At 40.8% G+C, this 57,671-nt stretch carries 45 protein-coding genes (2 of these 45 cut by a window edge); 11 read left to right on the top strand and 34 right to left on the bottom strand.

Annotation, left to right across the window (positions count from 1 at the left end):
- Positions 1-2,173, bottom strand: partial view of a SusC/RagA family TonB-linked outer membrane protein gene (locus M2419_RS16605; RefSeq protein ID WP_259255406.1) — the 5' portion only. 905 nt of this gene lie to the left of the window's left edge; 2,173 of the gene's 3,078 nt are visible here — the first part of the coding sequence; it begins with the start codon at positions 2,171-2,173; the stop codon falls past the left edge of the window.
- Positions 2,174-2,624: 451 nt separating this feature from the next.
- Between M2419_RS16605 and M2419_RS16600 the strand changes: the two genes are divergently transcribed.
- A complete protein-coding gene (locus M2419_RS16600; protein ID WP_153848040.1) occupies positions 2,625-3,173 on the top strand; it encodes an outer membrane beta-barrel protein in 549 nt (182 codons plus the stop codon).
- A gap of 74 nt (positions 3,174-3,247) precedes the next feature.
- Here M2419_RS16600 and lepB read toward each other — a convergent pair whose 3' ends face one another.
- The 6 genes from lepB to M2419_RS16570 form a co-directional block, all read right to left on the bottom strand.
- Positions 3,248-4,825 (bottom strand): signal peptidase I, encoded by a 1,578-nt coding sequence (lepB, locus tag M2419_RS16595; RefSeq protein WP_153848039.1) that lies wholly within the window; start codon positions 4,823-4,825, stop codon positions 3,248-3,250.
- Between the two features lie 9 nt (positions 4,826-4,834).
- A complete protein-coding gene (locus M2419_RS16590) occupies positions 4,835-5,566 on the bottom strand; it encodes a hypothetical protein (protein WP_153848038.1) in 732 nt (243 codons plus the stop codon).
- Between the two features lie 329 nt (positions 5,567-5,895).
- A complete protein-coding gene (locus M2419_RS16585) occupies positions 5,896-6,369 on the bottom strand; it encodes a hypothetical protein (RefSeq protein ID WP_153848037.1) in 474 nt (157 codons plus the stop codon).
- 113 nt (positions 6,370-6,482) lie between these two features.
- Positions 6,483-7,544 carry a hypothetical protein gene (locus M2419_RS16580; RefSeq protein ID WP_153848036.1) on the bottom strand — a complete coding sequence of 354 codons (1,062 nt, stop codon included), beginning with the start codon at positions 7,542-7,544 and terminating at the stop codon, positions 6,483-6,485.
- Between the two features lie 97 nt (positions 7,545-7,641).
- On the bottom strand, positions 7,642-9,429 hold the full coding sequence (locus tag M2419_RS16575; RefSeq protein WP_159730381.1) for an HSP90 family protein: 1,788 nt from the start codon (positions 9,427-9,429) through the stop codon (positions 7,642-7,644).
- A gap of 7 nt (positions 9,430-9,436) precedes the next feature.
- On the bottom strand, positions 9,437-11,914 hold the full coding sequence (locus M2419_RS16570) for a tetratricopeptide repeat protein (protein ID WP_153848034.1): 2,478 nt from the start codon (positions 11,912-11,914) through the stop codon (positions 9,437-9,439).
- 228 nt (positions 11,915-12,142) lie between these two features.
- Here M2419_RS16570 and M2419_RS16565 point away from each other — a divergent pair, with 228 nt between their 5' ends.
- The 3 genes from M2419_RS16565 (at position 12,143) to M2419_RS16555 (ending at position 15,963) form a co-directional block, all read left to right on the top strand.
- Positions 12,143-14,311 (top strand): TonB-dependent receptor, encoded by a 2,169-nt coding sequence (locus tag M2419_RS16565; protein ID WP_153848033.1) that lies wholly within the window; start codon positions 12,143-12,145, stop codon positions 14,309-14,311.
- A gap of 111 nt (positions 14,312-14,422) precedes the next feature.
- Complete coding sequence (locus M2419_RS16560; protein ID WP_153848032.1) at positions 14,423-14,899, top strand: DUF4625 domain-containing protein; 477 nt, start codon at positions 14,423-14,425, stop codon at positions 14,897-14,899.
- A gap of 44 nt (positions 14,900-14,943) precedes the next feature.
- The gene (locus M2419_RS16555; protein ID WP_259255405.1) at positions 14,944-15,963 is read left to right on the top strand and encodes a DUF4625 domain-containing protein; all 1,020 of its coding nucleotides are present in this window, start codon (positions 14,944-14,946) and stop codon (positions 15,961-15,963) included.
- Between the two features lie 104 nt (positions 15,964-16,067).
- Here M2419_RS16555 and M2419_RS16550 read toward each other — a convergent pair whose 3' ends face one another.
- The 4 genes from M2419_RS16550 to M2419_RS16535 all read right to left on the bottom strand — a co-directional run bounded on the left by M2419_RS16550 (position 16,068) and on the right by M2419_RS16535 (position 21,751).
- Entirely contained in the window at positions 16,068-16,517 is a 450-nt protein-coding gene (locus tag M2419_RS16550) for a PepSY-like domain-containing protein (protein WP_153848030.1), read from the bottom strand.
- An 82-nt stretch (positions 16,518-16,599) separates the two neighbouring features.
- Positions 16,600-17,883, bottom strand: a complete 1,284-nt coding sequence (locus tag M2419_RS16545; protein ID WP_153848029.1) for a cell wall metabolism sensor histidine kinase WalK — start codon at positions 17,881-17,883, stop codon at positions 16,600-16,602.
- Positions 17,880-18,557 (bottom strand): response regulator transcription factor, encoded by a 678-nt coding sequence (locus M2419_RS16540; RefSeq protein ID WP_153848028.1) that lies wholly within the window; start codon positions 18,555-18,557, stop codon positions 17,880-17,882. Before M2419_RS16540 ends, M2419_RS16545 begins: the two co-directional genes overlap by 4 nt.
- Positions 18,558-18,694: 137 nt before the next feature.
- Complete coding sequence (locus M2419_RS16535) at positions 18,695-21,751, bottom strand: beta-L-arabinofuranosidase domain-containing protein (protein WP_259255404.1); 3,057 nt, start codon at positions 21,749-21,751, stop codon at positions 18,695-18,697.
- Positions 21,752-22,185: 434 nt separating this feature from the next.
- Here M2419_RS16535 and M2419_RS16530 point away from each other — a divergent pair, with 434 nt between their 5' ends.
- Positions 22,186-23,082, top strand: coding sequence for an AraC family transcriptional regulator (locus M2419_RS16530; protein ID WP_153848026.1), 897 nt, complete (start codon positions 22,186-22,188; stop codon positions 23,080-23,082).
- Positions 23,083-23,208: 126 nt separating this feature from the next.
- Positions 23,209-24,558, top strand: coding sequence for an amidohydrolase (locus M2419_RS16525; RefSeq protein WP_153848025.1), 1,350 nt, complete (start codon positions 23,209-23,211; stop codon positions 24,556-24,558).
- Between the two features lie 92 nt (positions 24,559-24,650).
- Here the strand turns inward: M2419_RS16525 and M2419_RS16520 are convergent, their stop codons facing one another.
- Positions 24,651-25,685, bottom strand: a complete 1,035-nt coding sequence (locus tag M2419_RS16520) for an acyltransferase (protein WP_153848024.1) — start codon at positions 25,683-25,685, stop codon at positions 24,651-24,653.
- Positions 25,686-25,900: 215 nt separating this feature from the next.
- Between M2419_RS16520 and M2419_RS16515 the strand changes: the two genes are divergently transcribed.
- The 3 genes from M2419_RS16515 to M2419_RS16505 are packed head-to-tail and all read left to right on the top strand — an operon-like array spanning position 25,901 to position 28,645.
- Positions 25,901-26,425, top strand: coding sequence for a peptidoglycan-binding protein LysM (locus M2419_RS16515; RefSeq protein WP_153848023.1), 525 nt, complete (start codon positions 25,901-25,903; stop codon positions 26,423-26,425).
- 20 nt (positions 26,426-26,445) lie between these two features.
- Entirely contained in the window at positions 26,446-27,249 is an 804-nt protein-coding gene (locus tag M2419_RS16510; protein ID WP_153848022.1) for a hypothetical protein, read from the top strand.
- On the top strand, positions 27,224-28,645 hold the full coding sequence (locus M2419_RS16505; protein WP_153848021.1) for a hypothetical protein: 1,422 nt from the start codon (positions 27,224-27,226) through the stop codon (positions 28,643-28,645). Before M2419_RS16510 ends, M2419_RS16505 begins: the two co-directional genes overlap by 26 nt.
- Here M2419_RS16505 and M2419_RS16500 read toward each other — a convergent pair.
- Complete coding sequence (locus tag M2419_RS16500) at positions 28,642-31,476, bottom strand: collagen binding domain-containing protein (RefSeq protein ID WP_259255403.1); 2,835 nt, start codon at positions 31,474-31,476, stop codon at positions 28,642-28,644. The two genes, M2419_RS16505 and M2419_RS16500, sit on opposite strands and share 4 nt — an antisense overlap.
- An 85-nt stretch (positions 31,477-31,561) precedes the next feature.
- Positions 31,562-32,173 carry a response regulator transcription factor gene (locus M2419_RS16495; RefSeq protein WP_075990687.1) on the bottom strand — a complete coding sequence of 204 codons (612 nt, stop codon included), beginning with the start codon at positions 32,171-32,173 and terminating at the stop codon, positions 31,562-31,564.
- A 371-nt stretch (positions 32,174-32,544) separates the two neighbouring features.
- Between M2419_RS16495 and M2419_RS16490 the strand changes: the two genes are divergently transcribed.
- Complete coding sequence (locus M2419_RS16490) at positions 32,545-34,479, top strand: tetratricopeptide repeat-containing sensor histidine kinase (RefSeq protein ID WP_259255402.1); 1,935 nt, start codon at positions 32,545-32,547, stop codon at positions 34,477-34,479.
- Between the two features lie 34 nt (positions 34,480-34,513).
- Here the strand turns inward: M2419_RS16490 and rfbA are convergent, their stop codons facing one another.
- The 5 genes from rfbA to M2419_RS16465 form a co-directional block, all read right to left on the bottom strand.
- Positions 34,514-35,380, bottom strand: a complete 867-nt coding sequence (gene rfbA / locus M2419_RS16485; protein WP_153848318.1) for a glucose-1-phosphate thymidylyltransferase RfbA — start codon at positions 35,378-35,380, stop codon at positions 34,514-34,516.
- A 64-nt stretch (positions 35,381-35,444) separates the two neighbouring features.
- Entirely contained in the window at positions 35,445-36,299 is an 855-nt protein-coding gene (gene rfbD, locus M2419_RS16480; protein WP_153848317.1) for a dTDP-4-dehydrorhamnose reductase, read from the bottom strand.
- Between the two features lie 6 nt (positions 36,300-36,305).
- The gene (rfbC, locus tag M2419_RS16475) at positions 36,306-36,860 is read right to left on the bottom strand and encodes a dTDP-4-dehydrorhamnose 3,5-epimerase (protein WP_153848316.1); all 555 of its coding nucleotides are present in this window, start codon (positions 36,858-36,860) and stop codon (positions 36,306-36,308) included.
- A 2-nt stretch (positions 36,861-36,862) separates the two neighbouring features.
- Positions 36,863-37,918, bottom strand: a complete 1,056-nt coding sequence (gene rfbB / locus M2419_RS16470; RefSeq protein WP_153848315.1) for a dTDP-glucose 4,6-dehydratase — start codon at positions 37,916-37,918, stop codon at positions 36,863-36,865.
- Between the two features lie 200 nt (positions 37,919-38,118).
- On the bottom strand, positions 38,119-40,119 hold the full coding sequence (locus tag M2419_RS16465) for a nucleoside-diphosphate sugar epimerase/dehydratase (RefSeq protein WP_259255401.1): 2,001 nt from the start codon (positions 40,117-40,119) through the stop codon (positions 38,119-38,121).
- A 478-nt stretch (positions 40,120-40,597) separates the two neighbouring features.
- Here M2419_RS16465 and M2419_RS16460 point away from each other — a divergent pair, with 478 nt between their 5' ends.
- Positions 40,598-41,392, top strand: coding sequence for a tyrosine-protein phosphatase (locus M2419_RS16460; protein ID WP_153848314.1), 795 nt, complete (start codon positions 40,598-40,600; stop codon positions 41,390-41,392).
- A 31-nt stretch (positions 41,393-41,423) separates the two neighbouring features.
- Here M2419_RS16460 and M2419_RS16455 read toward each other — a convergent pair whose 3' ends face one another.
- From M2419_RS16455 to M2419_RS16380, 15 genes are all read right to left on the bottom strand, one after another.
- Positions 41,424-42,368: a UDP-glucuronic acid decarboxylase family protein gene (locus M2419_RS16455; RefSeq protein WP_153848313.1), complete on the bottom strand. Its 945-nt coding sequence runs from the start codon at positions 42,366-42,368 to the stop codon at positions 41,424-41,426.
- 25 nt (positions 42,369-42,393) lie between these two features.
- Entirely contained in the window at positions 42,394-43,524 is a 1,131-nt protein-coding gene (locus tag M2419_RS16450) for a hybrid sensor histidine kinase/response regulator (protein WP_259255400.1), read from the bottom strand.
- Between the two features lie 120 nt (positions 43,525-43,644).
- The gene (locus M2419_RS16445; protein ID WP_259255399.1) at positions 43,645-44,703 is read right to left on the bottom strand and encodes an endonuclease/exonuclease/phosphatase family protein; all 1,059 of its coding nucleotides are present in this window, start codon (positions 44,701-44,703) and stop codon (positions 43,645-43,647) included.
- 11 nt (positions 44,704-44,714) lie between these two features.
- Positions 44,715-46,532 (bottom strand): PAS domain-containing sensor histidine kinase, encoded by a 1,818-nt coding sequence (locus tag M2419_RS16440; protein ID WP_259255398.1) that lies wholly within the window; start codon positions 46,530-46,532, stop codon positions 44,715-44,717.
- A 13-nt stretch (positions 46,533-46,545) separates the two neighbouring features.
- Positions 46,546-47,613, bottom strand: a complete 1,068-nt coding sequence (locus M2419_RS16435; protein WP_259255397.1) for a glycosyltransferase family 2 protein — start codon at positions 47,611-47,613, stop codon at positions 46,546-46,548.
- 155 nt (positions 47,614-47,768) lie between these two features.
- Positions 47,769-48,620, bottom strand: a complete 852-nt coding sequence (locus tag M2419_RS16430; RefSeq protein WP_259255396.1) for a glycosyltransferase family A protein — start codon at positions 48,618-48,620, stop codon at positions 47,769-47,771.
- A gap of 26 nt (positions 48,621-48,646) precedes the next feature.
- Positions 48,647-49,777 carry a hypothetical protein gene (locus tag M2419_RS16425; RefSeq protein ID WP_259255395.1) on the bottom strand — a complete coding sequence of 377 codons (1,131 nt, stop codon included), beginning with the start codon at positions 49,775-49,777 and terminating at the stop codon, positions 48,647-48,649.
- Between the two features lie 129 nt (positions 49,778-49,906).
- A complete protein-coding gene (locus tag M2419_RS16420; RefSeq protein ID WP_259255394.1) occupies positions 49,907-51,355 on the bottom strand; it encodes a lipopolysaccharide biosynthesis protein in 1,449 nt (482 codons plus the stop codon).
- The gene (locus M2419_RS16415) at positions 51,348-52,289 is read right to left on the bottom strand and encodes a glycosyltransferase (RefSeq protein ID WP_153848305.1); all 942 of its coding nucleotides are present in this window, start codon (positions 52,287-52,289) and stop codon (positions 51,348-51,350) included. Before M2419_RS16415 ends, M2419_RS16420 begins: the two co-directional genes overlap by 8 nt.
- Positions 52,286-52,891: an acyltransferase gene (locus tag M2419_RS27400; RefSeq protein ID WP_310442058.1), complete on the bottom strand. Its 606-nt coding sequence runs from the start codon at positions 52,889-52,891 to the stop codon at positions 52,286-52,288. The genes M2419_RS16415 and M2419_RS27400 overlap by 4 nt, the downstream gene beginning before the upstream one ends.
- Positions 52,872-53,939 carry a glycosyltransferase family 1 protein gene (locus tag M2419_RS16400; RefSeq protein ID WP_227550345.1) on the bottom strand — a complete coding sequence of 356 codons (1,068 nt, stop codon included), beginning with the start codon at positions 53,937-53,939 and terminating at the stop codon, positions 52,872-52,874. Before M2419_RS16400 ends, M2419_RS27400 begins: the two co-directional genes overlap by 20 nt.
- 34 nt (positions 53,940-53,973) lie before the next feature.
- Positions 53,974-55,155 carry a glycosyltransferase family 2 protein gene (locus M2419_RS16395; protein WP_153848303.1) on the bottom strand — a complete coding sequence of 394 codons (1,182 nt, stop codon included), beginning with the start codon at positions 55,153-55,155 and terminating at the stop codon, positions 53,974-53,976.
- Positions 55,155-56,069, bottom strand: coding sequence for a glycosyltransferase family 2 protein (locus tag M2419_RS16390; RefSeq protein WP_075990668.1), 915 nt, complete (start codon positions 56,067-56,069; stop codon positions 55,155-55,157). Before M2419_RS16390 ends, M2419_RS16395 begins: the two co-directional genes overlap by 1 nt.
- Entirely contained in the window at positions 56,050-57,495 is a 1,446-nt protein-coding gene (locus M2419_RS16385) for an O-antigen ligase (protein WP_075990667.1), read from the bottom strand. The genes M2419_RS16390 and M2419_RS16385 overlap by 20 nt, the downstream gene beginning before the upstream one ends.
- A gap of 6 nt (positions 57,496-57,501) precedes the next feature.
- A protein-coding gene (locus tag M2419_RS16380; RefSeq protein ID WP_153848302.1) for a hypothetical protein crosses the window boundary here: on the bottom strand, positions 57,502-57,671 show its 3' portion. Its footprint extends 1,987 nt past the window's final position; 170 of the gene's 2,157 nt are visible here — the last part of the coding sequence; its start codon lies off the right edge, out of view; the stop codon is at positions 57,502-57,504.

Below are 57,671 nucleotides of genomic sequence, written 5' to 3'. Positions count from 1 at the left end.
TTGAAAAATCCAATCCTGCATTGAGTGAGGTGGTTTGCTCCCATTTGAGATTTTCATTTCCCATTCGGGAACCGATCACTACTGTATTGACCTCAGCCGGTGTACCGTTGGCGTCGACTGTCTGGTATTTATTGACCGTCAGTTGCGATAAAGCGGCATAAGGATCGACAGTTCCATTATCTGGATTACGAAGATCCCTGTTACCGTTGATACCATATGAAAGTCGAAGTTTACCGAAATTTAGCCAGGAAAGGTTTTTCATAAACGATTCTTCGGAGAAGGTCCATGCTCCAGCTACTGCCGGAAAAGTCGCTCTCTTACTATTGACTCCGAACACAGAGTAACCGTCCCTACGCACCGATAGGGTCAAATTATAGCGATCCATAAGACTATAATTAACCCGTGCCATCAGGGCGTCACCGGTATATACTTTATCCTCGCTATTGACAGTAGGCAGATTACCACTGGCTAGATTATGATAGCCAAGATAGTCCCCGGGAACAAAACCTTGATTGGCCGCCTGCGTCCACCAAGTTTGATATTTTTCAGAATTTGCCAAAAGGGTTACATCCACACTGTGGATTTCAGCAAATTTCCGGTTCCATTTCAGGAGATTATCGATCTGCCAATTATAACGCGTTTCCTGATCACGACTTGCCGATCCACCAGTAATAGTCACATTGGGATTTGCAGAAGAGTTATGGTTGAAGGTACGATACATATCAATACCGGGACTAAAGTTGAACTGATAAGTAATACCAAAAGGCAAGTTAACTTTTGCAAAGAGACTTGCAAAAAGGGTATTCTGCTTGTTCATCCGGTCATTGTAGGTCATATTTAGAAAAGGATTACGGGCATTCAATCCGCTATCATCTGTCGGAATCCTTCTTAATGTACCATCTGGATTGTATTTATCACCATAGGGCGATAGATTTGTCAACTGTGCCCAGTCGGCCTCAATTGCTCCCTCGTCGCGATCAGCATATTGCACATTGGCCCCCATACGCAGAAAGTTCGTCACCTTACCTTCGAGATTCAATCGCGCCCGAAATGTACTGAATTCACCACCCTCGATCAGATTTTGATTTTTGTTATACCCAACCGACATGTAGTAATTGACATCTTCCTTTCTTCCGCTCATACTCACCGTATGATCCTGACGAATTCCTGTTCTAAAGATCTCATCATACCAATCTATGGTCTTACCCGCCATATAGTTGGCTTTTTCATTCGCCACTAGACCAAGCCTATCTAACCAAATATCTACTGGATCCAAATCTTTATTGCCCCCTGAAAGCCATTGATCAAATGTCACGTCGGAAGGGAGGTTACGCGGATCGTCATAGAAATAGGATGGCCTTGTACCACCAGCGCGCCCCACATCTGCTCGCCATTTCAGAAAACCAGGGCCATCGTAAACACGTTGATTACGCGCTAGGGTAGCTAATCCCCAGTTGGTATTCGCCGTCAACACGGGTTTATCGCTTGTTCCTTTTTTGGTGGTAATGGCAACTACCCCTGTAGCAGCTTTAGCACCATAAACAGCCAATGAGCTCGCATCCTTCAGGACATCTATGGTCTGTATGTCATTGGGGTTAATATCAGAAAGCTGCCCATTGTAGATAATCCCATCCAATACGATCAATGGTGAAGTCGAGGCACTGAGCGTGGTTTTACCACGCACCAATAGATCTCCGCCTCCTTTCGCAGAAGTATTTTGTGATACGCTAAGACCTGCGATATTCCCTTTTAGCAGATCCGCAACACTCTGCGGGTTCTCGTTTTCAAGCTGTTCAGCTTTTACACTTGCAATGGAGCCCGTGACATCCTTTCGGGAAGCGGTTCCATAACCGATGACAACAACTTCGGTCAATTCGGTATTGCCCGAGTCCATGGTTATATTCAACGTTGTCTGTCCATCGACGTCCTGCTCCTTATTCAGAAAGCCCACACTTGACAATACTATCGTAGACTTAGGAAAGACAGCAATAGAAAACCTCCCCTGGTCATCCGTTGTCGTTCCCCCAGAACGATTTTTCAGTTTGATAGATACTTGTGGAATTGGCTTCCCTTGGCTATCCACTACAGTACCGCTGACTGTCCGATTTTGTGCATTTGCCATATAGGTACATGCAAGTACACTTGTAATCAGGAGCGTTAATTGTTTGGCCATAATTTATGGAAATTTAGCGTTCAAATAATTGTTAATTGGGTTATTTATGGAAGCTAAATTAATTCGATCAAATCAAAAAAACAACTAAAATAAAGTGTAAAGTATTGCAAATTAGATAGTTATAAAAAATAATAATACACTTAAATCCCAAGTAATTACATCCTTAACTGATTGATCTACACAGGTTATATCGAAAGGAAATAGCGATTATTAATACGGTATATCAACAAGCAATATTTTTTGATTTTTCTTGTCCACCATTTGGTCTTATTATTTTTAGCGCTCGCGAGAAAAACATAAGCCACAAAAGGCGTTGTTATGATTTACGCAAATTGCATCACTCAATCAAAATGCAGCCGTTCAGGTTTGTTGTATTAAAAAATAAAAAGAATCCCCCTTATTAGTCATTTAACTATTGAAATACTATATTCGCCATAAAAATAATTAACCAATGAAAAGAATATTTTTTATAATGCTTACCCTGTTGGGTCTGCAAACTGTATCGGCCCAAGAAACACCAACAGCGATCTCTAAAGGAAAATGGATGGTCGAAACGAATCTCTCGCCACTTACCGGCCTCTCTACTTCCGGCTTTAGCTTTTATTCCAACAATGGCGCCCGGCTCTGGTCTGTAGGCGGTGAAGCAGGTTATTTTTTCCAAGATAAACTAGCTGTCAAAGCAGGATTAGGTTTCACTGGTCAAAGGTATGCATTCGATTTTGATGGCCAAAAAATCGAATTGAATTCTACACATTCGTTTATTTATAAAGCGGGATTAAAATACTATATTATCAATCAATTGCCCGTGCAGATAGATCTAGGTGGTATTAATAGTGGTGGCGAGAATGCTTTCATTTTTGGAGGTCAACTTGGTTATGCCCTATTTGTAAAAGAAAACATTGCTATAGAGCCGGCAGTACGTTATGATCATGGCCTAAACGACAATGCCGATGGCATCAATGCTTTCAGCGCAAGAATAGGTTTTTCACTGCATTTCTAGAACAATTAAAACAATAAAAAAGGGGAAATGATTCTAATCATTTCCCCTTTTTTATTGTTTTAATCCATTCTTTTTTAATGGATACCTTTAAAAATTCTATTCCACCGTACTTTGGAAAGCCCATTGCCATTTGCGTTCCAGCTCATCCAGGTAAATAATGCTTTTCCGACAATATGATCCTCAGGAACAAACCCCCAATCCCTCGCATCGAGCGAGTTGTGCCTATTATCTCCCATCATCCAATAATAATCCATTTTAAAGGTGTAGGAATCTGTTCGATTTCCATTGATATAAAGCCCATCCGTTTTCTTTTCCAACAGGTTATTTTCATACACCCTTATGGCTCGCTCATAGAGTGGTAAGGTCTGTGCATTCAGTGGAATAGTCATGCCCTTTCGAGGAATAACAAAGGGGCCGAAATTATCATAATTCCATTTGTATTGTGGGTCGTTCGGAAAGGTATTTGCTTGAGCCACTCCCGGTTTTTCCAAGTTCATTTGCATGGATTTGACATTGGACCAAGATTTTACCATGGCTGCCTGGTCTTTTGTTAGAAAGATTAGGTAAACTCCAGGCTGAATTAAAGAGACTTCTATTTCCATATCTTTCAGGCGCTGTTCGTTCAGACCTGTGTCATCTGTGATCACCGTATAATCCATCTGACTTTCCGGGGCTACAAAACCTGGTTGGTCGTTCACAAACAATACTCCTTCTGTCATGCTAATTTTATCCCCGGGCATTCCCACACAGCGTTTAATTAAATGTTCGCGTTTATCGACTGGGCGGGTCTGAATTGTAAATTGTTGATGTACTGCTTCACGCCCCATGCTACGCACCAAGTCATAATAGGGCAAGTCTTGATTTTCGACAGCAACGGTATCACCGGCAGGTGCATTAAAAACGATCACATCATTCCGTTTTATTTCTTGAAATCCGGGCAATCGTTTGTAAGGAATTTTAATGAGTTCGGAGAATGCTTTTCCTCCTACTAATGGCATCGTATGATGTGCAAAAGGAAACGCTATAGGTGTATTTGGAATACGGGGGCCGTAATTTAGTTTACTGACAAAAAGATAATCTCCTATGAGGAGAGACTGTTGCATAGACCCCGAAGGAATCATAAATGCCTCCAATAAAAAACCACGAATCAAGGTTGCAGCGACAGTCGCAAAAACAATCGCATCCGCCCATTCTCGTACCATCGATTTTTTATAGGGATATTTTTTCTTATAGTCTATATACGATTGATGCGCAATTTCCAGTTCAGATTCCTTTGTCGCCACGCGACCTTCGGCATGCGCTGCTTTCAGATTTTTGGCATATAGCCCATTCAGAAATTGCACGTTTTTATCTCTGCCCCAAAGTGGCAGTACGATAAACGGAAGCAGCGCCGCGGCGCAGTTTTCCCAAAATCTTCTTTTTCCAAAACAATGAATAAAATCAAGGTAGAGATTATAAAAGACAAAAACATTGACGATCGGAACAAGCAAAAGGATAAGCTGCCAGGTCTTCTTGCCGAGTATACGCGATTGTATCCACTGACTATAGACGGGAACAATTCCCTCCCAGCCTTTGCGCCCTGCCTTTTCAAATAGCAACCAAAAGCCGTAGGCTGCGACTATAGTCAATACAATAAAGATGATAAGTATCATAAATTCGTTTTAATAAATAAAGAATCGCTCTGTTGATTCCGGAGAGCTCTTCGATTTTTGTAATTCGTTATATCGCATGATGTATTTAATAAAAAGATCATAATCATACTTTTTTTCATTTTCAAACTCAGCAAACAACTCCGGTTCGTCATTGATCAATTTACCAAAAGTAATGGGTCTTTTCTTTTTCACATCACTAAACCACCCATTATGGTTGCTATTGATTTCAATGACCTCGCCAGTTGATTTTTTCAATGCATAAGCATGTTTATATTTATTGACCATGATATTTCCCATCGTACCTGCACCACCACCAATAGCTATGCCGGCCCCACCACTGACCTTCGTTTCCGAAACATAATATGCAATAATTTCTCCATCAGCCAGTACTTCTGCGAAAGTGGGATTTTGATTGAGCCCCTTCTGAATTCGATACATCTTTGGAGATGTTCCAGGCACCACTTCTAGTCCATCTTCTACATAAGAGGGCGCATAAACTTTCTTTTTGGATTGCCAATATACACGATAGATATCGCCCGGCTCAAACGTTAACTTTTCTTTTTGCTGATTCTCAAATTTGAGTTTTTGATCTTTTACAGAGGAGATTTTCCCATAAAGGGTATCTGCATTCATAAGCACTAAGTAGTCTAAATTTTTGGCGACTTCCTGTGCGTGAGCTGTGATCGAGATGCCTACACAGGAAGACAAAATCACGGCAGTTAAAATTGATATGGCTTTCATTGGACTCTGTATTTGTCAATAGCTTATGCACCTATTAACCTATTTTGATTGTATTAATGATATACTTGGCACTCTCCGTCCAAGCTTCATGTAAAACTACATAAAAATATGAAATTCAAGTTCGGCCTTCGGAGTTTTAACGTTTGTTAGCATTTTGTTTTGCTAGGCGCATTCCTACAATATTGCGCAAAGATTTTAGGATCCCTAAAAACGATCTCTAACAATACAAGTCAATACAGCCGTATTTCTTAAGCAACAGCTGTACTGCAAAAAACAAAGCCACATCATTTCTTGGTGATGTGGCTTACCCAATTGCTCATGCAATAAGGTTAACTTTTATATTTACTTTCAAATGCTGTAGATGCTTGATTGACACCATTGCTCATATTTTCAAATGCTTTATTGATATTTTCAAGCAATTCAGACTCTTTAGCAGCATCAGGTGTCTTATTTTTTCGGAGTTCAATCAATTTCGGATAATCCTCTGTAACGATTTTTTTATACCCATTTAAGCCATCAAGAACTGCTTTTTGGAATATCGCATCGCCTTTAAAATCTCCCAGATCTTCGACTTTCTTGATATCATCATTCAAAGATTTTTCCCAATCTGCGCGGACCTGTTCGGCTTTCGTATAATCGGAGCCATTCATGGCGGCATTCATGTCTGTCACATGTTTTTCACTACTATTTATAACGGTAATAATTGAATTGTTGTATGCTGCAGGATCTTTTTCTCCCGAACCACAACTTGACAGGCTCAGAACCGCTGCGGTCATCATGCCCGTAATAAATTGTTTAATCATATTGATCTATTTTGTTGATGTATTTCAGTATTTAATGCTCATTTACACAAAGATAGCCTTCAAAACAACTGAATTTCATCACGGAAATCAGGGATTTCTGCAGCCATTCCAAGCTAAAGGGACATTAACTGATTGCGAAAGTTGTGATTGCCATTACGTTGGTCAAAGCGGTCTGCGAGTTGATCCGCCAGTTTTCCATAATGATTGGCCAATTCGCTTGCGGTGTAGGTATTTTTCCCTTGAAAAAAATTATGCTGATTGCCGAGCTCAAGCATAAAAGATTCATCAGGGCCAAAATTCCTCATGGCTTCACAGATATAGCAGGCCAACTGAAACATGGATCGATTGTCGGGACCATCAGCCCAAGGCAAAAATCGTTCGATCCATTCCTTCGCTTTACCAATATTGGTATAGGAAAAATAGGTTGCTAGTTTAATTGCCGAAATCAAAATTGCGGAGTCCTTTTCTTTCTTAAACACCTCCTTTTCTGCCAGCAGCGCCATTTTATCGGCCTGTTCAGTATCACCTTGCTTAAGACCTTCATAAGCCAGGTTCACTGCCGTACGCAAAGGCACATGCGAACAGGTAAACTGGCCTTCAATTAAAGGTAAGGCTTTATCGACTGCTGGGCTATAGCCATCCTGTATGAGTGTTGCTGATACTTCTGCATCCATTTCACAGGCTTCACAATCGCTCATGTCATCTCTTTGCATAGCATTTACGTTTTTCAATGCGCGCTCGATAGCGACAATATCTTTTTGCGCCAGCGCATCACTCAGCTCCTCATTGTATATGGCACGCTTACCATAACCGTTGCGGATCAATCGTTGTTCAAAGTCGCGCAAAGCCGCTTCAATCTGCTCACGGCTGACAGCAGGATTATCGTATAATTCGGACATCATCCATTTGTATTGCCACAAGAAGTCTTCTTCATTAAAGAGTTCAGGATTTTCATCGTAAGCCTGTAATATCCACGCAAACGCAGGTAATGACTCGGCTGAAAAAGCAAGGTCTATCTCTTCGCTGATTAAATCTAAGCGAAGGTCATATCCCCATTCAATATCTTGATTTTCATCTGCAATCCGAATAGCCTGTGTCAACAGGTTAACCTTTTCCAAGGTATTGTCTACTCGTGCAACCTGATTGCGAAGTTTCTGAATTTTAAGTGTGTACATCTAATTACTCCCTCTTTTTTTTGAGTATATTTACTTTTTAATATATTTTCTATGCAATAAAAGGAAATCCTTACGCGGAGAAGTATACTCAACCGCTTTAAAGATTCACAAAATTATCCAACCCCATGACGATGAGGCTTTTCAAGGCCTCGTTCATGACCTTCATTTCCCGCTCCTGGACAGGGTACTTGCCCAAAATTAGCGCCTGCACGTAAAGCACTTCCATAACTGAACGAAGCATGTAGACATCTTTTATATCCATTAGCGTTTTGATCAACGCATTGTCAGCATTTAAACATAACGTATTCTGGATCTTATTCGGCCTCGATGTCTTGAGTACTTGCGCAAAAGGATTTGCATTTTCCTTTAATTGGCTAATCGTATTTTCTACATTATTTTGCTCCATTTTTGTAAAAATAGCCGGCGTATCAATCGGTTTAAACCGTCTAATTTCAAGGACGCAGCTATAATCGTCTAAAATGCGCTGCACTTCTTTCTGAAAAGAAACATAGTGATTGTGCTCATCTTCATGAATCGGCTGAAACGTTTCCAGGAGCTGATTGGGCGACATCTCTGTTATCTTATAATCGCTATATTTTTGTTTGATCCTGCGGAGCAACTCGGTATCAAATGTGTAGGACGCATTCACAAGAATCATCCCCTGTGTATCGGCCATACGGTCAATCTGTTTGAAATCTTCAAAATCAGCACAGTAATAGAGCTGTTGCTGATGATCAATGATATTTTGAAAGCTTCGTTGTCCGCGATTGGTTTCAAACGGAATATCTGCCAAAAATATCGCTAGAAAGTCCGGATCTTCAAGCGCAAAAGCTTTCAAGTGGAGATAGTGAGTTTGGATAATGCGAATATATATATCGAAATCGATCTTCTTCACCTGTTGCAGGTACGTTTTCAGCACAGCAGCTATTTCTTTTCGCGCCTGCCGTAGTAGATCATTTTTCATCAAAGACTCCCGTGAGGCGGTGGCACTAAGTTCCTCTGTGTTGACAAGCATCCGGACAAAAAAAGCCCAATTTGGCAAAATAGACTGATCTTCTTCAGCGAGAAACATGCGCTTCAAGTAGATACGGTGACGCTGCTTACTGCTAAACTGCGTACGGAAAGGTAAAATATACAACACCCCTTTTGCCTTTCCCGCCGTCGTTTCAAATGGAATTGCATCTAAAAAGTTGACATGAAAGAGTTCTTTTCCAACAGCCAGCAATTCTGCTTTCGAAACTGATGAAGCAAGCCATTGGGGTTCTTCTTTATGAATAATCTTTTCGGTAGCTCCAACTACAATCGAAATGTTTTCTCGCAGCGCATCTCCATAAAACTTGATTTTTTTCTCAAGATAATCCGCTTCAAAGATATAGTTGAATTGTTTTTTAGGGCTTAGGATAACACGTGTTCCGACAGGAATATCTTCAGTAAGCCGCTCGATTTTATAGTCCCCTTCAGCTCTCGCGGTCCAACGTAGAGGCAGTTGTTCAAGGGCCGATTTTGTTTCCACAATTATCTCATCGCTGACCACAAAACAAGAAAGTAGTCCAATACCAAACTTACCAATGAAATCCTGAGCATCCTTAATGTCTTTACTCTTTGAACTCTCACCTATAACCGACAAAAATTGATGAATATCGGTCTCCTTAAGGCCTATCCCATTATCGCTGAACAGAAACTTCGGTTGTTCAATGCTTGGCAGCTCAATCGTTATTTTACCCTGATGCTGTTCATCCAAGTGTTTCAATGCTGTAATTGCATCCACGCCGTTTTGAAGCAATTCCCGAATAAATGTATTGGGATCGCTATACAGGTGCTCGGAGAGCAGTGCGATCATTCCTTTCAGATTGACCTGAAAGGAATAGGATTTTTCTTCTTGCATGTTTTTCTTACTTTCTCGTTTTCTTTGTCAATCGAATAGCTTCTTCATGTCCATTGTCTGCCGCCCTTTCAAACCACTCCAGGGCAAGATCTTCATTTTCTTCTACCCCATCACCCATAAGATAACAGTTGGCCAGTTTATATTGTGCTTCAGCATGATCGGCTTCAGCGGCCTTCATAAGCCATTCTACACCGTCGCGAAGATCCATCGGTATGCCATCTCCTTCCAGCAGCTGAACCGCAACAAAGTAACAGGCATACACATTACCTTGCTGTGCTACTTCCATAAAATACCCATAGGCAGCTGCTTTATCGATCTCGGTACCTACTCCAAAATAATAGCAACGGGCTAATCGGTAGCTCGCCTCCTGATTTCGTCGCTCTGCAGCTTGTTTATAATATCCAAAAGCTTTCGCTGGCTGTGCTTCCACGCCGATACCAAACTCATAACACATGCCAATTCCCTCCGTCAGATAGCCAAGTTTTTCGGCACGCGTGTAGTAATCAAAGCCTTTGTCGTATTCTTCCAGCTGATCATAGTCGAAGAAAAAGTAGTCGCCAAGCAGCAAGAGCGCCTCAGCTACATTTTTTTGCGCGGCCTCTTCCAAAAGCTGAAGACCATGAGCTGCATCCTTTTGCACCAATCCGGTCAAATAGTATCGTCCCAATACATAAGTTGCATAAGGGAACCCCAGATCAGCAGCCTTCTTAATATTTTCCTGTGCTTTAAATGTATCTTGGTTCAATCCATAACCATATTCATAACAGAGACCCAGATCAGTCAAAGCCTGTACGTGATTTCGTTCAGCAGCCTGTTGGTATAAAGCAATCATCCGGTCCAGATTTATCTCCGTACCTATGCCCCCCCGATAGCAGCGCGCCAGTTCATATATACTATTTAACTCCTGCATATCGGCTCCAATTTCAAACGCCGTAAAAGCTGCTTTCGGTTGGGGAGCTCCGGACTGGTGATAATCATTTTCCAAATAAATACCTTTTAAATAATACGCATATGGATAACCAAGCTCTGCCGCACGCGAGAAATAATCAAAGGCCAATTTATAATCCGGTTCGGACTTTAATTCAGCAGCTAAACCCATTTCCGTTAGCGCAGTGGCGTTATTATATCCTGCCGCTTCTTCAAAATAAGGCAATGCAGCGGCCAAATCTGGTTCCTCTCCATGGATACCATATTTTAGGTACCTACCAACCTGATATAAAGCTTGAGGCAATTTATCTGTTGCTGCATCCTGATAGTAAGCAAAGGCGGTTTTGTAATCCGGAGCAACTCCATCATAGCCAGATTCGACCATATTACCCATGCGCAACTTGGCGTAAGCAATGTTTTTTTCCGCCATTGCGCTGAAGCGCCGAAAGGCTAATTTTTCATCCCTTGGGAGGAACCTACCTTCGAGGAGAATTTCAGCGAGTTCAACCTGAGCTTCCACATACCCGTCTTTCTCGTCGAGCAGACGTAATAAAGATAGTCCCTTTTCGATGTCCTGCACAGCCTCCTGATAGAGATACAGACAGGCGAGACGATAACCCGCATAATTATTATTATAGTCGTATGCTTTCTGAAGATACCACAGCGGTTCTTCGAAATCCTGTTTTTCCTGATTGTTGTTGGCCAGTGCCTGAAGTTTGATAAGTGCAATTTGCACCGCGGCGTCCATCATTCCGTATTCAAACAGTTCTCGATATTCCGGTACAAGAAGCTCCTGTTCACCTATGGAAGCCGCCTCCGCACGTTTTATTTCATTCAGCACAAATCTGCAATAACGAGATTCAGCCATCGTGATACCCTCTTCCAGGGCTTCCAAGCGTTTGCTCTTATCCTCTTTACGCGCATAGTAAAATTGGAGCGCCTCATAATAATGGCGCAGTATTTTCCTTTCCGGAGATTGCTTGAGCAGCTGAATACGGTCAAAGACTTCTTCATATTTATCGGTCCAGACATCAATATGGGCAGCATATGCAATTCCCCAAAGATATCCGCCCAAAGCGAGTGCATCCAGTTCGGCCTTGGCGATATCGCGGTCGATATCGGCCAGCAAACCTAAATAATTGTAGTATAGATAAAGGGGTCTTGCCCATTCAACCCCAGCATCGATGCCTCTCTTCAAATAAAGGGAAGCCTTTTCTTTCTCTACCACATGTCGGCGACATAAAATATGCTGTAAGCCAAGCTCCACCCATGCATGAGGATTGATCGCAGCATAGCGCTCTAATATTGTTCGTATTTTATCGATAAAAAAGGTATAATCCTCTTCGTTCAGATATACGTTTACGGCAAAATCAGTTCCTTTTTCAAATAATGCATCATAAAGTGCAGCCGCACTGGACTGCTCCAAGTTGTGCTCAAAATAAATCAGGACATCAAGCCATATATCGGGCGTAATTCGTTTCGAAAGGTCAACTGTCAATTGATGTTCAGCCGATTGCAATGCGGCAACTTTAATAGAATATTCTTCACTTAACTTCATATATCATCGTATGTACTACTTGTAAAACATGCTTTTTATACTCTTTAGGCGCCAAAAAGCAACAAAAACTTTGCCACTGTATCATACAGTCAATTCTGTTTATTATAATGCAACTATATTGCTTTTAAAATCTTTTTACTTATATTTGTTGCAACTTAATTGCAATACATATTAATTGTAATACATATTGATTGCACTGATTACTCTTTACGAATCGAATCCACATAGATGAATAGGTATATCATTTTTTCACTTATCGCAGCACAACAGCTATTTTTCCCATGTTATGGACAGGAGAAGAATATCGAGCTTGAAGAAGTAAAAGTTGGAGGGCGACGTTATCACCGGGCAGCAGAAGGAGCATTATCGATCCAGCTATTAACTGCCGACTCTATACAAAAATACCAAGCAGGTAGTTTAATGCAGACATTAAGCAGACTTCCCGGTGTCAGTGCCATAGGCATAGGTGCCAATCAGTCTAAACCGCAGATTAGAGGGCTCGGATTTAATCGTGTGGCCACGGTAGAAAATGGCATTAAACATGAAGGCCAGCAATGGGGGCTGGATCATGGATTGGAAATCGATCAATTCAGTGTGGGGAGTGCCGAGGTACTAAAGGGGTCCAGCTCATTTCTGTATGGCTCAGATGCCATTGGCGGTGTCATTCGGCTATCACCGCCAGCGGAACTACAGGAGACAGGTTTTAAGGGGCAGTTTAACCTATTGACAAAGTCAAACAACGCGACTTTTGGCGGATCGCTGCAAACACAGGGCCGAAAAGGAAATTGGGTATTTGGAGGAGGATTCACGCATCTGGAATATGGCGATTACCGTGTCCCCACAGATACAGTCTATGTTTACAATTATGCGGTACGTCTGAAAGATCGGCATGTTCGCAACACTGCGGGACGAGAGACACATTTTCAACTACGTGGCGGATATCTATCAGATCGTTTTTCTTCGATTTTCTACCTGAGTAATTATCATACAAAGTTTGGCTTCTTTGCCAATGCGCACGGCTTGGAACCAAGGGACGTAGATACAGCACTTTATGACAAATCCAGTCGTGACATTGGTTTCCCAAGCCAGACGGTCAATCACCTGAAGCTTATTAACCGCAACTTTATCGATCTGAATACGCATAAGCTTTGGATAGACCTGGGCTATCAGAAAAATTACCGGCAAGAATATAACAATTACACCGCGCATGGTTATATGCCACCTGTTTATCCAAAAGATATGACTATCCCAATCAATTTGGAAAGGTTATATGACAAACAGGTCTATAGTATCACTGTAAAAGACCAATTTGAGTTGGCCACACATCGACTTACCATTGGTGCAAATGGAGAGTATCAGGATAACCGGATTGATGGTTGGAGCTTTCTCATCCCCACTTTTAGCCAAAAAGCAATGGGCCTATTCGTTTACGATCAATACAAGATCGCGGACGAAACCATGCTATATGGGGCATTGCGTTACGATTACAGCCATATTCAGACCTCACCGTATCAGGATTGGTTCGAATCACAGCTGGAAGATAATCAGTCGGGCAGAATAGTCCGGGCTTCGGCCCTCAGTCGCCGTTTCAATAGTCTGGTTTGGTCTATAGGAGCGGCACATCAATTCGGAGATCTGGAAACAAAAATCAATGTAGGAAAAAGTTTCAGGGCCCCCATTGCACAGGAGCTCGGCGCCAATGGTGTCAACTATCACTACTTCAGTTATGAAAGAGGCAATCAATCATTGTCTCCCGAACAGTCCTACCAGCTGGATTTATCCTTGACCTGGAGTCCCCGAAAAGTCTTTGTCGCCTTTACACCATTCTTTAATTATTTTTCCAATTATATCTATCTCAATCCCACGTCAAGCTACGATCAATATTATGGTGCCGGCAATCAAATCTTTGAATATATGGAAAGCCGTGTTCGCCGTTATGGAGCAGAATTGAAACTCAGCTACCAGCCTCTGAAACAATGGAAAGTAGAATTATTGGGTGAATATGTTCGATCGGAACAACTATCGGGTGCAAAGAAAGGATATACACTTCCTTTCTCTCCGGCACCTTCAGCTGTGATGGACATCAGCTGGACAGCAAAAAATAGCAAACATTTTAAAGAGACCTACCTTTCCGTCGATTGCAAATGGACAGCAGCGCAGTATCACGTTGTTCCACCAGAAGAGTCCACAGCAGATTATCAAGTCTTCAACTTCCGGGCAGGAACACAACTTCGATTTTCGGGATCTGTCCTCCAATTACGCTTACAGGTTCAAAATCTCTTTGACAAGAAATATATGGATCATACCAGCTTTTATCGGCTGATCTCTTTGCCTGAACAGGGAAGGAATTTTATTCTATCCATTGGAGTTCCCTTTGGGAAACAGTCCCGATCATAAGATTATTAAAACTAAACCCTTTGCTCCCTATAAACAACCGTTGAGCAATATACGAGCATCGCAAGCTCATGAATATCGCTTAACACATACACGAATGAATAAAATTTATATATGAAAACACTTCAAAAATACACACTTATTACAGTGTTACTTGCCATGACTGTTGCCTGTAAAAAAGATAAGGAAAGCATTGATACCGAAAAACCGACCATCGCCATCGATTCGGAAACGGCTTTCCCAAAACAATGCAGCACAATTAAACGAGGCACAAGTTTTACTTTCCACAGTAAGCTATCCGATAATGTAGCGCTCGGGAGCTATAGTATCGACGTACACCATAATTTTGACCATCATTCGCATAGTACAGAAATCGGCGAATGCACTGTTGAAGCGATCAAAACTCCCATCAAGCCCTTCACCTTGGTCAAGACAGTCAATATTCCGGGGCAGCCACAGCAATATGATGCCGAATTAAAAATCGATGTGCCAGCAGATATCGATCCAGGTAATTATCACTTTATGATTCAGGTGACTGACCTGACGGGATGGAGCAGCCAGAAGGGAATCAGCATCCGTATACTCGAGTAATACCATACATATTTATCAACTCAATTTAATTAAATCCATTTTACATGAAAACTAGAAACATTCGCTTCTTCTTCCTGTTAAGTACAATTCTTTTAGGCTTCCTATCGTCCTGTAAGAAAGATAACGAAGAAATTCCAGCACTTGCAAAGCCCCAGATAGGCACACTTGAAATCGGCAGTGGCAATAACAAAACTGTCCAGGCGGGATCAGATCTACATCTTGAAGGCGATATTGTTGCCGAAGCACTGATTGCTAAAATCGAAATTGAGGTTCATCAAGAAGGTGGCGGTCAGTATAAGTTTACAAAAGCCTATACGGATGGGAAATACATTGGCGTGAAAAATGCAACATTTCATGAACACATCGATGTTCCTGCTGATGCTCCCGCCGGGGCATATCATTTTCATTTTACCGTAACCGACAAAGCCGGAAATGCGACTACAGCTGAATCACCGTTGACTATACAAGGTTCAGATGCCAAAGTTGCTTATAAGCTTGTATTTACGGAAGTAGCCGGCGAAGCCCATGGAGACCATTTCCATGATCTTGCCGAGAAAGAAAAGGTAGAACCAATTGCTATCAGCTTTGATGAGAAGGGGACAGCATTGGCTGGAGGACATGCTCACCTCAATCCTGCAGGTATCTATAAAATTGAATTAAAACAATTTGATGCTTCTTCAAAAGAAATTCAGGGCCAATACATCAGCAATAAAGCAACTGCAGATTACTACAAAGCATTCCTTACGGGTGGTTCTTTTGTTTTAAATCCGAATAGCAGTACAGGAAATGGTGCGATCTTTCAAACGAAAGAAACGACCTACGGTGATGGCTCTGCAGTCAACGGAGCAACGGAGACGACAGGGATTATCACTTATTTTACGGCAGGAAAAGATAATGAAGGCGAGAAAAATGTATTCTTTATACTTCGCAAGTTTAACGATGCCAGCACAAAGGCAAAAGTTACCCGTACTGACTGGAACTTATCGGATTATGCCACTAAGTTTGCTGGTCAAGACCTCATAAAGCTATCTTTTGAAATCCACGCAGAGCAAGGAGAAGATTAGTTAGCGCAATAAACTCAGCTTACTTGCCCAAAAGAACCTTCATGATTTCGCCGCTATGAATGCGTGTAAAATCATGAAGGTTTTATTTGTACAGAAATATCGGCTTAGTCCCTTACTTTCGTAAGAACATTTCCCTGTGGATCGAGTACCAACTTCCACTCCTCTTTTCGACTTTTCACTTCAAACGCATAACTCACTTTCTGCTCGGCTGCAATCTTTTTTGCGTCTTCAATGCGATATCCCGGAAAATCTCTTTTCACCCGGTCCAGCACACTCTTCGGTAATTCTCTTTTGTTTATTTCAGTCTTGTAGCGCAAAAGTTTTCCGTTATGCTGAAACCAAGCTTCCTGGTCAATGCCAAATAAGCCCGTTTCAAACTCCGCTTCATAAACATTCCCCTTCAATTCCCAATCTACTTTTTTGGCTTTTGGAAATTTCTGCTGGAAACTATTCACCACGACAGCGGGAACTTGACTTTGTGGTATATCTTGAGCAATAGCTCCTGTGGTTGTCAGTGCAAGTACGAAAGCACTCCAGATTAATTTACAGTTCATGATTCTATTTTTTAGTGTACTACAAAGTAAAAAAGCGAATCTGTAAAGATTTGGGAACACATGCCTGCTCCTGGAATATTCTCTAAGGGACCATATTGAGCTGAAAGCTATGCTGATTGTTTTCATAATGGTAGACGATTGCAAAACTATAGAGGTGACAGATGGCCTGCACAATGGCAAGCCCCAAGCCAGTACCTTTGGATGCTGCATCTGATTTATAAAAACGGGAGAATACCAGGTTAGCATCCAACGCAGCATGTGTACTCGTATTGGACACGGCCAGCCCTTTGTTCGTTATATGGATATTCACCTCGCCGCCCAATCTATTGTGGAACAAAGCATTTCGTAGGAGATTTGATACCACTATATTTGCCAAAGCACCATCCATTTGTACACTCAGCTGATCTTCTTGTACAACATTGATTTTTACCTGTTTAAATTCAGCAATAGCCTCAAACTCCGCTACAATATTCAGCACAAGCGTATTGAACGAAAGATCCTCATTGTGCAGAAATTGTTTATTCTCAATTTTACTCAACAGCGACAAGGATTTATTGAGGCGAACAAGCCGCTCGGCAGTTGCTAATACCGCTGCAACAGTCTCAGACTGTTCCTGGTTCAGCCCCTCTGTTTCCGCCATGATTTCCAATTTGTTGATCATAATGGCCAACGGTGTCTGTAATTCATGCGAAGCATTGCCGATAAATTGTTTTTGCTGTTCATAGCTTTCCTCGTTATGGCGAATTAAGGTAGCCACTGCAAGCTGTAGATCTTTAAATTCTTGGATCTGCGTATCCATAGTAGGCTTCTCCTTGGTTTTGCCTAAACGAAACCGTGTCAACTGATCCAAGAAAATATATAATGGTCCCCATAAACGTTCTATTACGACTTTATTGATGGATACGATACTGATGACCAACAAAACAAATAAAATAACAACAGAATAAAAGAGATTCTTGATTAGATCGCTTTCTTCGATCATCGAGTTGATGATCGAAAGTTCATAATAATGTCCTTGATGTTCAAATGCTGTCGTCAACATTCGGACTGGTTCCAGCTCCGGTTCGGGATCATCATCGTCCTGCATATACAACATGGTGTCCTTATAAACGTTTTGCATCTTAAGAGCTTGTTCTTCGGAGATCTGGCGCACCTTATAGTTATTTATCCCAAACTCTAAATCTGGAGCTACGGTGGGATTGCTAGAAAGTTCCTGGATAATGAGCCGTTTTTGGTTTTCGAGTTCTTCGTCGATATTATCGTGGATCACCTCCAACATAAATAGATAGAACACTGTTGACCAGAGGGCTATGACCACCAACACGGAGATAGAAAGGTACTTTAGTGTTTGGTTGGCTAATCTCATTTTTCGACAAGTTTATAACCGATTCCATATACCGCTTCAAAATCCACATCAGCATGACTAGCCAAGAATTTTTTGCGCAAGTTTTTTATCTGTGAATAGATGAAATCAAGATTATCCGCCTGGTCCGTATTATCGCCCCATACATGTTCTGCCAGCGCACTTTTGCTGACCAGTCTATTTTTGTTCAATAAGAAGTAGTTGAGCATATCGAACTCCTTCCGATTTAAAGGCACAGGCTCCTGTGCAATAAATAAGCAGCGTTCATTGAGATCCAGCACGATGTTTCCCATTTCCAATGTATGCTTACCTTCCCGTTGTTTCCTTCGTAACACGGCTTTAATCCGTGCATTCAGCTCAGCAATATGAAAGGGTTTTGTCAAATAGTCATCGGCTCCAAGTTCGAGTCCCTTTAGCTTATCGTCCAAAGAATCCTTTGCGGAGATAATGATCACATTATCGGACTTACCCTCATTTTTGAGCTGATCGAGGATCTGCAAACCATTGCCTCCAGGCAGCATGATGTCGAGCAGGATACAATCGTAATCATAAACAGCGACTTTCTCAAGGGCTGATCCATAATCAGCGGCAGTTTCTACCGTATATTCTTCCTTAAGTAAAGATGCCTTCACAATTTCCCTTAAATCCGCTTCGTCTTCAATAACCAATATTTTCATCTTCTTAATTCTATTTAGAGGAAAACTTGTGTAAACAATAGTAATCTGTCCATGCTAAATGACAATTTACATACACAATTGTTTATGACAAAGGTACCTTGAATTTGGGAAAGATTTAAGAATACACTGCTAGCCTCCTATTTTAAGCTGACATCCAGGTAAACCGAATGACGTCCGTAAGTATCATAAAAAGGTTTATAAAGCACATCATCAATGTAAAATTCCAATGTTTCGGGATTCCCTTTAATAGACTTAGCAATATCCTTTGCGTCTAAGGTTACTTTACGCCAGTCCTTTCTTGCTGCAGGTTCCTGGGCTGCCAATAAGATTGGCCCATAAAACAGACTCGCAATATTGGGCTGATCCATAACAGGGTCCAGATGAAACTGAAATGGCATTTTAAGGTTAATCACATCGCCATCTTTCCAGGTACGGTTTAAGGTCAGGTAAGTACCCGGCTCAGCTTTAATTTTTTGATCGACTCCATTTATTGTAACAAAAAATCCCTTTGTTGCCCAGCTTGGCACCCGCACATGAAGTTCAAATTTGCCATTCCCCCGTATGGTCAGCGCTGTTTGATCCGCTTTCGGAAAACTGGTTTGTTGCTCGACGCTGATTCCGCGTTCCGTCCAGTGTAAGGTAGAAGGAATATACAGGTTGACATACAGCGACTGGTCATCTTTGCTTTTAAAATAGATTGTATTCTGCAATTTAGTACTGCTCTCAATAGCCGTACCATTACAGCAGGTAAAGCCTTTCATATTGGCATTTCCAAACTGCTTAATAGATCCTGCGCGTAAAGGCACATGATACGTGTTTGCTGGACTATTTTCTGCAACAGAAGCTAAGATATGATTGTATAATCCACGTTCATAATAATCCATCAACTCTGCGCGCTGATCGAACATAAACAAGTCACTTGTCAATTTCAGCATGTTATAGGTTGCACAGGTTTCGTTCTGCCCGCCTGCAGAAAATCCATTTTCATATAATGTCGCCGGCTGGCTAATAAAACATTCGGCATTGGCCGGATTTCTGGCCCCAGCCACACCACCGATACTATACATATAATCGTTGGTGGCCTTATACCAAAAGTTGTCCGCGATTTTATAATATTGGGGCTCATTGGACACCCGGTATAGCTCCATGCTACCCACAATTTGAGGAATATGCTGATTGGCATGTAAGCCCCTAAAAGTATCTACATTTTTGGCCAGTCCATGTGTGTGCGCGGCATTGCCGTAGAACATATCAATATTGTCAAATAAGCGGGCGGTTTTTAAATAGTTCTCCTCACCCGTTATACGATATAACCTTGCCATCACTTCATTCATTCCCCCAAATTCACCCGCGATATACGTATTCCACATCTTGATTAATGTTTCTGTCGGGACTTTATTTAAACGTGTATACACCCAATTGCCCATTCCCTCTGCGATCTCCAATGCTTTTTTATTCCCACTTACCTCATAAACGTCCATCAGACCGGCCAGAATTTTATGCAGGGTATAATAAGGTGCCCAAATCTGGTTCTTCTGCCCTCCATATTTTGCGCCATGTTCAAGCATAATAAACTGATCCGGGGGATAGGCACTGATAAAACCAAGTCCCCAGTTCCAATAATCTGTACGGATTCCTTCGTCACTCAGGTCAGAATCATAAGCTGATTTACCGGGGCCATAAGGTACCGCAGCAGGATCCGCAATAGAAGCCTGTCCCGCTTGTCTCGGCGTACCCGACAACTTTGACAAGGAATAAAGCACGTTGACCATGGTATCCATCTTCCCCAAAAATTTTGACTGGAGTACCTTATCATAGCCTGTACTCGCATAAGCTTGTGCAATTGCCGTCAGGTAATGTCCTGTAGCATGACCGCGCAGCTTGATATCCTGGCTGTCCCATACCTCCAAGGGCTGCGCACCGATCGGTTGTGTTTGCCCAAAGGCGTGACGAAACATATAGAGGAATGAATTGGGATCCGATTTTACCAATGTATCAATGAATTTATTGCGATTTTCAATAAACTTCGTTTGATGCTGCTTTACATCTGTATTAAGGGAAACCTGATCCAAGTGAAATGCGTCCAATTTTAAGCTATGCATCTTGGACTTTACCTTCCCTTTGACTGTAATGATGGCTTTGGGTTTCAGATCAGTCCCGGGAACACGCCCCGTGACGGTGTAAGCTGTTTGCTGCGCGACGGCACTATTGTCGGTTGGTGCAGGCCACAACACACGCACTTTTGGTCCCACCATACCGTCTTTATATGTACCGACGACATAACTCGGCAATCGTGGCAGCTCGCCTACCTCTGTTTCTACCGTGACATCTGCAACTCCGGTTAAAAAGGCATTATAAAGCTCTGCTTTGTTCATTGGAAATCGCGGTAAGTCATCCTCAGCCTTACCTTTAGAAGTAACATCTTCACGCACACCTTTCAGCGCATTTCTGTACACCATGCCGATCTGGTTTCGATTCAGTGGCACACGATAAATGCGAAAATCATGCAACAGTGCATTTAAACTTACATTTCCATCCAACAGGGATTTTCCAATGTATAGTGTCCTCTTACTACCTGTCTGTCCAAAAACCTCGGTCAACTCCTGTGGGATACCTTTAACTTCTCCGGTAGGCATACCATCTAAATACGTTTGCATGGTCCCCGTAGCAATATCAACCACAATGGCCAAGTGCACCCATTTGTTTAAAGGCACTGCCGAAGAGACCGCATTTTTTACTTCGGCCTTCTTTTGCGCGATTATCCCCATATAGCCATTTTGTAGCGCTGTACCTGTTGGTGTTCCAGCAAAATGCCTGGTGATATCTTGTCCAAAATCGAATAAATACTGGCCAGATTGCGCTGCACGTAAGTACATCCAGCCTGTAATGCTGATCGACTCGATATCAGCGAGTACTTGCGGTGGAAGTACGACAAAATCGTCCTTTCCTCCAGCGAGAGAAAGCACCTTTGTAAATTGCTTATCTGACACAAATGACGCTTTTGTCCCTTGGAATTTACCATGTAGTCCATTGCGCGACCAATCCTTAAAATCCCCATCAAAGACGTAACGGGCCACCATGCCTGTCTCTCCAATACCATCCAAGATCTGATCCCCACCCTGTGCCACAGCTACAGCGGTCGTTTTGATAAAAATCGTAAGAATTGCCGCAAAATATATCGTATATCTTTTCATATCGCTATCTTTTATTCGCTAATGATTTATTGTTTAAAGATCACCTTCTAGCCAGGTAAAAGCTATTAACGTATCCTTTTTCCTTGATTGTCTTCAAAAGATGACAATCAAAAAGAAAAGCAATGCCTATTAATAAGCTTCCAAATTAATAAGCTTCCAAAGTCGAAGAACATTTTCCGCATTGCTGTCTATTTGACATTTATAAAATTAATGACTCTACATCATTATACATAGGTTTATTTTAGCCGATATTCTCCAGATTTTAACTAAGGTGTATCGCGTCGACTGCCGTCCATGGGGCCACAACCCCTCCCCCCCCCGTAGGAGCGGTAAAAAACGCCAATATATTACGAAGATACAAACATGCGCAAACTCAGCTCGCTATGATCGATTACTCCTCGGTAATTTGTATTTTAGATTCGATATGATCTACTATGGATAAACGAAATTCAAAAATTTGGGCACCAGTGATCAGTCTGGATGGTTTCCGCAAGGAACAGACTGCAGGGCGCGACGAACTCCTATTTAATGAACTGCATGGCGAACGGCTCATCGACAAACCGCATAAACATGATTTTTTTATCATAAATCTGTTCGATAAAGCATCAGGCGTCCATACCATCGATTCGATTGACCATATCATAAAAGACCATCAGGTTCATGTGCTCTTTCCGGGGCAAATGCACAAATGGCATGTCTATGCGGGTACAATAGGCTATCAACTCATGATTGAACGATCTTTTTTTGAGCACTTTGCTCCTTTTTTCCGCTTTTCATTCACCAATTACCAAAACCATCCTGTCATTGATCTTACCGCGGATGCTTTTGCACAATTGCATTATGAATTTGAATCTGTCAAGCAGGAGTTAAAAAGAGAAAATTCACTTATTCCATTGATAACTGCCCGAGCGGGAGTCATCGCAGCGATTGTAAGTCGAGAGGCGGAGTCTTCCTTCACCGAATTCAAAGTCTATCAATCTGTTCCACGACTTGCCAAGTTCAATATGCTCATTGATGAATTTTTTAGGGAGCAAAAGCTCGTCGCCTTTTATGCCGAAAAGCTTCATATTTCACCCAATTATCTGAATATACTGTGTAAAAAACATCTGAAAATATCCGCTACACAACTTATTCACCAACGGGTCAGCATTGAAGCCAAACGTCTTTTGCAAAGCACCGAGCGGTCCATCAAAGAAATTGCCTTTGAATTGGGCTTTGCAGATCAAGCTTATTTTTCGAACTTTTTTAAACAGCAAACGGGGGCAAGTCCAAGTGACTTTAGAGAAAATATTCATGTGGGGGAAACTCCAAGTCCTTTGAAAACAACTTGAAAAAAAGATAAATCACACAAAGAATGGCAGAAATCTCCCAGCAATAATAGGATGCCAGCTATGTAACTTTGTAAAAGACTGGTAGGCTTTTTATTCCGGTCACAAAATAACATAATAGGAAATCAAATGAAATCAACGCCCCTTACACGCAAGGAATTTATCAGAAACTCTGCTCTGGCTCTTGCGGGTGCAACATTTATCCCGGGAATGCTATTTGCAGAAAATCAACATAATGCGGTTCATCAAGGACTTTTGAGCGGCTACCAAGGTAAAAAAAGCTATACGTTGAAAAACGTGTTGTTGGAAACCGGATTTGAGTACGATGGTGATGGTAATGTCACCGCAACAAAGACCGGTCTTTTTTCCATTCAGATCGCAAACGGGAAAATCAAAAATATCAGTGCCAACAGCAACAGTGCTGATGCGATCGATGCAAAAGGACTTTTGATGCTACCTTCTTTTAAAGATATGCATATCCATCTGGATAAGACCTATTATGGCGACAAATGGCAGGCAGTAAGACGTGGCCCCGGAGGTGTAAAGGGTATGATTGCTCTTGAACAGAAAATCTTGCCCGAACTGCTCAAAAACTCTACCCATAAAGCAGAAAAACTAATTGAACTGTTACAATCCAAGGGAACTGCCTTTGCACGTAGTCATGTCAATATTGAACCGACATCCAAACTAGATTCTTTACATCATCTGCAACTGGCACTTGAAAACAAGAAAAATGGATTTGGAGCTGAATTGGTTGCTTTTCCACAACACGGTGTCTTCTATACCGATTCGGTTCCTTATCTCAAGGAAGCGGCTAAAACCAATATTGATTTTATCGGTGGGGTCGATCCTTTTTCCATCGATGGCGCTATTGAAAAAACAATGGATTTTACGGTTCAACTGGCATTGGACAACAACAAAGGAATTGACATTCACTTACACGAGTCTGGAGAATCGGGTTTGAAAACTGTAGAATACTTAATTAATAAGGTAAACGAGAACCCTGTTCTCAAAGGCAAGACCTACCTCAGCCATTGTTTTGTGCTTGGTCGACTGGAAAAAGCCAAACAACAAGAAATGGCCGAGAAACTGGGTGCCGCACAAATCAGTATCGTTTCTACGATCCCATTTGGGGGCCTGATTATGCCTATTCCGACGCTCATGGAAAATAATGTTAAAGTCATGACGGGGAATGACAGTATTGTAGATCATTGGAATACTTTCGGAACAGGCAGCGTGCTACAAAAAGCCAATCTTGCAGCTCAGGTATACGGCCAGGCTACAGAATATGCACTATCCCGTATGCTGAAACTTGCTACCGCAGGCCCTACTCCATTGGATGACAAAGGCAATATGCAATGGCCAAAAGTCGGAGACAGTGCAGATATTGCATTCCTTGACGCAAGTTGCTCAGCGGAAGCTATTTCAAGAATATCGCCCGTAAAATCACTTATCTATCAAGGAAATCTTGTTTTCTAGCCGTAAGACAAGCCAATAAACGACGCAGGCAGAAAACATCTCCTATGAAAACCAGAAAGGTTCGGGGTAATCATTACCTTCGGACCTTTTGTTTATGATTTAAAATGCTTCATGATCCGCGGTTCAATCCGATCGCTCAGTAGATAAGCCAGGGCGAGCATAAGAATTATAACACCTGAAAGGAGCAGGTATTTATTCAGATACAGATACAGGTGATTAAAAATAATAAAGCCGATGTGTTGATGGATTAAATACAGCGGATAGGTCAACATGCCGATTTTAACAAATCTGGACGAATTGATCGCCTGCAGTTTTTTACAGGAAACCAGTAACATGAGCAGGTAAAACACAACGATGGTCGCACCAATAATATAAGGTGAAAAGTCACTGTGGAAGGTTCGTTCCAGCCAATGAATACGTCCCACAGCACCATCGATGGAAATGTACAAACACCAAGGTAAGGCCACAAAATGCTGAACTTTTGCTCCATGCAAAAAGATCTGACAAAATATAATTCCAGCAATAAAGTATGCACTCCAATCAAGTAAAAAGAACTCATGGATTGCGTCATAAATTTCCGAAGGCCCAACAAAAAAGCGTAGGCTGGACAATAGCAGCCAAAAATACACCAGATAATCTAAACCTATTTTTTTAAATTGATTTAGAATTAGAAATAAAGCGATGATCAGGTAAAATTTCAACTCCACATAGAGTGACCAATAAGCGCCATCGACATCCCCCTGTCCCCATAGTTTTTGCACCATGGTCAGATTGGCCAATAGTTGGGTAAATGTGACATGATAACGCGGTGCGCCCCAAAAATAAGAAACGATAAAAGTCAACAGCAAACAAATCCAATACATCGGATACAAGCGCTTGAAGCGGGAATAACAGAACTTCCGCAGCGAAAGATGTTTGATGGAAAAAGCAATTACAAAACCACTAATGATAAAAAATAAGTCTACGCCCAGGTAGCCGTATTTAAAATATTCTCCGACGCCATCGAAACCCAATAGCGACATATTTCCGGCTGCATACCCCCGATATAAATAATGATATAATACAACCGCGGATGCTGCGATAAAGCGAAACAGATCGATTTGATAGATTCTTTTAGACTCAGACATTTGGCTGCAAATATACGCTGTTTCCGGAAAATTTTAAGGAGCAATATACTCGCCATATAACAGATGCCATAAAACAGCTATTATTAAAAGACACCGACAAAAAGCGGCCGCTATCACTCAACTTTATAACATCATTATGTGACTTGTTTGCATTGCATTTAGCGCAGTTGCTGAGTAACTTTACTAGAGTTTAATACCGTAAAATCGAGGAAATTATGAAAAAGACCTTATTAATAGCCCTTTTTATCGCCGTCGCTGTATGTTTCGGCCAGCTGGCGAAAGCACAAAATCCATCAGCGACCTCTCAACCTGTCACCGTCAATATCAACTTGACAGATGCCATTTCGATCACCTTGGGAGCCGCTCCAACTGTCAATTTTAACTATACAACAGCAGCGGATTATGCTGGAGCTAAGACTGTAGAGAAGGCAGCACACTTCACCGTAGTCAGCAACAAACCCTATGATTTGACTGTTGCTGCAACAGCGGCGTTTGCACCGGCAGGCGGACCAGCATTGAATGTTGTCACTATTACTGTTCCAGCAGCTACAGCCAATGGGGGAACTCCGGTTAACAACGTACCACTCAGCACAACAGCAGCACCTTTGGTCAATAATTCAACCGCCACTACAGGAGCAACTTACACCGTAGATTATACGATTTCGAACCCGGCATCTTTGCTGAATCTAGCCGCATCGGCCTATAGTACAACAGTCACTTATACAGCGACACAACGCTAACTAGAAAGATAATTTTATCCGTGAGATATTATTTAACACTATTAGTCCTTTATATCAGTAATACCCTGATCTATGGACAGGGTATTTCAATTTCTCCATCCCGCATTTTTTTTAATGGCGAGCCGGGACAGACAGTTTCTCAGGTGATTACTTTTAGCAACACCTCGAACGCTGAGCTCAATTTTGTCGCCAACCTGAAAGATTGGGACCGCGATTCTATTGGGGTAAAAAAATATTATTCTCCGGGTCAAAAACGGCAATCAAATGCGGCCTGGCTTACGCTATCAGAAAATACTGTACGCCTGGCTCCGGGAGAGACTAAATCGGTGAATCTTTCCATGACGATCCCAAAAAAACCAGCTCCGCAGCAGCTAAGCAACACCATGCTTTTTTTCACACAAGTGAAAGAACAAAAAGCCGCACTGCAAAATGGCCTTAATATGAACGTGCTTATTGAAGTCGGTATTCAAATTTACCATACTCCCTCCGGATTAAATCCTGGAGACCTGGAATTCCTTGCTTTTGAGGACAGACATTTGATTCCGAGTCAGACGGGTCAGTCCGTGCGCCGCATGGATGTGCACGTTAAAAACACCGGACAGATTAACAAGGATGCGTATGTACGTTTTGAGCTAACCAATACAGAAACGGGAGAGGAAATTCCTATTAAGTCCGTCGCTATCGCGATGCTCCCTAGCTCGGATCAATGGGTGCAAATCGACCTTCCAGAGAAACTTGCTGCAGGACATTATCTTGCCGTTGCAATATTAGATGCAGGCAGCCAATATGATTTGAAAATTGCAGAGAAAGAAATTACATATTAAGCGAAATTTTGCGGTTTACTTCCTAGGCTTATTTAGCTTCTATGGGCATCGTACTTATGCACAGACGACTTCCATCACCTTACCGCAATCCAATATACAAACTAGAAGCGACTATAATACAACTATCAATGTGGGGACTTATACCAGTGTAATCACCCTACTTCCTTCTTTTTCTGTAAAATCCACTGCAGCGACTTTTACCAGCACGACAAGTGGAAGTTTTCCGGCCAGTGTAGTGCATATGAAACTTTCGAGTATTGGCAGCCTGGTATTACTTGCGCTGACCGGAAACAATGAAGTTGCCCTATCAACTGGAGGAGGTTTACTCTATACGGCATTGGCAAGCGTTGCGTCGGGCGCGATAACCGCCAATGCACGCATTGCTACGGTAAGCCAAACCTGGACCGCGGGGGTATTTACCGACGGTGTCAGCTTTTACACGCAAGGTATATTGGCTGGATCAATCTCTCCAACAAGCTACACCCTATCCATTATCATCCCTGGGTTTATCAGCCCACCAAGCAGCATAGGCACAACGAGCATAGCTGTAAATGATCTTAGTTTTTACCGTTCTGCCAATGGGATCAGCACCAATCAGATTATACCAGTATCAAGCACCGTACCTTACGTCCCAAGTATCCGATCAAGCAGCGCTCAGTTTAGTTTTAGTACAACCTTTCCCAACAACGCTTCGCCTGCTTCATCTGTCTCCACAGTGAGCGCTTCACTCAGTGGTGTCGCAACAGCAACCTCGGCCATTTTGTCGACCAGTGATCAAACACTTACAAGCGCTGCCGGAATAGCTGTCCCTACCAATAACAGCAGTTCGATCACACATACGTACGCCATTAGCACCGCACTCCTAAAAAGCAACTTTATACAAGCCGGAACCTATACTGTTCCCCTCACCTACACCTGGAACAAATTGTCTTCAGCCTACCCTACAACTCCGGTGCAGGCGCAGGCTAGTGGAAGTTTGAATGTTGTGGTCAGCGACCTGGGAGAAATCATCGCAAATCAGCAGTCCGTTAATCTTCCTTTTACGACAACCAGTAATTATGTTAACGGAGTTAGTACGAATATGCCCACCCATATAAAACTGAGTAAAACCACTCCTTACAACTTGTATGTACGGGCCACATCTTCTAGTTTTACCTCCGGCGTCAACAGTATTCCATTAAGTGTTTTGCGTATCGGCCCAATGGCCGGTCAGACCGGAGTGAATACAGTTACCCTGTCTACAACGGCCCAGCAACTCATCCAAAATGCCGATCCTGTCATCGATCGAACACTCGATATGCAGTACAGCATCCCCGCTTCGCAGACCAGCAATCTTCTGGGTAAACCAGCCGGCACCTATACCGCAGATATCATCTATAGCTTTGTCGCACCCTAAAATCTTTTAATGCCAACTTTGCGCCTTTGATCTTGATATCTCAGGGCCGGTAGATCAGTGATTCCTTCGGCTTTCACCTCAACCTCACAATTCGAATTTTCAATAACAAAAGGCATCCCTTCCGATTCAACGACCAACTTATAAAAGCCTACTGGCAAATAGAAAATATATGCGCCTTCCTCATTGGTCAATGTATTGTATTTCTTTCCCTGACGGTCAATAGCAGTAATGCGTATACCACTCAGATCAGGCTTAGACTCCAGGTATTTAGTTGCAATTAATTGTATTTTGCCTTTTGCAGTTTTGGTTTTGATCAGTGGAATATCCATAGACCGGTTCCTGGTCAGTACAACCGTCGATGGTCCCTGAGAAACCCAACCTTGATGGTTTTCTGTTTGAATGGAAAAAGAGCCAGCTTCCATGTCAACAAACTTGACCCGCCCCTTTACATCTGTTATGGCAGCTTCTTTTCCGATCCGAATCAACACAGATTCTACAAATACCTCATCATCATCCCGAATTCCATTGTTGTTCTTATCGTCAAAACAGGTCAGCTGTAAGCTATAGCCTTTATAACTGCCAGTACGTCCAAAATTCTTCTCTATTCCCACTCTAATTTGCCTATTGTTAAACGAATAGCGATCCAGGGGGTGGGTTTGTGGTGGATTTATTGGATCTGTTATAAACAGTAATTTCCCTTTGATAAACGTATAAAAAATATCTGCAGTAAGACTCCAGTTGTCCTTCATTCGCCAGCGCGCATTTCCATTGATGGACAAATTATTGCTGCGGGAAAAACCATAATAACTGTACATGATAGCAAGCTGTACTTGTAAATTATGGCCGAATGCCTCAACGTGTGTATTAGGTCCTAGCGAATACATACTATAGTTAGAATTGGTATAGGTAGCCAAAAGATCACTCAAATAATAAGGATTGATCTGAACAAATGCATTAAAGCCTACAAGTGCATTGTCATAGTTACCCGATACACGCAATGAATGAAAAGGTGCAATGGGCTTTTCAGCTGTATTTTTGTACGTATAACCATAGTCCGTCTGCAGCGAGAAGCGATGGCTCTTCGTAAAAAAGTTAAGATCCGCAACCGTTCTTACGGAACTAGACTTCCAGTTGACAGCATTACTACCCACTCCTAACCAGCTATGATAATCTGCACGCTGCTTCATCCAATAGGGCCGCAAATCAACATTTAATCGCCCAAAAGCTGTACGATACCCAAGTTCATAAATTTCAATCCGATTGCTGTTACTAAAAAAGTAATTCTTATCCCCAACCTGATACTTCGGTTGATTATCCATAAAACTAATTCTAGCCGAGAGACTTTTGATTTCATCCAATGGAATGACAATACGTGAATCCGATTGCAGAAGCCCTCGTCTAAGCCCTACATAATAAGGAGAACTATAATAATTGGAGCTCGAAATCTGGAACTGATCAAAAATCCCATTATAATTTAAGCCAGCAGCTAGCCCACTCTTTTGGCCACCAATATCGACTTGTTCGACGCTTGTACCAGCATCCCAGGTAAGATTTTGATTCGCCGACCAGTCTTTGTATCCTTTTCCACTGAGCAGATGACTCCGGACATTCCGGTAATTGTCTTTGCTGTGCAAATAAGCCAGACTACTTTCTTGGTTTTTATCTGATTTAAACGCATACTGTAGGCCCAACACGCCGCCGCCGGGGGAGAACGTATTCAGCTGATTCCATAGGAAATAATTATTTTGCACAGCATATACACTAATAGATCGGGACTTATCAAATTTATAATTTGCCCGCACACCTCGACCGTTTACATATTGATCAAGATTTTCGTAAATATTACCAGCCTTCAGCCCCCATTTTTCAGTTTGATAATCGAGGTAACTATCGTACATCGTAAAAGCATGTTGATCTTGAAAATAATCCATATTCATGCGATAGCTCAACGATGTTTTCTTATTCAATTCAATATTTCCATAACCCTGAAGTTGATATACATTGATATCCTGCCCCATACTCAGATAACGTAAGGCAGCCAAATTGCTGTAGGGCTGATTCTGTAAGTTCATATCGGATCCAAAACGTTTGACACTGCCGACGGTCATAATACGAACCCGACTAGCAGCCAGTTGCTGTCCACTGGCGCCGATGGCCACCATCGATAGGTCGACATCTGTGGCGATTTTTTTGGTTCGCATATGCGCTGTAAATCGCAATACAGATTGACCACCTGCCGCCAAGGTCATTGGCAAAGTTTCCCCGATGATTTCAAGTTCTGAAGGAATATTTGCAAACTGGAGCTGAAATGTCAGCGGCACCAGTCCCGTATTAACAGCACGCACCAGAAACGGTGTCTGCCCTGTAGACTGATCTATAAAATACTCCGGTTGTTCCGATTGGATCATCAGCGCTACTTGAACATCCAACTTTGTAAAGAAAATCTGGGCTGGCTGTACGCTCACTGCAGGGTCTTTGGTCTGAAGACCAATGCTAAACTTTTGTACTGCACTTGAAATCGTCCGCCGGTCGGTCATATATTTCAACGGGAAACTTCTCGTTTCGTGTGGTTTTAGTACAATCAATGAAGGCAATTTAATTAAGCCCTGTAAACTCTTAGTATCGTTGGAATGGGCCGTAAGTTCAACAGCTCTGTCCGTGTTGTTGACCACAATCAACTTATTGGAAAATGTTTGTGCCGAACTGATATGAATAGAATCTTCTTCAAAATGATACACAATACCGTATTGTTGCTGGCTTTTCGCATAAGTGGAAAAAAAAACAGCATAGCAGAAAAGAAACAGGAAAAACCAGCGGTTTCTTAGTAGCATAGTTTACAATTCAAGTATCCATAAAAATCAGGCTAAATTTAAAGAGATCGAAATTTAGGTTGTCACATGTTCATGTAATGAATTATTAGGCGGTCAGTTGTGCGATCAATTCCCCTTTACTGTTGATCTGGAACTTTCTATAAATTCGCTTGATATAAATACGTACCGTGTCCAACGAGATTGCATATTTTTGGGCAATCATTTTATAGCTCAGGCCTTCAATAATACCATTAGCGATCTGCAACTCGCGCGCAGTCAGCAAATTTTCGGATTGTTTGGCACTGAAGGCCTGTTCAATCAAAGCGCGATTAACAAAAGGGCTAATAAAAGAACCATTTCCCAATGTCATTGTTATCGCATTTTTTAAAGATTGGAGACATGTTTTCTTCAACATATACCCCACCGCACCTTGCCTAAAACAGCTACGTACCATCCGTACATCACAATTATTGGTCAGAACCAGTATTTCAGCCCTTGGGAACACGCTTTTCACCCTTTCGACAATTAAGATATCCTGATGATCAATGTCGACAATCATCACATCAGGGATTTGATTGCGCCCTGAAGACGCAAGTGTATCCCGATCAAAGAGTACATGAATCGGGATTGTTGATTCAGCTATATTTTTTTCCGAGATGATTTTTTTTGTTTCCACCCGTTCTTGCTCATCCATGTCTATTATCCCAACTGTAATCATAATATTTCACATTTTATTAAATTGAAAACTATATGCTTAACTGATCTTTCACGCTATATTCGTCCCACTCTTATGAACCTATTGTAGTATAGACAAACCTGTTCTTAAAATTGTTTCTAAAGAAAAAAACAGCCGAAATAAAATTTACAACTAAGCGAAATTAACAACATTAAAAATGAATTTCACAATAATTTACTTAAGGCCATTAAATAGATTGAAAACAATTTATATAAATATAATTTTTATTATTTAGAAATTCAAATTTCCTTGTTGGAAAATTAAAGACAATCGTATTATCTGCGATTGATAGCGCTACCGGCAGCGATCTAAACTTTACTAAAAACTTAATTATATTTGGAAAAAAAATTCTAATGAGCCGCCTATCTATCCTATTTACTGTTATTTCAACAATATTGTGTAGCTTTTGTGCATACGCCCAAAATAGTGGCTGGGACAAGTTAGACAAACAACTTGCAGAGGCAAACAGCGATTCTACCCGAGTATTGGCTTATTACAAAACCGCCTCAGAAATTTACCGCAGCAATCCCCAAGAAGCCCAGGAAATTGTTTCGAAAGGCCTTAATATGGCTTCAGAAAAGAAGTTTGCAGCGTTGGAAATTGACCTGCTTAATCTACAAGGTGTTATTTATCTGAAGCTAAATAAGTTCGATGAAAGTGTAAAAACCCATTTCAACGTACTCAAAAAGCGGGAAGAACGTAACGATAAGAAAGGGGTGATGCTTTCTTACCTTAACATAGGAAATGTGTTTAATAAGAGTTATGATCCCGATCAGGCTTTAAAATACTACGAACGCGCGCTAGACCTAGCAAAGGAATTGCGCGACACAAGGAATCGTGCCAATATATCGACTAATATTGGCAATATATATGCCCAGAACGCTTTGAATGGAGAGAAGAAGCAGGATGTTGCCCATGCAATCGATTATTTGGTAAAAACGGTTGAATTCTGTAAAGCCAATGCGCCGGAAGTTGACCTTTTCAATACCTACATCTTATTGAGCTATCTCTATCTTAAGGCAGATAAGCTCGAATTGAGCACGTATTATACAGATCTTGCAATCGGCATCACCAGCAAGAAAAAAGATCCTGTTGGGGAAAGTTATGCACGTATTAATCGAGCCAATATTTACGTCAAAGAAAAGCGTTTTGATCTGGCAGAAAAAGAAGTAGCTCTTATCAAAGGTGTGATCGCAAAAAGCGGCTTCACAAATCTGACGGAAGATCTTCAAGGCGATTTCGATAAAATAGCAAAAGCGATCAAAAAGCAGGATGAACATTTAATTCTAAGTGATCAAGATAGTTTGGACCGTAAGTTTCACGAAGACGCTGAGGTTTTACGCGTCCGTATCCGGGAAGAACTCCGAGAAAAGTATGAAAGCGACAAGAAAGAGCTTGAAAATAAAAATTTATTACTGAAAAATGCGAATGTAGAACGAGAAGCCCATTGGATAAAACTGATTTGGCTAGCCACCTTTTTTGTCCTTCTAATTATCTCCGTTATGGTACTGTTACTGATCAAAAAGAATAGATTATTACGTGAAGAGAAACGGAAAGTCGATCAGCAGGCCGCCGAGATCAGGCATCAACACGAAGAGCTCATCCAGGCAGATCGATTTCGATCCAGTATATTTTCCGTTGTGTCACATGACCTTCGAAGTCCTTTGTCAACTTTCCAAGCGCTGCTTGCTGTATCCAAAATTGTCGAACTCCCAGCAGACGAAATTAAAAGTATGCTAATCAATATAGGCAATCAAGTTACAACAGCCTCCAAAATGCTCGACAGCCTGCTCGTATGGTCTTCACAACAAATGGCAAATGAAAAGCTTGAAATACAGGAAATTTCACCTTATGAAATTGTTAGAGAATGTGAGGCATTATTTATCGATCGGATTAATCTAAAAGATTTATCGATAGACGTCCGTATTTCCCCTCAATTGACCATCCAAAGTGATGTTAAACGATTTGAATTTATCATTCGCAATATCTTTAACAACGCTATTAAGTTTTCCTTTAGTGGTAAGACTATTATTTTCGACCAGCGGGAAAGCGAAAGGGGAGTACTTATTTCAATTACAGATCAGGGAATTGGAATGGACGAGCGAAAAATCGCCGCACTTAAAAATATGCAGAAACAGCAACACAGTCTAGAAGGCACTTTTGAAGAAAAGGGATCAGGTATCGGCTTAATGCTTTGCCATGAATTTGCAAACCGTATGGGTTATTCAATTACGGTTGAAAGTAGTGAAGGTTTTGGAAGTACATTTATCGTTCATATACCAAAATAGCATTCTGCCCAGAAAACAGAATGCTAATAAATGATTAAAAGCTTTTTACAATACGCTTTAAATACTCTCCATATCCCGACTTGCAGAGCGGTAGAGAAAGTTTTAGCAACTGCTGTCCATCAATGTAGCCCATTCTGTAAGCAACTTCTTCAATTGCCCCTATTTTCATTCCTTGTCGCTCCTCGATTACTTGCACAAATTGACCTGCCTGCATGAGCGACTGTATAGTCCCGGTATCCAACCATGCTGTGCCACGATCAAAAATACCAACCTTTAATTTGCCCCGGCGAAGATACTCTTTATTGATATCGGTGATCTCGAGCTCACCGCGAGGAGAAGGTTTTATATTTTTAGCAATCTTAACCACCTCGTTGTCATAAAAATAAACACCAGGAACAGCATAATTCGACTTTGGAAATTGTGGTTTTTCTTCAATAGAAATAACGTTATTTCCTTCATCAAATTCAACCACACCATATCGTTCCGGGTCCTGCACTGGATAGGCAAAAACTACCCCGCCATCAGGATCTGCCGATGACTGCAATAGTTTTGAAAGCCCAGAGCCATAAAAGATATTATCGCCTAAAATCAAGGCTACTTTATCGTCACCGATAAATTCTTCTCCAAGCAAAAATGCTTGCGCCAGTCCATCTGGACTTGGCTGCTCTTTATATTCGAAGCGACAGCCTAATTGCGAACCGTCCCCCAATAACTTTTCAAAATTTGGCAAATCTTGCGGTGTCGATATAATCAAAATCTCCCGTATACCAGCAAGCATCAATGTCGACAAGGGGTAGTATATCATAGGTTTATCATATACAGGCATCAATTGCTTGCTTACGGCCAATGTAAGTGGGTGTAATCGAGTCCCTGAGCCCCCAGCTAATATAATTCCTTTCATTTTACTGTTATTTAACGAAAAAGACTTTACAACCATATTGACAAAGTCTCCTTATTTTTTCTAATTATTTAAATTCTTCAGCGAGCATATTACCCAAACTTATTTTCCAATCCGGCACTTCCACGCCAAATATTCTCTTAATTTTTGATTTATCAAGTAGCGAATACTTTGGCCTGCGAGCAGGTGTAGGGTACGCACTTGTGGGAATCGGTTTTACCTGACAATCGAACGATCGGAAATCACGTATCGCTACAGCAAAGTCGTACCAGGAAATTTCACCTTCATTGCTATAATGATAAATACCAGGCTCCCAGACGAGCGAATCTATAATTTTTAATATCGCTCTAGCAAGATCTCCTGCATAAGTAGGGCTTCCAATTTGATCGTTAATTACCCCCACTTCATCACGCTCATCCATTAAACGACACATGGTTTTAACAAAATTTTTGCCGTAGGTGGAATATACCCAAGAGGTGCGTATAATGATTGCGTCGGGGCACCATTTCTGAATCGCCTGTTCTCCGGCTAGTTTCGTTTGACCATATACATTGATGGGGGCGGTTTCTGCAGTTTCTGTTAAAGCAGAAGCAGAAGATCCATCAAAAACATAATCTGTCGAAATAGCAATAAGTTTTGTATCGTGCAGACGGCAATACTGTGCAATTTCTTCTGAGGCTAAATGATTGACCAGATTCGGAGTCACCTGATCTTCCTCCGCTTTATCTACGGCTGTATATGCTCCTGCATGTATAATGAGATCAGGTTGATACATTCCCAAGATCTCCTGTATAATCTGTATTTGATCCAACGGCAATTGCTTCCGATCTAAGAAATAACACTCTTTTTCTGTATTATTCTGTAAGAGATCCCTTAATTCTGACCCAAGTTGTCCTGTAGCTCCTGTTATAACAATCCGCATATCCTCCTAAATTAATTTCATTCGTAATTCTTCAAAAGACTGCGCCTCTTGGTCTTTTTGTGAGAGAATCATTTGTTCTGCGGGAATTTGCCAATCTATCGCCAATTCCAGATCTAAGGGATTTATACCATCTTCTGATTCTTTATGATAGTTATTATCACATTTATAGAAAAAAACAGCATGCGCTGACAATACAGAAAAGCCATGTAAGAAGCCTCGAGGAATATACATTTGTTGTTTATTTTCGGCAGAAAGTTCCACCGCAACATATTGTCCAAAGGTGGGGGATCCTGGACGAACATCGACGGCAACATCCAGCACTTTTCCCTCAACAACACGGACCAATTTAGCTTGTGCATGTTCACCAGCCTGCAAATGTAGTCCGCGGACGACGCCAAACTGTGATTTAGATTGATTATCCTGCACAAAGTGTGGTGTATAACCGAGTATCGCCGTTAATTTCGTTTCATTAAATGATTCAAAAAAATAACCCCTTTCATCTTCAAAAACAGCCGGTTCAAGTATAAAACAGCCTTTTAGTTTAGTTTCCGTATACCTCATCCTTATGCGTCTTTGTATTGATTGTCATAATATTTTTGATAATCTCCAGATGTTACATGGTCCAACCATTCTTGATTAGCCAAAAACCAGTCTATGGTTCGCGACAAACCCTCTTCAAAAGTTACCGAAGGTTTCCAACCCAACTCCTTATTGATCTTTGTGGCATCGATGGCGTAGCGCAAATCATGCCCCGGTCTGTCTTTAACAAAGGTGATCAACTGCGCCGAAGTGCCCTTTTCACGCCCCAATTTCTCATCCATTTGTTTGCACAGCTCCTTGATCAGATCTATATTTTGCCATTCATTGAATCCGCCCACGTTATAGGAATCCCCATTTTTCCCTTCATGAAAAACCAGATCAATGGCTTTTGCATGGTCGATCACATATAACCAGTCGCGGGTATATTTTCCATCACCATAAACAGGGAGTGATTTATGATTTAAAATATTATGAATGCACAAAGGAATCAATTTCTCTGGGAAATGATTCGGGCCATAATTGTTGGAACAATTTGTCAACACAATAGGCAGGCCGTAGGTATCATGGTAAGCCCGCACAAAATGATCTGAACTTGCTTTAGATGCCGAATACGGCGAATGGGGATCATAGTTTGTTTCTTCCGTAAAAAATCCGGTATCACCGAGCGCACCAAACACCTCATCCGTTGACACATGATGAAATCGCTTTCCTTCAAAATTATCCTTCCAAATTGTCTTCGCCGCATTCAATAAATTGACCGTACCAATCACGTTAGTCATAACGAAAGCCATGGGATCGACAATTGAGCGATCAACATGGGACTCCGCCGCCAAATGGATAATACCGTCGGGCTGATATTCTTGAAAAATAGCCGCGACAGCCTCCTGATCCGTAATATCACCTTTAACAAAGGTATAATTAGGCAAATGCTCTATATCCTTTAAATTCTCCAGATTACCAGCATAGGTCAAAGCATCCAAATTTATAATCTGATATTCAGGGTATTTCAAAACAAACTCACGGACAACGTGTGAACCTATAAAGCCTGCTCCCCCAGTAATTAAAATTGTTTTATTCATATAATGATTCTCGAATGTTTAGACCATTGGTCTGCGAATGATGAGTTCACCAAATAGTTCGCTAAAATTAGGATGATTTTTGTTAATTGACAAGTTTTAATCCATGAGTAAATGGAATAAACAAAAAAAGCCTTCTATTCAGAGGGCTTTTCACTTCTTTATCGTGTTATTATCTAAAACTTACCTGTCTTATAACAGCTTTACAATACGTTCTTTACCAATGAATATACTGGTACTTCCGCTGTGGATTTATGAATTAATTCGATTTCTTTTTCCTCCGTCACTGTGTCCAGCACTTCGTATTCCGAATTTTGGGATTTAAATTCTGGAACAATCTGTTTCATGCCGGCCACAAGCTCCATAAAATCTGGCAACTGCTTATCCGCATCCAAAATCCGTTGGCAGATTGCATTAATGCGCTGGGCTTTAAGCGACAATTCATCGTGATTTACTTTTGCGATCATAATCTTTGGATGGTGTGTCTTCACCGTATTCTCATTATTCGCCAACAACTCCTCATAAATCTTCTCTCCTGGACGTAATCCAACAATTTTTATATCGATATCTTCCGGGTAACGATACCCTTTCAATTTAATCATGCGTTTTGCAAGATCAATGATTTTAACAGACTTGCCCATATCGAACACAAAGATCTCTCCTCCCTTACCCATCACGCCAGCTTCTTGCACCAATTGACACGCTTCGGGTATGGTCATAAAGAAACGCGTGATTTCAGGGTGGGTCAGGGTCAGCGGCCCTCCTTCTGCCATTTGCTTCTCAAAAAGTGGAATAACCGAACCGTTTGAACCAAGTACGTTTCCAAATCGGGTGATGATAAAACTCGTATTGGATTTACCGCTGCAGCTGCTTACATAGATCTCAGCCATGCGTTTAGTCGCCCCCATAACATTGGTCGGATTGACAGCCTTATCCGTGGACACCATGACCATTTTTTTAGTCCTATATTGCATGCACAGATCGGCCACATTTTTACTTCCCAATACATTGGTCTGAATGGACTCGTACGGGTTTGCCTCCATTAAAGGCACGTGTTTATAAGCCGCGGCATGAAAAACCAAATCGGGTTTGTATTGTGCAAAAATTTTCTGCATAAAGGCATAATTACGCACATCACCTACTACACAATGCATCTTTTCAGGTTGTGTAGCCTTAATCGATTGTTGGATATCATATAGCGCAGATTCGGCTTGATCCAGTAGAATTAAGGTCTTATAATGACGTCTAGCGATCTGGCGGGCTAATTCCGAACCGATAGATCCGGCGGCACCGGTCACCAAGATGACTTTACCCTGCATCTCTTGTTCAATTTCCGGATGATCTAATTTAATTGGCTTGCGTCCCAATAAATCCTCAATCTTTAATGGCCTGATTTCACGCTTCGCACCTGAATTAAGTAAAATTCGTGCCGGAGGCATGATCTTCAGTTCAAGTCCAATATTTTGAAACCAATCTGAGACATATTCCAAACGCTCCGGATCGTTATTTTCAACCGCGATGATGACCTGAGTAATCTGACATTTTTCAACATATTCCCTTGTGATTTCGGTAATATCCTTAATTTTTATTCCTGCCAATCGCTTTCCTATCCGTGATATCTTATCTTCCACAAAAGCAACCACTTGATATTTCGTTCTCGGATCTTCCTTCAATAAGGAGAATGATACTAGGCCTGGTCTCGAAGCTCCAAATATTAACACATTTTCACCTTTCCTGCCAGGTAAAAAAAGATATTCATAGATCGTCCGATAGACTACGCGTGCACCCACCATAATAACCAGTAAAATTGTGGCCTGCATAGTTAACACACCATAAGACAATCGAAGATAATCTCCCGGCAAAGTCCCTTTATCAAAAATAGCTTTGATAATTAAGGTTAGCACCATTAAAATCACATAGGCAGAACCAACCGTCTTAAAGATTTTAATGGTATCCCTAATGCCCGTCTGCCGAACAATACCCCGAAAAGTATCATAGCATAAAAACATTAAGAAATATATCGGCAATATGACGACAACTTTCTTCAGCATCAATTCAATATCAAATACACCCCTGAAGTTGTTAACTACATAATTAGAAAACACATAGCTTGCAAATACAAACCACATATCGATCATTAAAATGACCCATCGTGGATTGTCCTTTCTCAGGCGTCTTCTTAAATCTCCTAGAGAACCCATCATAAGCTTATCTCTTATTTAATTAAAATGTTACTGACCATGTATGCGACAAACGAACACGATCTGATATGGCTTTTTATTATAATATTTTACAAAGGAGATGCAAGATAGTCAAATTTTCACACCTAAAATACCTCTTTGATAAAATATCATTAAAAAAGAACCCTATCCCTTCGATCAATTTATCAACGTGGATTAAGCAACTATTATACCGAAACTGTTACATTGACAAAATAATAATATGAATCCCGTTACAATTAATAATTTAGGCTCATAAAAGAACAATTTTTGCCGTCACCCTTCGATACAATCCGGTAGTCTATGCAACACTCTAGGTACTAACACAATTATTGGCATATTGTTTGTATCAATTCACTCATAGTCATGGAAAGGAATTTAAGATATACACCTTCGCTTAATATTAGACTGAAACGCCACTCCTTCACTGCACTATTTGCACAACAATAATAAGATTTGCATCATGGGATTTTTTAGCAACCTGTTTGGGAAAAAGACTTCATCAATCCACTCTTTAGCGCAGTTGGAATTTTTACAAGTGGACATGCACAATCACCTGCTACCAGGTATTGATGATGGAAGTGATTCGGTACAACAATCCTTACATTATATCCAGCAACTTCAACGCCTAGGACTTAAAAAGTTTATCTGTACACCACATATTATGGCTGGCGTGCATCAAAACACCAAATTTAGTATTGAACATGCGAAAGATTCGCTTGTCGATGGACTAAAAAAATCTGGCAATGATGTCGATATATTCGGGGCTGCCGAACATATGATTGACGAAAATCTTCCTTTACTGATCCGTGAAAATGAGTTGTGTGTAATGCCCGGTGACTATGTGTTAATCGAAATGTCCTACCTTTCGGAATCGAAAGCTTTATTTCACACAATTAGAGATATTCAAAAATTAGGCTATAAACCCATTCTTGCCCATCCCGAAAGGTATAATTATTATCATAGCAATTTTAATATTTATAAGCAAATTAAAGATGCTGGTTGTTTGCTCCAGTTAAACCTACTTTCTTTGAGCCGATACTATGGTGTAGATGTAAAAGCGATAGCAATGACTCTTTTAAAGTCAGGCATGTACGATTTTGTAGGAACCGACCTGCACCACCAACGCCATCTGGACGCTTTAAAAAATATTGTCGAGAAATATCCGATCCGTGAGATGTTGAGAACCTCACCTATTTTGAATGAGACACTTCTTGATCATATCACACAGCATAAAGCACAAGTTATTGCTGGATAAAGCGATAATATAACAGATTGGCATTAATACCTTATAAACATGTTTTAAAATACGCTATTGTCTTCGACAGTCCTTCTTCCAGCTGAACTGTAGGATTCCAGCTAAAGCTTTTCTTCGCAAGGTCAATGTCTGGTTTTCGTTGTTGTGGGTCGTCTTGTGGTAAGGGCAAAAACTTAATCTTTGATTTTGATCCAGTTTGTAGAATCACCTGCTCCGCCAATTGTAGTATCGTGAATTCATTTGGATTACCGATGTTTACCGGACCGATAAAAGACTCTTCAGTAGCCATCATTCGAATCATTCCTTCCACCAGGTCATCTACATATTGAAAACTGCGGGTCTGATTTCCTTCACCATAAATAGTAATATCCTTATGCTGTAAAGCTTGCATAATAAAGTTGGATACCACCCTTCCATCCTGGGGATGCATGCGTGGACCATAAGTGTTAAATATGCGGACGATCTTTATCGCAATATGATGTTGGCGTTGATAATCCATAAAAAGCGTTTCCGCGCATCGCTTCCCCTCATCATAGCATGATCGAATACCGATAGGATTTACATTACCCCAATAGCTTTCTTGCTGCGGATGGACTTTTGGGTCGCCATATACTTCACTGGTAGAAGCTTGTAAAATACGTGCATTAACCCGCTTCGCAAGCCCAAGCATATTGATAGCCCCCATAACCGATGTTTTGATGGTTTTAATCGGATTGTATTGATAATGAACCGGACTTGCTGGACAGGCTAGATTATATATTTCGTCAACCTCAGCCAAAAAAGGCTCCGTCACATCGTGGCGCACAAGCTCGAAATAGGGATTCTGTAGCAAATGAACAATATTCGATTTATCCCCAGTAAAAAAATTATCCATACAAACCACTTCATGCCCATCTTTCAGTAAGCGTTCACAAAGATGGGAACCTATAAATCCAGCTCCGCCTGAGACTAATATTCTTTTTTTTAGGTTATACATACCTTATCAATTTATAATATCGAGATTACTGATTAGATGTTATATGCAGCAACGGAACACGAAAGCCGAAACGGGAGCCCACATGCTCTTCCGACTCAAAAAAGAATGTACCTCCATTGCGCTGAATAAAATGGTAAACTACCCATAAGCCTAGACCTTTACCTTTCTCCCGCATAGGGGTAATCTTTCCCTCTTCCATTATCTGGTCTTTTAATTGGCGCTGTGCATCCAAACTCATTCCCACCCCAGTATCAATAAATTCGACAACAACATCATCTTCATTGCGATATAGATTGAGCTTGATCAGGGAATCTTCATGGCTAAACTTCACAGCATTAATCAAAAGATTTCTTAAGATACTTTTCATGATATCCGCATCAAAAAAGATTTGTAATCCGGATTGTAATGCTAATTGAATTTCAATATTTTTTAATTTAGCTGTAGGCTGAAGTGTCTCCACCACACCTTTGATCATTTCATCGAGCTCAATTTCTTGTGGCATATAACTCAATACACCCAAGCTGTTTTTGGTCCATTTAAGTAGATTGTCCAAAACACTGAAAAGTTGTTCCGCAATATCATTGCCTGTATTGATCATATCTCCATAACCAGTATTACTTCCCTCAGGACTCATGGTCAAAATATTTAAGATCATTTTGAGTGAAGAAATCGGACTTCGTAGATCGTGAGCAAGAATAGCATACATTCTATCGCGGTTTAATATCGCTTCCTGAAGCTGTGCTGTCTGCATCGCAATGGTATGGCCCGATTCAATAAGCCTGATTTGATGTTTGATGCGCTGAAGTAATTCCTTTTTATTGAAAGGCTTCGGAATATAATCTACACCGCCACTATCAAATCCACGCACAACATCATCCGGAGATTTTAAGTTCGTAATAAATAACACTGGAATATGCTTATACAGCTCCATGGATTTCAGTTCCTTGGTTAGATCAAATCCGTTCGTATTCCCCATCATGACATCCATTAAAATAAGATCTATCCTCTGCTGTTGCAAATTTTCAAATGCCCCTTTAGCACCGGAAGCGGAGAATACGTTGAAGTGCTCCCGTTCTAAAATCTCTTTTAGCACAAAAAGATTGAGCTCAGAATCCTCTAAGATCAGAATATTATACATTGAAAAATCGATTTCCATAGATCATTATTAGCTTGTTTAGACACTGTCTAGAAGGATGCTATCCTTTTATAAAATTCATGAATCAATAATACACTAATAATTGCACCCATAATTTGTGTAGCAAAAATGTTATATATATCAATTTACTTTAAAATCAACCAATACAGGAAGATGATCGCTATAGTCAACATCGCCTGTTCTGTAATTTACAGCCTGAAATGTAGCTCCAGAAAAGAATACAAAGTCAATGCGAAAGAGCTTCATTAAATTACTGTAAGTATATCCATAGCCATTACCTGCTTCGCGAAAAGCATCCTTTAAGTTTCCTTTAATTTTATGATAACTATAGGAATTAGGACTATTATTAAAGTCACCGCAAATAACCGTAGGAAAAGAAGATTGATCGATTAAATTTCTTAAATAATCAGCCTGCCCACCTCTCAGCCTAAAATTTTCAGACATTGTTTTAATTGCACTCCACCATTTAAAGACCGTATTTTCAGCAGGCAGTAAATCCCCTTTTACCTGGTTCCAATTTGTTGTCTGCAAATGACAGGTTCCGATCCTGATCTTTTTGCCTCTGAGGGAAAGATCGGCAAAAAGTGCACAGTTGGGTCGCTCTTTAAACGAAACAACCTGTACCGAGTCCAGTGGAAATTTACTTAAGATAGCAAGTTGATTCTGCCCTGATTTACTCCCTGTCATTATGAAATATTGAAACTGGCCAAATGACTGCTTGAGTTCCGACACGGAACAGTCGGCAGGGACTTCCTGTAAACATAAGGTGTTTACTCGCTGCGAATCAATATAGGAAGCAATCTGCTGCATCGAAGATAGATTATAAACCATTTTGAATTCACGAACGTTGTAAGATGCGAAGCGCATGTCTGTCGTTTCTGTTTGCGCAATCCCATTTATCTGAACTACTTTTACGAAATAATGAAAGTTGGCCAATAGTGCTATTAACGGGCAAATACTGTACCAACTACGTTTATATAATCCGATGATAAAAAAAAGAAAATTACCACATATAAGTCCAGGTAACAACACACCAATCCATTGGAAAATAACAGTGCTCTGTGGCGAAATAAACAAAGCCAAAAATGATAAGGAGGCAAGTATAGCCACCAATAGGATGACAATCCGGATCAGTACTCCGGAGATACTCACCGGCCTAAATTCAATATCTTTAGTCATGGTATACTATTTTAATTTTGTTCGCTTAAAGGCAATCTTATGCTAAAAATAGCTCCTTGTCCAAGCTCCGATTCGACACCCAGCTGTCCATTCATCTGCTCTACAATACTTTTACAAATTGCCAGCCCCAATCCCGTACCCTTATCCATTGAATTAATCTTATAAAATCTATTGAAGATAAACTCTTGATTTTCCTTAGCTATGCCAATACCATTATCTATAACATAGAATTCTACATAATCATCACTTAATCTGTAACCAACGTGTATAGCACCCTCAGGTGGCGTAAATTTCAAACTGTTGTTCACTAAATTGACGAGTACCTGAATCACTCTTCCACGATCCAAACGTGCCACCAATTCCTTTTCAGGAATGTCAAAAATTATGGCTGGCTGTTCCTCATTTGACAAGAAACTCATTGATAGTTCATTCAATATTCCTTTAAGGGACACGTCCGAATTCTTTAACCTGACTTTTCCTGCATCCATCTGCGACATTTCCAGTACATCCGTTATCAGCCGTAGCAGCTGGCTACTATTTGCATTGAGGAGTTCACCGTACTCCTTTCGCAGCTCAGGATCTGGCGTATCGGCAATAATACTTCCAAAGCCCATAATGGCGCTAAGCGGCGTCCGGATTTCATGATTCATATTGGAGATAAATGCTGATTTCAACCGCTCAGATTCCTCAGCAGCTTCTTTTGAACGCAACAGCTGCTCCTCGTAACGAAGCTGATCTGAGATATCCCGCTTGATGGTCCAGATGATATCTTCACCGTTCCCATTTTTGATCATCAGCGAACTGCATTCTGAGCCAATAATATCCAGTTCTGGATACACCGTATCACAACGATATTGATAATAACCGGAAGCAGAGATAATTTTTTGCACAGATAAGTCCCAAGCTTCTTCTGTTGTGAACTCCCGCAGGCATTCAAAAACTTTTAATTCAGCAATGACCTCTTCTTCTTTCAGACCATTTTGCTGTCGACATGCCTTATTCGCAAAAGCCATCGTCCCATTTTTATGACAAGCAAAAATACTATATGGTGCATTATCAACAACAGCAAGCACCATTTCAAGTTCATTTCGATTTTTAATGAAATCGCTTACATTCTGAGAAAAGCCATCTATAATATGAATATTGTTTTCAAAGCGTTTGGCATATTTTGTCGCCCGTACATACGTGATGGGTGTATCGGGTTGTTTTATCCGATACTCAAATGTGCTATACTCAATAGCGTCGTTATGCAGAAAAGCCTCCATCTTCTTTCTATCATCCGGGTGAACCTGTGCGAGCAGATCCTGCAAAGCTATTTTCTCAGGCTCTTCAAGATTTTTCTTCCGAAGGTTCGAATAGCCATTATGCGTAAATTCCTGCTGCTGCAGATCATAAGTCCAATGCCCAATCATAGCGACCTTCCCCACTTCAAGTTGGGCAGTCAGTGCAGATTTAAGGCGATACTTCATGTTACTACGCTGTGTGATATCCCGATATTGGCAAATCAGATGTTCCTCGTCAAATTTGTGAATGACAAACTTAAAATAATACATCTGCTCTTCAGTAGGCAAGTCATAATTAAGATTGGAAGTTTCCCCAGTTTGGCGGCAAAAATTAAATTCCTGTTCGATTAGAGCCGAAGTTGGCTGAGGTAAAATAGACAACAGATTTCTCCCTACTAGATCAATATCGGAATTTAAAACCGGATTATTTGTCTTCATTATCGCATCTACACATATATTATCTTTATTCACCAGCAACAATGTATCACAAGTCATATTCAAGACCTTCTCCAAGAACTTTAAATCATGTAATATTTTTTTATCCATAACATTCATTAGATTATTTTCTTTGAGATTTCTCCCACCCGCTAATAAAGCTTCTACTAAACAAATAATAAATTCCACGTATTACATTGATGTTCATAAACAGAAAGTAATATGGAATATAAAACAACTTTGTACTATTGGGATTATTTCGCATCAAATACCCTAAAACGGCACAAAGATAAAAGACACACTGAAGCACAAAAATGACAGAAAACACATTGAAAGGTGATGAACACCGATATCCAAGAATTGCCGCCAAGGGGAAGAGTGTAAAAAGCGCAAAAGGTGTAACAGACCAACGCAATACACGATGTGAAATATATTGAAAGCTCAACTTTCCAAATTTAAAGCCATTTAGTAACGGCAGTAATCTTCCTATAGACTGCCATCCCCCAGCAGCAATACGTCGTTTCCTTTTTCCTTCCTCTTCCATATTCAGCGAACCATATTCAACAGCATAAGCGTCCGCTGTGTATGCAATACGGTAGCCTTTTAATGCGATGCGCATGGATAGCATAAAATCATCCAACAAGGTATCTTCCTCCATCGCAGCAAAGAGTTCTGTTCGTACGGCAAAGAGTTCCCCAGCGGCTCCGACAGCTGAATAAAATTCAAAGTCTAGCTTTTTTAACAGGGATTCATATTTCCAATATGCTCCCTCACCTTTTGAAGAAACAGTATCTTCATCATTAAAGGCCACTCTTTTTTCACCAGATACACATCCAATTGTTGGATCGTCAAATTGGCGAGCAATAATCTTCAACGCCCCGGCATTCAGTAAACAATTTGCATCACTAAACACCACAATTGGCGTTTTTACATATTCCATACCGTGATTAACGGCAGCTGTTTTACCTTTCCTATGGGCTGAACCGATAATCTTTACCATCGGATACTTTGCTAACTGCTCACGACTATCATCAGTACTTCCATCTATAACCCACAGAATGTTTAATTTATCTTTAGGATAATCAAGCTCAAGGCAGTTCAGCATTTTATCTGCAATTATTTCGGACTCATTGTAGGCCGTAATAAATAGGGTCAATGGCGGAAGCTCATTCCCGTCGCTATTTTGAAACATCTCCTTTATAGCAATAGGGTACGGAAATAATCTTGCCAATATATAAATTATGATAGCATAACCGATATAGGTATATAGCACTAAGGATATACAAGTCCAGAAGACAAATTGAAACATAGGCCGGATAGAATTTAGACAAAAATAGACAATTATTTTTACTGAATCCTATTCGATTCCTCATCCTGGTAATGCTTTTTTCCCGAAAATAGCCCACCCATGGATGTTATCCCTTTGCGCAACCGGACAAAAAAGCTATTTGCAAGAGATCCGTCGGCAGCGATTGTATTCTGTCCCGTCATCGCCCGCGCCTTTGAACTTCGAATAAAATGAATCTTTCCATAGGCCTTAAGTCCCAAAGCCATTGACCCATCTTCGCCACGTTTTATATCGGTCCTAAAATTAACCTTGCGCCCCAGCTCGGTCTTAAAGGAAAAAACCATCCCCCGGACGCACAATTCAGGCCTTTTTATAAATTGCAGGTTCAGGTAAATATCCCGAAGTCCTTCATAAAACCAAAGGAAAGTTCTCGACTGCCCAGCCTGAGGTAAGAAACTCCACAAACTGCATGTGGCGGATATACCTGGCCTATCTAATAATTTCACGTGCGTTTCAACATAGCTTGGGGGATACATGGTGTCTCCATCTACGCAAAGCATGAATTTACCACGTGCTTGATCAAGACCGCATTGCCTAGCAAATCCAGGGCCCTGCTTTAGTTCATTGTGATAAGTCGCACCAAGTCGCTTTAAAAGTGATTCTGTTTGATCCGTCGAATTATTGTTAACGACAATTAATTCCATGGGCAAATGACAACGCTGTTGTGCTAAAGACCAGAGACATGCCAAAAGCTTCTTTTCTTCATTATAAGCGATGACCACAATACTAATAATCGGGTCAGAACTTGAAGAAAGCTGAATCTGTGCCCGAACCTTCTCGACAACATCGTTATCTACAGAGCCCACTTCTTGGTCATAGACCTTCGCATATTGTGTATACCATTTAGCCATCCTAGCGTCAATTATTTTATTAAACATTAAATTGCTTGCAGCACTTTATTCATCTGTTCGGCCCATGATAAGTCCAAAATACTATTGCGAATACAGGCTGGGGCAAATTTTTCCTTCTTTAAAAATTCCAGTATTTTAGTAATATCAATAGCGGATTCATCAGGGCTCACTTTAAGTACATAAGGTTGCCCGTCAAAATCAGCGTCAGATTCCGAATAGATAAAGGGAATTCCACGCGCGGCATATTCTCTATTTTTTAAGGTTTTTATGACCTGTATACCACTGCGATGACGGCCTAAACTACCGATTGCAAAGTCGGCCAGATTAAATATGGCATCCAATTCTTCTCCCCAGAGCGGACCGTGTAAGACGACGTTTTGCTGAAGATTGAATTGTGCTATCGGTTCCAAAATAGATGAGCGTTCACGTTCGCCGCTGAATTGCCCCACCAAGTGAATGATAATTTGACAATCAGCGTGACTTTGTTTATAAATACCAAGTCCGCGAACCAGTCGATCAAATCCGTGCCAATAATGTATTTCCGCAACGCCTAACAAATGGATCGTTCGTTTTTCTGCTTCTTCCTGTGGTTTACGAACTGGAATGGCACTGAAGTCTATCCCATTGGAGATAGGTATCGCTCGCTGCCCAAAAATTATTCGGGCATCAGAAAAAGTGACAAAAGCATCCAATTGTTTTGCTAGCTTTTTACGATAAAGACGATCGACTGCCAATTCGAGGCGCATGCGCAAGGTGACATACTCCTGATCATAGGGATAAGTCGGAATCTCCATTAACACTTTTGCGCCCGAAAGCCGCATCATCTTCACCATGTTTAATGTAAAAGGATTGGCATTATGGTCAGACCGGATATAAATCAGTTGGAACTTATTTTTCTGTACGTATTCTGAAATCGCCCGATATTCTATACGTTTACGTATTTTGGCTATTAGACCTCTACCGAAATCCACAAGAATCTCGTTTCCAACCTTCCATACGCGCGAACCGTCAGCCTCTACACTGTAATAACATAGTATAACATCCACACCGATAGCTTTCAAACCATTAATTTGACCCCATATTTTTTTACTTATACCATTATGTTCGCTAAAACCATGGAATACTAAAAAAAGTACCTTATACGATTTATCTTTCACTGAGGCCTTCACGTTTGATTGTTGTTAAATACTTTTGCTGCTGGACTGGAAAATACGAAAAGAATATGAATACAAGAAAAAATGATCAAAATGCTTTGATTAAAAACGCTTAAATAAACTAATTTAATCTTACTGAAGTGATGACTTGCGTAAAAAAGCCAACAGCAGATTTCGATACCCTCCGAACCAAATCATTAAGATCACAGAAAAAAGATAGATACCAGTTTTGAGTGCTAAGCGAAAACACAAATTATCGGGTAAATGGTAACCTACAAGCAAATGAAAAATAAGCCCAAGTAAGAGTGCAAAAAAGATGGGTCGCCATAGGCTATTGAAAAAGCCAACCATACTTCGTTTGAATACCACGCGATACATTAGCCAGTAGGCCTGTACAAAATTGACACTAAATGTAAGCAATAAACACATGGCCACTGCGTCAATACTTTTAGCGTAAAATACACCAAATAGTATTCCCGCAACATTTAACACGGCCGAAAACAAACCGCATATAAACAGACTTTTGGTATCACCAGCTGTTTGGAAAATGGAGCCCGATGACGAGAGGACCAATTGGATCCCGACCGTTAGACTCAGTATTTTAAAGGAAGGAATAGCTAATCCCCACTGCGGTCCAAAAAATAATAAAATGAGTTCTTCAGCCGAAAAAAAAAGGAAAACAGAAAGCGGGAATCCGATCAGCGACAATAAACTGGTTAATTTTAGATTTGCCTCATAAAGATAGCCATTATCCTTTCCCTTCTGACTTAATATCGGATGGATCACTGGTGTGATCACCTGCGTAATGTTTTGGAGTGGCAATGACATTAGTCGATAAGATTTGTCATAGAATCCCAGCGGTACCATGCCCAGGTATTTACCAATTAATAGCGTATCCGAATTTCTGCTGAAATAGTTGATAATATTAAATAAAAACTGAAAAATAGAATAAGAAAATAAAGGCCGAAGAGGTTGAAATGGAAAACGTAGGCTAAATTTTAATGGATACTTTAAATATGAAATAATAAAAATCAATAGTGATGAGAATATCGGATTTAAAATAAGCGCGTAGACCCCCATTCCTTTAAATGCTGCAATTATAGATAGACCGCCGCCGATAATTTGAATAGTCAAACTTCGTAAAGCGATCGACTTAAATAACCTATCGCGAAAAAATAAGGCATTGGGAACTACGGTAATTCCCGAAAAAAATAGGCTTAGCGCCAGTAATTGGCAGATTGGTTTCAATTGGGGCTGTGCATACCATTTTTCAATAATTTCAGCAGACAAAAAGAATAGTATTGACAGAGTGATAGCAATATATACAGATAGCGAAAATAAATAACCTAATGCCTTTCGATCCAGCTCTTTGTGCTGTATAACTGCTGGAGACAGTCCGAAATCAGCTATTAAATTTAGAAAAGCAATCGCCACCGTAGCTATGGCCACTACGCCAAACTGATCGGGTGCGAGCAATCGTGCTAAAACCGCGGTAACGACCAGCGAAATCACCAAATTCGCATATTTGGCCAATGCCGTGAAAAATACCCCAGAAACGATTTCCTTTTTTATGTTATCCATGCAAAAAGCCTTTCTTAAACAGTAGAACTCCCATCGTTTTAAATGAAACATATCTTCGCCAATGCGTTAAAACCAAGAGAAATACTTTCCAGCGGTCAGCGATCGATAGCACATGTGCTTTCCATACCACGGCGTCCAACATACGATGCAGATACAACTCAATAATTTGTCTGCTATCCGAATGCTTTCGTCCGTACTCCCTCAAACGCTGGGCAACTGTGAAGTAACATGTTATATTAAAAAGTTTTAATCGGCTTGTCATAATGGAATCCGGCCTGACACGCCGCTGAAAAAATTGCTGTGGGATATAAGCAACTCGAGCTGCCGATAGATACAATAAGACTGTAAATAACTCATCCTCATGCACGATACCTGGTTCAAATCCAAATCCATTACGATCAAGTAGGTCTTTACGAATTAAATACATACAAGCTGAAGAGAAAAAGTCGTCTGTGTTCAGTTGCTGTTGCAATGCGTCCGGCCCACTAAAAACAGTATAAGCCGGCATTTTTTGTCGGGAATAATTAAAATCCTTTAGTATGGAGCGATCCGAATTATCCGCAAAAACCGAAGCATCAAAATAAACAAAATCGAGGTCTTTCTTTTCACAATAATCCAAACACATGGATAGTGCATCTGCACGCAGCAGGTCATCACTATCCATAAAATAAATATACTGGCCGTTCGCAAGAGAAAGGCCTTTATTTCTGGCTGCAGATAGACCTTGATTTTCCTGGGAAAATAATTTGACACGATTATCACATGAATCCCATTTTTCTAGTATGGAGAGACTTTGATCGGTCGAACCGTCGTTGATTAGTATAAGTTCAACATCAGCATATTCCTGATGAATAATACTATGTATAGCCTGATCAACATACATAGCTGTATTATAAACAGGCATTATAATGCTAATCAACGGTCTTTCATTCATAGTTTGATCCAGGCATTAAGATTAAAATCGTACTTTTTCACAATTTTGGCCGGGTTTCCAACGACAACACTATATGGCGGAACATCTTTTGTAACCACAGAGCCCGCACCTATTACAGCATGTTCACCTATGCTAATACCTGCTAAAATAACGACATTCCCGCCGATCCAGACATCGTCAGCAATCGTCACTGGAGCGGTGCTGACTCCTTGGTCTGCAATAGCTTTGGTCACATCTTCATACCCGTGGTTTAATCCCGAAATAAGAACATTTTGACCGATATTCACTTTATTACCAATCGTCACTGGCCCAATGATCGTGTTCGAAATTCCTATTCGGCTATTGTCGCCGATAAACAAGTCGCCGACAGCGTTATTCAATACAGCAAATGACTCGACCACGGATCGGGATCCTATAGCACACTTACGGAAAGGAACCAGATCACGGCGTACACTACGATAAATCACTGAACCCGCCCCACGTTTAACATAAAAAAACTGCAGCATACGAACATACCAGCGCGGCCGTGTACGCACAGGACTCATGATAAACCAGTGCAGTAAGCGCTTGAACTTAGGATGATTATGAATGTACGCTTTCATATATTGCTAATGTATGTTTCCCGGTATGTTGCCAACTGAAAGCTTCACTTCGCGCTAAACCTTTACTAACAAGGGAGCTATATAACTGTGGTTCATCTTCCAATTTCAACATGCCTGCTGCAATGGATTTGATATCCATCGGGTCAGTATATACCACATTATCCCCGGCTACCTCAGGAATAGCCGATGTATTGGAAGTAACCACAGGTATGCCACAAGCCATAGCTTCAAGCAAGGGAAGTCCAAAGCTTTCACGAATAGAAGGATACAAAAAAGCAAAAGCATCATTGTAAACTTCAACCAATTTGTCATGAGCTATATATTCTTCGACCACAATAAAATCTTTTATCGCCAACAAATCGAATTCTTTTAATAGCTTTTCCAAATATGTGTGATCTAAATCGGCCAGGAGCAACCTTTTCTTGTAATTGCTTCTCTCCAAATAAAAAGCATAAGCCATCAAAGTATTCCTTAGGTTCTTTTTGGGATCCGTATTACCTAAAAGAAGCCAAAAAGCCCCCTTCTCAAGCTTTAAAAATGTGCTTTCCGAAGGTATATCCATCGATTTAAATCGTGAACTTACACCATTATAGACCGTGATAATTTTTCTCTGTAGATGCGGAAAGGCCGCTTCGATATTTCTTTTTTCAAAGTTAGAGACAGTGATGACGGTATGAACCCTTTTCAATACACGTGGCACGACCCAACGCCTATAGATACGGCCCAAATTTTGGTACATGGACGAATTGCTACCAATTTTTTTCTCCATAAAGATGATATCGTGCAACGTAAGTACCAGCGGAATAGACAATCCCAATGGGGCAGTGTTGGAGGTACAGTGCAGGATATCCGCATTGCTGGTTTTAATAAGTTTAGGTAAGAGAAGTTGCTCCCAAATAAAATAGTTGGAGCTTTCCAAAACTTTAATCTCAAAATTTGCTGAACCTTCCAAACAGCGGTCCTCTCCCGGTCCGACAGCAATAATATACCGGTTAAAGGTATCCAACTTTTGAAGCGCACGGATTACTTCCAAAGCCACAAAATCCATTCCGTGTTTATTAAGGCGAAAGATTCGTTGTGCCTCAATTACTATAGTCTTCTTTTTTTTCGCCATGCGGTGTATGCACAAAAGTATTACGTCCCGATTTGATTCCCATAAAGCTACGTAAGATTGCCATAAAAATAAATGGTAATTTTAAAAAGCAGAGCAATGTCCTGCGCGTATAAAATCTATTAGGTATAGCCAAACCAAGTGACACGATAAACAAGCCATAGAGTATAAGCCATTTATAGGCCAATGCTGGAGCTACCAAATAGACGATACAGCCCAAAATAGGAACCATTCCGAGCAAAATAATGCGGGGCGGAATCGACCATTGGATCAGTTTGTCGAGCATAGGCCAGTTGCGGGTCCGAATTATTGTACGAAATCGCTTCAAAGTATTCAAAAAAGTGTCAATTTGAGCAGCAATCCATCTTTTTCGCTGGTTGGACAGATCGCGACGGTTCTGTACTTTCTCGTCTAGTACATACACATCCTCCAGATAAACCGTGAAAATCTTATCCAAGAGCAAATAATACTCCAGCTCTTTATCCTCTCCCATGGAGCTTATTTTAGCCATCGTATTTTTAAACCACTTAATTTCAAACAACATGCCCGAGCCCGTCAATGCGGCAGGTAATCCCAAGTTCACATGCCCCTGCCTAAAAATTGAATTATTTATTTCCTCACTGATCCCATCGAGGTATGCAGTATCGGTATTGCTGTTTTTTGCAATGCGATGTGTTTGGATGGCAACCGCGCCAGATGCAAAGCAATCGTTGACAAGTGCTAGATAATTTGGAGAAACTAAATTATCAGCATCCAATATAACCACGCCATCAAAATCTTCTTCTTTGATAACATTCATTGCCAGATTTAGAGCCGCGGCTTTGGATCTTTTTTCATACGTAGGAATAAGTATTCGAACGCCTAAATTTTCAAGTTCCCGGTTTGTCTCTCTCGTCATACTATCAGAAACAACGACAATTTCAAAAAGCTCTTTTGGATAGTCTTGTTCTAAAAAAGAGCGTATGCTATCAACAATTACTGCATCCTCCTTATATGCTGGAAATAGGATAAGAAATCGATGTTGAATATCCGATCGTTCAAAGACTAATTTCTTGGGAATGCGAAAGCCGACTGCAAATACAAAGAAATACATGATCCAGACCAGGAAAGGAATAAAAATTAATGTTTCAATAATAAACAAAACCGTTCCCATCAGCTCAAATTCTTTTTAGAAAATAATTTAATCCCAGACCATGTACCTGAACATACTGCACCAACATGCCTCCACTTACCCCAAAAAACAAATTTAATTAATCTTATGCTATTCGCTATCCAAATAAGATAAAAAACAGCCAAAATCCGGTTTATTCCAGACCTATTTCGATAAGCAAACAACAAGCGGTTACGTGTGAGATAAAATGTTTTTAATGGAGAATCCTGACCTGTCGAAGCACTTTCTTTATGAAAGATATGAGCACCTGCAAAATATACTAACTTATATTTTTTATTAATCCGACAGCTCCAATCCAGCTCCTCGTAATACAGAAAGAATAGCTCCGACATTACACCAATTTCTCTGATAATTCTGTTGGGTACCACCATAGCTGCACCATGTAAATATGGAATCTCAGCACAGTTATTATATTGTCCTCTGTCCTGTTCCCGATAACCGATCTGCTTATTTCGAAGGGTAATTGATGTAAGCGGTGTGCAGCCCGCAAATTGGATCATTCCGTTTGGGTGATAATACATTATTTTAGGTGAAATTCCACCTACTCGTGAATCGAGCGCAAACACTTCCAACATAGCCAAAATCTCGTTATCGGCGTCGTTTGGAAGAAGCGTATCATTATTTAAGAAATAAATAAATTCGCCAGTAGCTATTTCCAGCCCCAAGTTATTTCCACCTGCAAATCCCAGGTTCATTCTATTATAATAGCCTTTGATATCAGGAAATAGATGTTTCATCAGACTATATTCATCTTTTAACGAACCATTATCGATGACAATAACCTCATATGCAAAAGATAGTCTCGCATTCCGAATACTTTCCAATAAGGAAATGGTATCAGCCAATCCGTTATAATTGACCGTTATGAACGATATTTTATAGGGTTTCGCTTCCATCGCTCAGTTTTTTGTCCAAATAAGGCGAAAGCATGATAACCCCCATTAGAATGTATACGGTCTGCCCGGTAGGCATTTGATGGAGTACTTCATTCGCATACCCCGCGACCATAATTCCTGCAAGTCCGGCTGTAGAAGCCATTGCAATAGATTTGACCCGCCTATCTTTTAGTCGAAATAGCACGTAGTATGTGCCATATCCCAATATCGTGAGGCATAAAATAATATAGCATATAAGACCGAAAATTCCCGTTTCTACCCATATAAAAACGAAGGAAGAATCTGTTGCGATACCATGTATTGCATCTCCTTCATTCGCATGTTTAGACCCGCCCAATCCTATACCAAAAGGATGGTCGCCCATAAAGGTTCGCATTTTTTTCTGATTCTCCAAGCGAACATTAAAAGAAGCATCCTTTGAAAAAGAGAAAGCCGTCCGCATACGACGAATATCGGAACTGCTATTGCCAATGGTCGTTAAATTAAAGAAAGCAAAAGCCATTATTAATAAAGAAAGACCAAAGATTACCCACTTCCACTCCTTTACAAGGATAATGAAGAAAGCAAAGCCTGCAAAAGGAACGGCAATGGCGGCCCTTGTCCCGGATATCATTAGCCCGTAAGCCGCAAAAGCGACAACAACAATATAAAGAAAACGTCTTTTTGCCTGCTTCTCATAAATAGCTAAGATCGTAAAAACAACCACAGCCAAACCCATATGGCAGCCAAAGTTTGCTGCATCACTGAAAAATGAAAAGTAACGGATCCCACTATAAATAACATGCGTATGAGCGCCGAATGTATATAGCCAAGCAGTCTCGAATCGGTCTAAACCGATATACTTTTGGCCTATCGCCTTTAAAGCTCCCAACAGAACAAGTATACCCCAAACTTTAAAAAATAAGCGCAATTTGGGAATGTTATCCAGACTAATAAAAACCAATAATTGAAATAAGACAATATGCATTCCAATGCTACGGACTGTCGTGATCCAGTTCGCAAAACTGGACATTGGATTTATAATCTCCAGCATGCAATAAAGCATCCAAAGGATGGAGATCAGGAGAAAAGAATTAAAGTAAACCTTGCCTAAAGGATTTCCCCGAATAAAATGTAAAGCTAGCGAGAGAAAATTAAATAAGATCAAAAGATCGAGTATGACGCCTACCGGGAGCGGAAATGTGATATAGCGTCCAAAACCCATCACCAGGTAGGATACACTATACAATAAAAAGAAACAACTTATTGGCGAAGACAGCAGGACAATAATAACCAATAGAAATACGGGCAACATATAGAACACCAAAGCAGATGACACACCTGCAAAAATAAAGATGCAAGTTCCTGCCAATCCCCCGAGTATGAGGAAAAGCAGGAGCAAATGCCGACTGGTTATCATCGATTTTGTATGATCATACTGCATCATAGCCCACTATTTTCCCAGCGATGTCAGACCAAAATTACCCAATTGATATTCCAGGCGTCTCAAAAAGGTAAACGGAGGCAACATTCCTGTAAACTCTTCCACAACATATTTTTCAGCATTCATTAAACAGATAACAATTGGTTTACCGGCCGAACGTTGCAATAGATCTGCAAACA

This window comes from Sphingobacterium sp. BIGb0116, from assembly GCF_024808035.1.
In the GTDB taxonomy this organism is placed as follows: domain Bacteria; phylum Bacteroidota; class Bacteroidia; order Sphingobacteriales; family Sphingobacteriaceae; genus Sphingobacterium; species Sphingobacterium paramultivorum.
Note: the sequence above shows the minus strand (reverse complement) of the source record. Positions and strands in the feature narration are given on the sequence as shown.

Bases quoted from the DNA above. Each gene is read 5' to 3' on its own strand.
- M2419_RS16600 (WP_153848040.1), top strand. From the start codon at position 2,625: ATGAAAAGAATATTTTTTATAATGCTTACCCTGTTGGGTCTGCAAACT.
- lepB (WP_153848039.1), bottom strand. From the start codon at position 4,825: ATGATACTTATCATCTTTATTGTATTGACTATAGTCGCAGCCTACGGC.
- M2419_RS16590 (WP_153848038.1), bottom strand. From the start codon at position 5,566: ATGAAAGCCATATCAATTTTAACTGCCGTGATTTTGTCTTCCTGTGTA.
- M2419_RS16585 (WP_153848037.1), bottom strand. From the start codon at position 6,369: ATGATTAAACAATTTATTACGGGCATGATGACCGCAGCGGTTCTGAGC.
- M2419_RS16580 (WP_153848036.1), bottom strand. From the start codon at position 7,544: ATGTACACACTTAAAATTCAGAAACTTCGCAATCAGGTTGCACGAGTA.
- M2419_RS16575 (WP_159730381.1), bottom strand. From the start codon at position 9,429: ATGCAAGAAGAAAAATCCTATTCCTTTCAGGTCAATCTGAAAGGAATG.
- M2419_RS16570 (WP_153848034.1), bottom strand. From the start codon at position 11,914: ATGAAGTTAAGTGAAGAATATTCTATTAAAGTTGCCGCATTGCAATCG.
- M2419_RS16565 (WP_153848033.1), top strand. From the start codon at position 12,143: ATGAATAGGTATATCATTTTTTCACTTATCGCAGCACAACAGCTATTT.
- M2419_RS16560 (WP_153848032.1), top strand. From the start codon at position 14,423: ATGAAAACACTTCAAAAATACACACTTATTACAGTGTTACTTGCCATG.
- M2419_RS16555 (WP_259255405.1), top strand. From the start codon at position 14,944: ATGAAAACTAGAAACATTCGCTTCTTCTTCCTGTTAAGTACAATTCTT.
- M2419_RS16550 (WP_153848030.1), bottom strand. From the start codon at position 16,517: ATGAACTGTAAATTAATCTGGAGTGCTTTCGTACTTGCACTGACAACC.
- M2419_RS16545 (WP_153848029.1), bottom strand. From the start codon at position 17,883: ATGAGATTAGCCAACCAAACACTAAAGTACCTTTCTATCTCCGTGTTG.
- M2419_RS16540 (WP_153848028.1), bottom strand. From the start codon at position 18,557: ATGAAAATATTGGTTATTGAAGACGAAGCGGATTTAAGGGAAATTGTG.
- M2419_RS16535 (WP_259255404.1), bottom strand. From the start codon at position 21,751: ATGAAAAGATATACGATATATTTTGCGGCAATTCTTACGATTTTTATC.
- M2419_RS16530 (WP_153848026.1), top strand. From the start codon at position 22,186: ATGGATAAACGAAATTCAAAAATTTGGGCACCAGTGATCAGTCTGGAT.
- M2419_RS16525 (WP_153848025.1), top strand. From the start codon at position 23,209: ATGAAATCAACGCCCCTTACACGCAAGGAATTTATCAGAAACTCTGCT.
- M2419_RS16520 (WP_153848024.1), bottom strand. From the start codon at position 25,685: ATGTCTGAGTCTAAAAGAATCTATCAAATCGATCTGTTTCGCTTTATC.
- M2419_RS16515 (WP_153848023.1), top strand. From the start codon at position 25,901: ATGAAAAAGACCTTATTAATAGCCCTTTTTATCGCCGTCGCTGTATGT.
- M2419_RS16500 (WP_259255403.1), bottom strand. From the start codon at position 31,476: ATGCTACTAAGAAACCGCTGGTTTTTCCTGTTTCTTTTCTGCTATGCT.
- M2419_RS16495 (WP_075990687.1), bottom strand. From the start codon at position 32,173: ATGATTACAGTTGGGATAATAGACATGGATGAGCAAGAACGGGTGGAA.
- M2419_RS16490 (WP_259255402.1), top strand. From the start codon at position 32,545: ATGAGCCGCCTATCTATCCTATTTACTGTTATTTCAACAATATTGTGT.
- rfbA (WP_153848318.1), bottom strand. From the start codon at position 35,380: ATGAAAGGAATTATATTAGCTGGGGGCTCAGGGACTCGATTACACCCA.
- rfbD (WP_153848317.1), bottom strand. From the start codon at position 36,299: ATGCGGATTGTTATAACAGGAGCTACAGGACAACTTGGGTCAGAATTA.
- rfbC (WP_153848316.1), bottom strand. From the start codon at position 36,860: ATGAGGTATACGGAAACTAAACTAAAAGGCTGTTTTATACTTGAACCG.
- rfbB (WP_153848315.1), bottom strand. From the start codon at position 37,918: ATGAATAAAACAATTTTAATTACTGGGGGAGCAGGCTTTATAGGTTCA.
- M2419_RS16465 (WP_259255401.1), bottom strand. From the start codon at position 40,119: ATGATGGGTTCTCTAGGAGATTTAAGAAGACGCCTGAGAAAGGACAAT.
- M2419_RS16460 (WP_153848314.1), top strand. From the start codon at position 40,598: ATGGGATTTTTTAGCAACCTGTTTGGGAAAAAGACTTCATCAATCCAC.
- M2419_RS16455 (WP_153848313.1), bottom strand. From the start codon at position 42,368: ATGTATAACCTAAAAAAAAGAATATTAGTCTCAGGCGGAGCTGGATTT.
- M2419_RS16450 (WP_259255400.1), bottom strand. From the start codon at position 43,524: ATGGAAATCGATTTTTCAATGTATAATATTCTGATCTTAGAGGATTCT.
- M2419_RS16445 (WP_259255399.1), bottom strand. From the start codon at position 44,703: ATGACTAAAGATATTGAATTTAGGCCGGTGAGTATCTCCGGAGTACTG.
- M2419_RS16440 (WP_259255398.1), bottom strand. From the start codon at position 46,532: ATGGATAAAAAAATATTACATGATTTAAAGTTCTTGGAGAAGGTCTTG.
- M2419_RS16435 (WP_259255397.1), bottom strand. From the start codon at position 47,613: ATGTTTCAAAATAGCGACGGGAATGAGCTTCCGCCATTGACCCTATTT.
- M2419_RS16430 (WP_259255396.1), bottom strand. From the start codon at position 48,620: ATGGCTAAATGGTATACACAATATGCGAAGGTCTATGACCAAGAAGTG.
- M2419_RS16420 (WP_259255394.1), bottom strand. From the start codon at position 51,355: ATGGATAACATAAAAAAGGAAATCGTTTCTGGGGTATTTTTCACGGCA.
- M2419_RS16415 (WP_153848305.1), bottom strand. From the start codon at position 52,289: ATGAATGAAAGACCGTTGATTAGCATTATAATGCCTGTTTATAATACA.
- M2419_RS27400 (WP_310442058.1), bottom strand. From the start codon at position 52,891: ATGAAAGCGTACATTCATAATCATCCTAAGTTCAAGCGCTTACTGCAC.
- M2419_RS16400 (WP_227550345.1), bottom strand. From the start codon at position 53,939: ATGGATTTTGTGGCTTTGGAAGTAATCCGTGCGCTTCAAAAGTTGGAT.
- M2419_RS16395 (WP_153848303.1), bottom strand. From the start codon at position 55,155: ATGGGAACGGTTTTGTTTATTATTGAAACATTAATTTTTATTCCTTTC.
- M2419_RS16390 (WP_075990668.1), bottom strand. From the start codon at position 56,069: ATGGAAGCGAAACCCTATAAAATATCGTTCATAACGGTCAATTATAAC.
- M2419_RS16385 (WP_075990667.1), bottom strand. From the start codon at position 57,495: ATGATGCAGTATGATCATACAAAATCGATGATAACCAGTCGGCATTTG.